Here is a 47,100-nt window from a genome sequence, read left to right as displayed (position 1 = left end):
TCTCTTCAAGGTGTTGCCGGAACTGTCCAACGCGCTGGGAGCCTGAGCTATGTCCACCTACATTCCACCGCTCCGCGACATCCGCTTCACCATGGAAGAGGTGGTGGGCCTGGACTCCATCACCGCCCTGCCCGGCTTCGAGGACGCCACCGCCGACACCGCCGATTCCATCCTGACCGAGGCCGGCCACATCGCCGAAGGCGTGCTGTCGCCCCTGAACCGGGTGGGCGACCAGGACGGCGCCCGGCAGGAGAACGACGTGGTGCGCACCGCGCCGGGTTGGAAGGAGGCCTGGGCCACCATCGTCGAGGGCGGCTGGAACGGCCTGCCCTTCCCGTCCGATTTCGGCGGCATGGGCCTGCCCAATCTGTTCAACACCGCCGTGCACGAGATGTGGCAGGCGGCCAACATGGCCTTCACCCTGAACCCCATGCTGACCCAGGGCGCCGTCAACGCCCTGTCGCTTTACGGCTCGGACGAGCAGAAGGCGTTCTATCTGCCCAGGATGGTGACCGGGGAATGGACCGGCACCATGAACCTGACCGAGCCCCAGGCCGGCTCTGACCTCGCCGCCATCCGCACCAGGGCGGTTCCCGACGGCGACCGATACCGCCTGTCCGGCCAGAAGATCTTCATCACTTACGGCGACCACGACCTCGCCGACAACATCGTCCATCTGGTCCTGGCCCGCCTGCCCGACGCGCCGGCCGGGGTCAAGGGCATCTCGCTGTTCGTGGTGCCCAAGATCCTGCCCGACGGCAAGCCCAACGACGTCAAGTGCGTGTCGCTGGAGCACAAGCTGGGCATCCACGGCAGCCCCACGGCGGTGATGAGCTTCGGCGACCACGAAGGCGCCCTGGGGGAACTGGTGGGCCAGCCCCATCGCGGCCTGGAATACATGTTCGTCATGATGAACCACGCCCGCCTGGCGGTCGGCCTGCAGGGCCTCGCCATCGCCGAGCGCGCCTACCAGCAGGCCCGCTCCTACGCCCGCGACCGCGTCCAGGGCAAGCCGGCCGGCTGGACCGGTTCCGGCCCGGCCGGCATCGTCCACCACCCGGACGTGCGCCGCCTGCTGATGACCATGAAGAGCGGCATCGAGGCCATGCGCGGCATCCACTACACCGCCGCCGCCGTCTCGGACATCGCCCATCGCCATCCCGATCCCAACGCCCGCTACGAGGCCAGCCAGCGGGTCGAATTCCTCACCCCCATCGCCAAGGGCTGGTGCACCGAGTTGGGCCAACACATCGCCTCGCTGGGCGTCCAGGTCCACGGCGGCATGGGCTATATCGAGGAAACCGGCGCCGCCCAGCATCTGCGCGACGCCCGCATCACCACCATCTACGAGGGCACCACCGCCATCCAGGCCAACGACCTGATCGGCCGCAAGATCCTGCGCGACAAGGGCGCCTTCGCCCATACCATGCTGGCCGAAATCGCCGGGCTGGCCGCCGAGCTGTCGGCCGGCGGGCTTGCCTCGCTCCAGGCTACGGGGCAGCGCCTCGCCGAAGGCGCCGCCGCCGCCGCCCGCGTGGTGGACTGGCTGGTCGGCGTGGCGGGCGAGAACCCTCGCCTGGCGGCGGCGGCGGCGGTTCCCACCCTGGACCTGATGGGCATCGTGGCCGGCGGCCATCAGGTGGCCCTGGCCGCCAGAATCGCCAAGATGGCCATGGATTCCGGCCGCGACCATGACGGCTTCTACGCCGCCAAGCTGGCCACCGCCCATTTCTACGCCGAGCATTTCCTGCCCCAGGCAAGCGCCCTGGAGCGGACGGTGATCAGCGGTTCCGCCACCGTCATGGCGGTGGACGAAGCCATTCTCTAACAGGCTCCGCCTTCACGAACCTGACTTCAAGGCCGGACGGCGACGTCCGGCCTCTCTTTTTGCCCAACCTATGGACCTTATTTCCGGTCACGATATCAATCTAAAATAAGCACAGGAAAAATACTGATAAATTCCGGTTGCGACCAGCACTATTGCCCGGCAATACTTCAAATCTCGACAAGGCACCGCCGCGCGCTACAAACAGCTTACAGAATTGCATATAATGCCACTAAAAGTTATTATAGCCGACGATTCGATCATTACGGTCAAGAAGCTGCTTGTCCTGATGGAGGGGCTGGGGCATCAGGTGATCGCCACCGCATCGACCGGCCGACAGGCCATCGAGGCCTATCGCCAGCATCGTCCCGACCTGATGACCATGGATATTTCCATGCCCGACATGGACGGCATGGAGGCCACCGCCGCCATCGTCGCCGAGTTCCCCGAAGCCCGCATCATGATGGTCACCTCCCACGGCCAGGAGCGGATGGTGATCGATTCCCTGGACGCCGGCGCCAAGGGCTATGTGCTAAAGCCAGTGCGCATCGAGAAACTCTCCGATATGATCGCCAAGGTAATGGAACGCGCCCTTTGAGGGCGCGAAGGCGAGAAGGCCGATGACGACAGCATTTCCCGGCGGCAATCCAAGCGACCCCGGCTATTGGGAAGTCATCTTCGACGTCATCCCCTTCCCGGTCTATGTGGCCGACAGCACGACCTTCGACATTATCTGCGCCAACCGCGCCATGCTGCAGCGGGTCAGCGTCAGGCCCGGCGACAAGTGCTACGCCGCCATCTACCAGCAGCCCGCTCCCTGCACCTTCTGCAAGATGCCGGAACTGGAGAGCGGCGCGGCATGCGGCGCCAATTACCTGGAATTCGAGCATTTCAACGACCTGGACGACCGCTGGTACCAGCTGCGCGAGACCATGGTGGCCTGGTTCGACGGCCGCCGCGCCAAATACTCCATCGCCGTGGACATCAGCGCCTTGAAAGAGGTGCAGAACGCCCTGGCCGAGGCCCATGCCGAACTGGCGCTGAAGAACCGCCGCCTCAACGGCGCCCTGGCCTCCGAGCAGGAAGTCACCCTCAACCAGCGTAACTTCCTGGCCATGGTGTCGCACGAATTCCGCATGCCGCTGTCCATCATCGGCGGTGCCGCCCAATTGCTGGAGATCTACACCAACGGCAAGCAGGAGGCGGGCGAGGAGGTGGCCAAGATCGACCGCGCCGTCCACCGCATGTCCGACCTGATCGATGTCTGCCTGGCCGACGACCGCCTGACCTCGGCGGTGGCGGCGCTGCAGGTGCGGCGGACGGAACTCGCCCCGCTGGTCGAGGATATCTGCCGCGAGAAGGCCGAACTGGGCGGAGCCGAGCGCCTGCGCCTGACCATCGGCGCCAGCGCCGCGGCCATGGCCGATCCGGCCATGCTGCGGGTCGCCATCTCCAACCTGCTCGACAACGCCCTGAAATACTCCCCCGCCGGCAGCGGCCCGGTGCTGGTCTCCCTCGACGGCGGCCCGGCCGAGGCCCGCATCGCCGTCGCCGATCATGGCCCGGGCATTCCCGCCGACGAGGTGGAGCGGGTGTTCGAGAAGTTCTACCGCTCGCCCTCGGCCACCGGCACCAAGGGGGCCGGCCTCGGCCTCTACATCGTCAAGCAGATCGTCGAGAGCCACGGCGGCCGCGTCCAGGTCCGCCCCGGCTCATCCATCGGATCGGAATTCATCATCACCCTGCCCGTCGATCCCGAACCGGCGGATTGATCCGGTCATGCGGAGAAGCGATCGCCCCGGTTGAAATTTCGTGGCATGATCGCCGCCGACGACACTGTCCGCTCTGGCCCCACTCAAGGATCGACAAGGAATGACCTTCAACAAAACCATCATTCCCCGCGTCATGGCCTCCATTCTGGGGCAGACCAGGGAAGTGCTGGCCGCCGAGGCGGTGATCGCCGTGGATGGCGCCGAGACCTTCGACTGCGACGTCACCAAGCTTCATCTTCACGACATGACGGTAATCGCCGGACTGGGCGGCCCCATCAGCCTGCTGATCGCCTTCAGCTTCGAGGCCTCGCTGGTCGAGGCCCTGTTCATCCGGGTCACCGCCGACATCGAGGTGCCGGACGGCGAGGAAGACCTGTACCGGCGGGAAACCGCAGGGGAAATCGTCAATACCATCCTGGGGCTCTGTACCTCCGACTTCCAGAACATCGAGGAGAGTATCGCCCTCTCGCCGCCGGTGATCATCGAGGATGCGCGTTGCATTCACCGGCCAAAGAACGCAGTATTCGCCAACATGCGGATACGTACCGAAAGAGGTATCGTCAGTGTAAGCTTCGTCGGTCCGCGCGAGCTGTTCGACGACCACCTGAACTACCAATCCTAGGGCAAACCTGATGTCAGCGCTTAAAGTCCTCATCGTCGATGATTCACTTATTGCGGTTAAGAAGCTGACCCTGATGCTGGAGGGAATGGGGCACCAGGTGGTGGGCACGGCGGGAACCGGCGCCAAGGCGGTGGACGCCTACCGCACCAGCAATCCCGACCTGGTCACCATGGACATCACCATGCCCGACATGAACGGCGTCGAGGCCACCGCCCGGATCATCGGCGAGTTCCCCGCCGCCCGCATCATCATGGTCACCTCGCACGGCCAGGAGCGGATGGTCATCGATTCGCTGGATGCCGGGGCCAAGGGCTACGTGCTGAAGCCGGTGCGCGTGGAAAAGCTGTCCGACATGATCGACAAGGTCATGGCCCGCACAACCTGAACCCGGGATACCCAACGGCATGACGTCCCCGTTTCCAGGCCTGAATCCCGGCGATCCCGGCTACTGGGAAGTGATCTTCGACGTCATTCCGTTTCCGGTCTACGTGGCCGATTCCGCCACCCACGACATCATCTGCACCAACCGCGCCATGCGCCAGAAGGTCGGCGTGGTGCAGGGGCGCAAGTGCTTCGAGGCCATCTACCAGCAGACCCAGCCCTGCCGCTTCTGCAAGATGCCGGAAATGATCGCCCAGGGGGTCGAGTCCTCGCTGGAATTCGAGCATTTCAACGACCGCGACGACCGCTGGTACCAACTGCGCGAGACCATGCTGACCTGGTTCGACGGGCGGCGCGCCAAGTATTCCATCGCGGTGGACATCAGCGCGCTGAAAGACTTCCAGAACGCCCTGGCCGAGGCCCATGCCGAACTGGCGCTCAAGCACCGCGACCTGGAGAAGGCGGTCACCCAGGCCCGCAACGCCGAGCGCGCCAAGTCGGAATTCCTGGCGGTGATGAGCCACGAGATCCGTACCCCCATGAACAGCATCCTCGGCATGGTCCACCTGCTGATGGACCGTCCCCTGGCCGCCGAGGACCGCGAGAAGCTGGCGGTGGTGCATGATTCCGGCGCCGCCCTGCTGGGCATCATCAACGATATCCTCGACTTCTCGCGCCTGGAAGCCGACGGGGTGCAGTTCGAGAACGCCCCCTTCCACCTGGGCAACACCGTCGAGGGCGTGGTGTCGCTGCTGCGCGGCCGGGCGGCGGAAAAGGGGCTGACCCTGGCGCTCGACGCCCCCGCCCCCCTGCCCGGCTGGGTCGGCGGCGACGGGGCCCGCCTGCGCCAGGTGCTGATCAACCTGATCGGCAACGCGGTGAAGTTCACCGCCCAGGGCGGCATCGTGCTCCGCCTGTCCCGCGCCGCCCTGGGCGATACCTACGAGTTCTCGGTGATCGATACCGGCATCGGCCTCGATTCCGCCCAGGCCGAAAGGCTGTTCCAGCCCTTCCATCAGGCCGACGCCTCCATCAGCCGGCGCTTCGGCGGCTCGGGCCTGGGACTCGCCATCTGCAAGAAGCTGGTGGCCGCCCAGGGCGGCCAGATCGGCGTGGACAGCACCAAGGGCCTGGGCAGCCGCTTCTGGTTCCGCCTGGACTATCCGCCGGCCGCCTCCCCCGCCGCCGAGGCACCGCGCGCCGATCTCCCCGCCATCCCCACCCTGTCGATCCTGCTGGCCGAGGACAACGTCTTCAACCAAAAGGTCGCCGCCGGCCTGCTCGACCGCGAGGGCCACCGGGTCAGCGTGGCCGGCAACGGCCTGGAAGCGCTGGACAGGCTGCGGCAGGAAAGCTTCGACCTGATCCTCATGGACATGCAGATGCCCGAGATGGATGGCCCCGAGACGGCCAGGCGCATCCGCGCCATGCCCGGCCCGGTGGCCCGCATCCCCATCATCGCGCTGACCGCCAACGCCATGGCCGACGACATCGCCCGCTGCCGGGCGGCGGGCATGGACGGGCACGTGGCCAAGCCCATCGATCCCCTGCTGCTGCGCTCGACCATCGCCGAGGTACTGATCCGCCAGGCCCCGCCGGCCGCCGGCGGCCAGGGCGGCGGCTACTCCCTGACCCGCATGGCCGAGCAACTGGGCGGCGACAACGCCGCCATCCTGGCCCGCACCTTCATCGACAGCGGCGAGGATATCTGCGTCCGCCTGGAGGCGGCCGGTGGCGACCTCAGGATCGTCGGGGCGGCCGTCCACGAATTGAAGGGACTGGCCGCCTATTCCGGCACGCCGTGGCTGGAGAACCTGGCAATCGCCATCGGCGAGGCCATGCAGGACGGCGACCCGGAGCGGGTGGAGCAGCTGATCCAGCGGCTGCGCCGCGACTGGGACGAGACCAAATCGGAGCTTGCCCGGCAATTCCGTCTGTAATCGTCACCGTCCGAGTCTTCGCGGGCCGACCGTCCGCCCGCTATACTGATCCCCCTTTCCAATGCCCGAGACGACCCCTGCCATGAGCCATTGCCTGGTGATCGACGATTCCAAGCTGATCCGCACCGTCCACAGCCGCATGCTGGCGCAGTTGGGCCTGCGGGTGAGCGAGGCGGAAAACGGCGAGGACGCCTTGGCCATCTGCGCCGCCGGGATGCCCGATCTGGTGCTGGTGGACTGGAACATGCCGGTGATGGACGGCTTCACCTTCCTCAAGGCGCTGCGCGCCATGCCGGGCGGCAGGTCGCCCAAGGTGGTGCTGTGCACCATCGAGAGCGACCTCGAGCACATCAACAACGCCCTGGCCGAAGGGGCCGACGAATACATCATGAAGCCCTTCGACGTGGAGATCCTGGCGGCCAAGCTGACGGCGGCCGGCATCGGAATCCTGCCCCGCCCGCACCGCGCCGATCCCCTGGCCGACGGGAGATGACGGAAAGCGTCCTGATCCTGGGCGGCACCGCCGAAGCGGCCGAACTGGCCCGCATCCTGGCCGGCGACCATGGCTTGCGGGTCATCTCCTCCCTGGCGGGGCGGACCGCCATGCCCCGCCGGCCCCCCGGCGAAAGCCGCGTCGGCGGATTCGGCGGCGAAGGCGGCCTGATGGATTATCTGCGCGCCGAGGCCATCCGCCTGGTGGTCGACGCCACCCATCCCTTCGCCAGCCGCATGGGCTGGAACGCGGCGCGGGCCTGCGCCGCCCTCGGCCTGCCGCTCCTGCGCCTCGACCGCCCCGCCTGGGTTGCCGGGCCGCAAGATCGCTGGACGGAGGTGGAGAACTGGGACGAGGCGGCGGCCCATCTGCGCCGCACATCGCGGCGGGCCTTCCTGGCGGCGGGACGCCAGGAGCTGGCCGCCTTCGTCGGGCTGGACGGCCTGTGGTTCCTGTTGCGCTTCGCCGAGGAAACGCCCCCGGTCCCCGCTCCCGCCCGCTTCATCCTGATCGCCGATCGCGGCCCCTTCGTCCTGGCCGGGGAGCGTGCTTTGCTGCAAGAGCACGCCATCGACACAATCGTCTGCCGCAACAGCGGCGGAACCGCCGCCCGCGCCAAGCTGGACGCGGCGGCGGAGTTGGGCCTGCCGGTCCTGATGCACTGCCGTCCGTCCCGCCCCGAGGGGCCGTGCGCTGGGTCGGCGCAAGAGGCCGCCGCCTGGGTCAGAGCGACACTCTCAGCCTGAACCGCCGCTGTCGCCGATCACCCTGCCCTGCCGGTCCACCACCAGCACGTCCAGGCTGACCGCGGCATTGTCGAGCACCGCCCGCGCCGCCGCCAGGGCCTGGCGGGCGACGGCCTCGCCCAGGGGCAGCGGACCGGCCATTTCCAGCACTTCCAGCGCGGTATTGGCCCCGGCGGCGGCGGCGACAAGCCCGGCATCGGCCCCCACTCGTCCCAGTTGGGCGGCCAGCCAGGCCATATCCACCTGCGAGCGGCTGGAGTGCAGGTCCATCTCGCCCGCCGCCAGCTTGCACATCTTGGCGAAGCCGCCGGCGATGGTGACGCGGGGTACCGGATGGCGGCGCAGGTATTTCAGCATGCCGCCGGCGAAATCGCCCATGTCGATGATCGCCTCCTCGCCCAGGCCACGGACCCGGCGCACCGCCTTTTCCGAGGTGGAGCCGACGCAACCGGCCACATGGGCCAGCCCGCAGGCCCGGGCCACGTCGATGCCGCGCTGGATGGAGTGTATCCAGGCCGAGCAGGAATAGGGCACCACCACCCCGGTGGTTCCCAGGATGGAAATGCCGCCCAGGATGCCGAGGCGGGGATTCCAGGTGCGGATGGCCAGATCCTCGCCGCCCGGCACCGAGATCTCCACCTCCAGGTCGCAAGGCGCGCCATGGCGGGCGGCGATGGCGGCCACCGCCTCGCCGATCAGCCGGCGGGGGACCGGATTGATGGCCGGCTCGCCGATGCCCAGGGGCAGGCCCGGCCTGGTGACGGTGCCCACTCCCGGTCCCGCCCGAAACACCAGCCCCGCCCCGGCGGCGGCATGGCGCAGGGTGGCGATGATGGTCGCCCCATGGGTGACGTCGGGATCATCGCCGGCATCCTTGACCACCCCGGCCCTGGCCCAGCCGGGGCCGCTCTCCCTCAAGGCGAGGGAAAAGACCGGCTGCCGGCCGCCGGGCAGGGTGATGGCGACCGCGTCGGGAAAGCCCTCGCCGAACAGGGCGGCGCAGGCGGCCTTGGCCGCCGCCGTGGCGCAGGCCCCGGTGGTCCAGCCCGACCGCAATGCTTGTCCCTTGTCGTCCTCGGCCATGACCGTCCGCCGCCAATCGTCCCTGGCACGTCTTATACCAGATTGCGCCGGTCGGAAGAGATCAGAGGTTGCCGTCCATGCCCGGCTTGCGCACCACGCCGAACCAGTAATCCTGAATGCCGTGGATGGCGGTGTACAGCTGTTCGATATCCACCGGCTTGGTCACGAAGCCCGAGGCCCCCAGGTCATAGGCCTGCAGCACGTCGCGCTCCACGTCCGAGGTAGTCAGCACCACCACCGGAATACGCGCCAGGTGACCGGTGGATTGCATGGCGGCCAGCACCTCGCGCCCGGTCATGCGCGGCATGTTGAGGTCGAGCAGCACCAGATCGGGGGTGGCGGCGGCGGCATAGGCCGGCCCCTCCTTGCGCATGAAGGCCATGGCCTCGACCCCGTCGCAGGCCACGTGGGTACGACAGGTGAACCGCCCCTCGACGATGGCCGAACGGATCAGCTCCACATCCCCCGGCTCGTCGTCGACGATCAGAACTTCGAAGGGTGCCACCTGACTTTGCTGCATCTGCCGGCCCCACACGTCGACGATACTCCCGCACAAATACCAAAAACGCCGCCCTCTCCCAATGCGACGCCAGGAAACCAGCCTAGCCCCGGCGCCGCCAAAACGCAACCATGCCTTGAACAGGCCCAGGACGGCACAAACATAATATGCGTGTGAAATGCAGGTTCGCGGCGGTGGGATCAGGCCGGCACGCCCGCCCCTTCCGAAAGGGGCAGGGCCACCCGGAAGACCGAGCCTTCGCCCGGCGTGGATTCCAGCCAGATCCGCCCGCCATGGTGTTCGGCGATCTTGCGGCACGACGCCAGTCCGATGCCGGTTCCCGGATACTCGTCCTGACCCACCAGCCGCTGGAAGATCTGGAACAGCCGGACCTGCCCCGACGTGTCGATACCGATGCCGTTATCGCGGACGGAGATGATCCATTCGTCCGGAGCGGCGCTCCACGTCACCTCCACGCGAGGCGGGCGGCCCGCCGCCTGGAACTTCACCGCGTTGGAAATCAGGTTCTGGAACAGCCGTTCCAGTTCGACCGCGTTGCCCATGACCGCCGGCAACCCCTCGGCCACACGGACGGTGGCACCGTGCTCCTGGAGCAGCGCCCCCAGATTGGCCAGGGACAGCCGCACCACCTCGTCCAGATCGACCGGCTCGGGGACGGCGCCGCTGCGCCCGATACGGGAATATTCCAGCAGATCGGTGATCATGTGGTCCATGCGTTTGGCGCCGTCCACCGCGAAGCCGATGAATTCCTGGCAATCGTCATCGAGGAGGTCGCCCAGGCGGCGCTGCAGCAGGGTGATGTAGGAGCTGACCATGCGCAGCGGCTGGCGCAGATCGTGGGAGGCCACATAGGCGAAGTGTTCCAACTCGGCGTTGGAGCGCTTCAGCTCCTTTTCCACCGACAGACGGGCGGCGATGTCCTGGGCGATGCCGAGAAAGCCGCTGAGTTCCCCGCCGTCGTCGTATAGCGCGGTGACGGTCAGCAACACGCGGAAACGCCCGCCGTCCTTCCTGACATAGGTCCATTCGCCGCTGTCGGGCTTGCCGGTGGCCAGGATCTTGGCGACGAAGCACTCGAACCCGGCCTCGACCGGACGGCCCAGTTCCTCGCTCAACTGGGTGGCGCGCCGGGCCACCTCGCCGGGATCGTGGAAGATCCCGGGCGATGACCGGCCGATCATCTCGTCGGCGCCATAGCCCAGCCAGCGCTCGGCGGTGGGGTTGAACAGCAAGATGGTGCCGTCGGTGGCGGTGGCGATGATGGACGAGCCCGCCCCGTCGAGCACCGCCCGGCGGAAGGCCAGCAACGAGCGAACCTCGTGCTCGGCCTGCCGCCGCGCCGTCACGTCATGGACGATGGAATAGAGCAACTGGCGCCCGGTGACCCGCACCGGCCCGGACCACACCTCCACGTCGCGGATTTCGCCCGAGGCGACACGGTGGCGGAAATCGAAATGGTCGCGCTCCTCGGCCTTGGCCTTGCGCATCTCCTCGGCGATGGCCGCCTTGTCCAGGATATTGATCTCCGAGATGCGCATGGAAACCAGCTGGTCATGGGACCATCCGTAATAAGTCTCGGCGGCATGATTGGCGTCGATGATCCGCCCGTCGGCGGGATCGATCAGCAGTTCCACCGCCTTGCAGCCGCGGAACAGCGCATGGTAGAGGGCCTCGCGCTCGCGCAGCGCCGCCTCGGCGGCGGCGACCTTGGCCTGCAGCGCGTTGAAGGCGCCGATCATCCGCCCCACCTCGTCGGCCCGCGAGACCTCCAGGGCCTCGAGCGGAGCGCTGCCGTCGACCATGGCCTGGATGCGGCCGGTGGCGCGGTGCAGCGGCGACAGGGCGGCGCGCAGCACCAGCCACAGCAGCCCCAGCGACACCAGTCCCAGCCCCGCCAAGGCGGCGATCAGGCGGCTGTTGATGCCGGTGATGGGCTCGAAGGCCTCGGCGGTGGGCAGCCGCGCCACCAGCACCCAGCCGGTGGAGGCGATGCGCCGGGCCGAGGTCAGTTCCTCGATCCCCAGCGAACTGACCGTCACCCCCGACCCCTCGTAGCCGTCCACATAGCGGTCGAGCATGGCGTTGACCCCGCGCCCGGGAAGGGATTTGAAGGTGCGTTCCTTGTTGGTGGAGACGACGATGAGGCCGGATTTCGGCGATACCATGTAAAGGCCGCCGGTCTCGCCCACCTTCTGCTCCACCAGACGGCCGAGAAAATTGCTTTGGGCCAGGGTGGCGGTTCCCACCAGGGCGCCAAGGATTTTCCCGCCGCGGCGGATGGGTACCGCCATGGCCACCGCCGGCTGGTCGAGAGCCGGGTCGAAATAGGGCTCGCTGACCAGCGAGCGGCCGGTGGCGACGACCGAGTCAACCCCCTTCAGCCGGGCCACATCCTTCCCCCGCCGCCCCAGGGCGGGCGCCTCGGCCCGCACCGTGCCGTCATGGCCGAGAATGAGCAGTCCCCCGGCGAAGAAGCCCTTGATGCCGGCACGGTTCTCCAGAAAGGCCGTCAGCGCCCCCTCGTCGTCCCAGCCGGAACCGGGAATCAGGACGGCCACCCGCTCCATGGCTTCGATCTGCAGCTTGATCTTCTGGTCCAGTTCATCGGCCAATCCGCTCACGAAGGCGAATTGCTGCCGGGCGAGCAGATTTTCCATGTCGCGCTGCAGCGAGCCGGCAAGCACCAGCGCCACCACCGCACCGACCCCGAGGAAGGACAGAAGGAAAAGGACGAGAATCCTTATCCGCAACGACCTGAAATCCACATTACCTCCCGCCCCCCAAGCCCCGGCTGCCAGGGTAAGGCCAATCCCCGATGGTTCTCAAGAACTGTTCCATCCTGGAATCGAGCATACAGGCCTGAGGCACATGAAAAATTCGTCATACGCCATCATCCTGTCATATCGCCAATGAGAAATAGTATGTGGCGCAATTCAACTGGAGAGATCGCCATCTCCTCCGGCGAATCCGCCCGGCCTTCCTGCCGGTGAGGCCTTGCCGGAGTATTTCTCCGTCCCTACCCCTGCAGCTTCCTCAGCGCCGCCACCAGGGTTTCCTTGGTGAAGGGCTTGCCCACATAGCCGTCCACCCCCTTGGCGCGGGCCAGACGGACGTCGTCCAGGTCGGTCCGGGCGGTCAGCATGATGAACTGGACCTGGGGATACCTGGCCTTGGCGGCCTCCAGCAGGGCCAGGCCGTCCACCTCGGGCATCGTCCAATCGCTGATGATGATGTCGGGCACATGGTCGGCGTGGTCCAGCTTGGCCAGGGCGTCGGCGCCGTCGGTGGCGGGAATCACCTTCCTGGCGCCCAGGCCGCGCAGCAGGCTGGCTTCCAGCATGCGGGCCGAGGTCATGTCCTCGACCACCATGAACACCTTGCCACCCATCCAGGCGGTGAAGCCGGTATCTTCGTGCGCGGTCATGCCCCATACCTCCCTACTGCCATATAATAACTTTAGTATGGCACCACGGCGGTTTCCAGCCCCCAGACGCAGAAAAGGGCCCCGGAGGGCCCTTTTCCTTTTCTTGCCCGTCAGGCCGTCCCCGAGGAGGACGAACCGCCCAGGGCCGCCTGGGCCGCCGCCAGCCGGGCGATGGGCACGCGATAGGGCGAGCAGGACACATAGTCCAGGCCGGCCCCCTGGCAGAAGTGGATGGAGGCCGGATCGCCGCCATGCTCGCCGCAGATGCCGAGCTTGAGACCGGCGCGGGTGGCGCGGCCGCGCTCGGCGGCGATCCTGATCAGTTCGCCGACGCCGGCCTGATCCAGGCTGGCGAAGGGGTCGTGCTCGTAGATGCCCTTGGCGCGGTAGACTTCCAGGAACGGGCCGGAATCGTCGCGGCTCATGCCGAAGGTGGTCTGGGTGAGGTCGTTGGTGCCGAACGAAAAGAATTCGCCGGTCTTGGCGATCTCGCCGGCCAGCAGGGCGGCGCGCGGCAGTTCGATCATGGTGCCGACCATGTACTTCACCGAGTATTTCTGCTCGGCGAACACCGCCTCGGCCTCCTTGTCGATGCAGGCCTTCATCAGGTCCAGCTCCTTCTTGGCGCCCACCAGGGGAATCATGATCTCGGGCACCACGGTACGCCCGGTCTCACGCGACACATGCACCGCCGCCTCGAAGATGGCGCGGGCCTGCATCTCGTAGATTTCCGGGTAGGTGATGCCCAGACGGCAGCCGCGATGGCCGAGCATGGGGTTGTTCTCGTGCAGGGCGGTGTTGCGGGCCTTGACCACGGCGGGCTCCACCCCGGCTTCCTTGGCCACCTCGGCGATCTCGGCCTCGGAATTGGGCAGGAACTCGTGCAGCGGCGGGTCGAGCAGGCGGATGGTCACCGGCAGGCCCTGCATGATCTCGAACAGCTCGATGAAGTCCTGGCGCTGGAAGGGCAGCAGCTTGGCCAGGGCGGCGCGGCGGCCCTTCTCGGTCTCGGCCAGGATCATCTCGCGCATGGCGATGATGCGCTTGGGATCGAAGAACATGTGCTCGGTGCGGCACAGGCCGATGCCCTCGGCCCCGAACTTGCGCGCCGTGGCGGCGTCCAGCGGCGTCTCGGCGTTGGCGCGGACCTTGAGGGTGCGGATGGTGTCCACCCACTCCATCAGGGTGCCGAAATCGCCGGTCAGTTCCGGCTGGATGGTGGCGACGGCGCCGATGAACACCTCGCCGGTGGAACCGTCCAGGGTGATGATGTCACCCTCCTTGACCACCTGCCCGGCCACCTTGATGGTCTTGGCGGCGTAATCGACCCTGATCTCGCCGGCCCCGGCGACGCAGGGCGTACCCATGCCGCGCGCCACCACGGCGGCGTGGCTGGTCATGCCGCCCCGCGTGGTCAGGATGCCTTCCGAGACATGCATGCCGCCGATGTCCTCAGGCGACGTCTCGATGCGGACCAGGATCACCTTTTCCTTGCGGTTGTTCACCCAATCCTCGGCCTCCTCGGCCGAGAACACCACCTTGCCCGAGGCGGCGCCGGGCGAGGCCGGCAGGCCGCGGCCCAGGATCTTGCGCGGCGCCTTGGGGTCCAGCGTCGGGTGCAGCAATTGGTCCAGCGAGGCGGGATCGATGCGCTTGATGGCGTCCTTGCGGGTGATCAGGCCTTCGCGCGCCATGTCCACGGCGATCTTCAGCGCCGCCTTGGTGGTGCGCTTGCCGGTGCGGGTCTGGAGCATCCACAGGCGGTTCTGCTGAACCGTGAACTCCATGTCCTGCATGTCCTTGTAGTGCGCCTCCAGCTTGTGGCGGATGGCGTTCAGCTCCTTGAACACCTCGGGCATGCACTCTTCCATGGCCGGCAGGTCGGACGACTGGGCGTTCTTGCCGGCCAGGGTCAGCTGCTGCGGGGTGCGGATGCCGGCCACCACGTCCTCGCCCTGGGCGTTGACCAGGAACTCGCCGTAGAACTCGTTCTCGCCGGTGGAGGGATTGCGGGTGAAGCACACGCCGGTGGAGCAGTCGCTGCCCATGTTGCCGAACACCATGGACTGCACGTTGACGGCGGTGCCCCACTCGGCGGGGATATCGTGCAGGCGGCGATAGGTGATGGCGCGCTGGTTCATCCACGAGCCGAACACGGCGCCGACGGCGCCCCACAGCTGCTCGTGCACGTCCTGGGGAAAGGGCTTGCCCAGCTGTTCGGCGACCTTGTCCTTGTACTTGGCGACCACCTTCTTCAGGTCGGCGGCGTCCAGGTCGGTATCCAGGCTGACGCCCTTGTCCTCCTTCACCTCATCGAGGATCTCCTCGAAATTGTGATGGTCGACGCCCAGCACCACGTTGGAATACATCTGGATGAAGCGGCGGTAGCTGTCATAGGCGAAGCGGGCGTCGTTCGACCGCTTGGCCAGGCCCTCCACCGACTTGTCGTTGAGGCCGAGGTTGAGGATGGTGTCCATCATGCCCGGCATGGAGGCCCGCGCCCCCGAGCGCACCGAGACTAGCAGCGGATCGGCGGTGGAGCCGAACTTCAGCCCGATGTCCTCCTCCACCTGGGAAAGGGCGGCCATCACCTCGTCCTTCAGGGTCTGGGGATAGGTCTCGCCGTTGGCGTAGTAATAGGTACAGACCTCGGTGCTGATGGTGAAGCCGGGAGGAACCGGGATGCCCAGGTTGCTCATCTCCGCCAGGTTGGCGCCCTTGCCGCCCAGCAGGTTCTTCATGTCGGCCCGACCTTCCGCCTTGCCGCCACCGAAGCTGTAGACCCATTTCGTCATGGCCGTTCTCGTCCCCGATCCGTAAAAAGGAAAACCCGCGCCACCGAGTGCGGCGCGGGCTTCATCATGCAACGTCCCAGAGGGATTGAAAATAGGCAGTCGCCCTATCTACCCCTCGACCTTGGAGAAGTCGACCACCCGGCCCATGGCCGCGCCGATCAGGGCCAGCAGTTTCAGGCGGTTGGCGCGCAAGCCCGCCTCGTCGGCGTTGACCGTCACCTTGTCGAAGAAGGAATCCACCGGCCGGCGCAGGCGGGCCAGCGCGGCCATGGCGGCGGCGAAGTCCTCGGCGACCAGGGCCTTCTCCACCGCCGGCCCCACATCGGCCAGGGCGGCGGCCAGGGCCTTCTCCTCGTCCTGGCGCAGCAGGGCCTCGTCGGCGGAACCGGCGAACACGGTGCCGTCCTTCTTCTCCTCGATGCGCACGATGTTGGCGGCACGGCGATGGGCGATCAGCAGGTTGGCGCCGTCGTCGGATTCCAGGAAGGCGCCCAGGGCCTCCACCCTCTTCAGCAGACGGACCAGATCGTCCTCGCCGCCCAGCGAGAAGATGGCGGTGATCAGATCGTGGCGCACCCCCTTCTCCTTCAGCGCCACCGCCAGACGGTCGGCGAAGAAGTTGAGCAGGTCGCTGGCCACCTCGCCCGGCGAATTGACCAGATTGGCCTTGTAATGGCCCGAGGCCAGGAAGATGGCCTGGGACAGGGGCAAGCGCAGGCCGTTCTCCACCACCAGGCGGATGATGCCGAGCGCGGCGCGGCGAAGCGCGAAGGGGTCCTTCGAGCCGGTCGGCTTCTCGTTGATGGCGAAGAAGCCTACCAGGGAATCGATCTTGTCGGCCAGGGCGACGGCCACCGAGACCGGGGCGGTGGGGCAGGTATCGCCCGGCCCCTGCGGCGCGTAATGGGCGGCGACGGCGTCGGCCACCTCCGGCGTCTCGCCGTCGTTCAGGGCATAGTAGCGGCCCATCAGGCCCTGCAGTTCGGGGAACTCGCCCACCAGTTCGGTGGAGAGATCGGCCTTGGCCAGACGCGCCGCCCGCACGGCCGCCGCAATGTCGGCGCCGATCATCCCGGCGATGTTGCCGGCCAGGGCGGCGATGCGGTCCACCTTGTCGGCGACGGTGCCGAGGCTGGCGTAGAAGGTGCGCTCCGCCAGCTTGGGCAGGCGCGAATCCAGCCGCTGCCTGCGGTCGGTGTCCCAGAAGAACTTGGCGTCGGACAGGCGGGCGCGCAGCACGCGCTGATTGCCGGCCACCACCGCCTTGCCGCCATCATTCGTCTCCATGTTGGAGATGACGATGAAGCGCGGCGCCAGCGAACCGTCGGCCTTCAACAGCGAGAAGTACTTCTGGTGCGAGCGCATGGAGGTGATCAGCACCTCGGCCGGCACGTCCATGAAGGTGTCGTCGATGGAGCCCACCAGCGGCACCGGCCATTCCACCAGCCCGGTGACTTCGGCCAGCAGACCGTCGTCGGCCTTCAGCGTCAGCCCCTCGGAAGCCGCCAGGGCCTCGGCGCCGGACAGGATGGCGTGGCGGCGCTCGACCGGGTCGAGCATCACCTTGGCATGACGCAGTTTGGCAAGATAGTCGGCGAAGTCCTTGACACGGAACGTTTCAGGCGCCAGGAACCGATGACCGGAGGTCAGGTCGCCGGCCGTGGCGGGGCCGAATTCCACCGGCACCACCACGCCGCCGAACAGGGCCAGGATCGACTGGATGGGGCGCACCCAGCGGATGGAATTGGCGCCCCAGCGCTGGCTCTTGGGCCAGGGGAAGGCGGCCATGGCGCCCTCCACCACGTCCTTGAGGACCTGGGGCGTCGGACGGCCCTTGCGGTTGATCACCGCGAAATAGAACACGCCCTTGCCGGTGTCGCGCTGCTCAAGCTGCTCGACGCTCATGCCGGAGGACTTGAGGAAGCCGTCCATGGCCTGGGCGGGCGAGCCGACGCGCGGGCCGCGCTTCTCTTCCGACACGTCGGGACCGGCCTGGGGCAGGCCCTCGATCACCAGCACCAGGCGGCGCGGCGTGACGTAGGAGCGTATCGCGTCGAAGGCGATGCCGTTCTTGCCCAGGCCGTCGGCGACCATGTTCCGCAGGTCGTCGGCGGCGCGGGCCTGCATGCGGGCGGGGATTTCCTCGGAGAAGATCTCAAGCAGGAACTCGGCCATGGATCAGGCCTCCTTGGGGGCGCGGGACGCCAGCCAGCCTTCGCAGCAGGCCTTGGCCAGGGCGCGGACGCGGCCGATATAGGCCTGGCGCTCGGTGACCGAGATCACGCCGCGCGCATCCAGCAGGTTGAAACGGTGGCTGGCCTTGATGCACTGGTCATAGGCGGGCAGCGCCAGATTGGCGGCCAGCAGGTTCTGGCATTCCTTTTCCGCGTCGAGGAAATGCTGGAGCAGCATATCGGTATTGGCATGCTCGAAATTGTGGGCGGAGTATTCCTTCTCCGCCTGCAGGAAGACGTCGCCATAGGTGACGCCGTCGCCGTTGAAGTCCAGGTCATAGACGTTCTCGACGCCCTGGATGTACATGGCGAGGCGCTCGAGCCCGTAGGTCAGCTCCACCGCCACCGGATCGCACTCGATGCCGCCCACCTGCTGGAAATAGGTGAACTGGGTCACCTCCATGCCGTCGCACCACACCTCCCAGCCCAGGCCCCAGGCGCCGAGCGTCGGGCTCTCCCAATCGTCCTCGACGAAGCGGATGTCGTGGGCCAGGGGATCGACCCCCAAGCGCCGCAGGCTTTCCAGGTACAGTTCCTGGGAATTGGGCGGCGAGGGCTTTAGCAGCACCTGATACTGGTAGTAATGCTGCAGGCGGTTGGGATTTTCGCCGTAGCGGCCGTCCTTGGGCCGGCGCGACGGCTGGACATAGGCGCACTTCCAGTGGTCGGGACCCAGCGCGCGCAGCGTGGTGGCCGGATGGAAGGTCCCGGCGCCCACCTCCATGTCGTAGGGCTGGAGGATGACGCAGCCCTGCTCGGCCCAGAAGGCCTGCAGGGTGAGGATCAGGCTTTGGAAGCTCGGCTTCTTGGTCCCGATAATGCCCATGGAAAACCGCCGTTCAATCAGGTTGCCGCGAAATTGCCGCAACCCTAGCCATGCCGCCTGACTCGGTCAAGACCGAGGGCGGCGTTTCCCGTGAGCGGAAGGCAATCGGCGGTGAAAACCCTGCGTTTGCGCCGGGGCCGCCCGGTGGTCGACCATGGCCGCGTTCAACGACGGAGGACCCCGCCATGTCCAACTGCATCCTGTGCGAGGTGAAAGGCAACATCGCCACCATCACCCTCAACCGCCCGGAAAAGCTCAATGCCATCAGCTACGAACTGGTCGACACCCTGATGGCGGTCCTCGACACGCTGGAAGCCGACGAGATGGTCGCCGCCGTGATCCTGACCGGGGCGGGCGAGCGCGCCTTCTCGGCCGGAGCCGACATCCACGAGTTCGCGCGCGGGGTGGCGGCGGGCGGCGACAGGGCCATGCGCGATTTCGTGCGGCGCGGCCAGGCCATGACCGCCCGGCTGGAGGCCTTCGGCAAGCCGGTCATCGCGGCGGTCAACGGCATCGCCTATGGCGGCGGCTGCGAGATCACCGAGGCGGTGCATCTGGCCGTGGCCAGCGAGCGGGCGGTGTTCGCCAAGCCGGAGATCAACCTGGGCATGCCGCCCACCTTCGGCGGCACCCAGCGCCTGCCCCGGCTGGCTGGGCGCAAGCGCGCCCTGGAACTGCTGCTGACCGGCGATGCGTTCAAGCCGCAGCGGGCGCTGGAGATGGGGCTGGTCAACGCCGTGGTGCCTCACCACACCCTCATGGAGGCGGCGCGCCACATGGCCGGACGCATCATCCGCCACTCGCCCCTGGCGGCCCGCGCGGTGATCAACGCGGTGACGCGCGGCATCAACCTGTCCATCGCCGAGGGGTTGGCCGTGGAAGGCGAGCAATTCGCCCGCATGGCCCATACCCACGATCTGCGCGAAGGTCTCGACGCCTGGATCGGCCACCGGGCGCCGGTCTACAGGGGGGCGTGAACCGCCAGTTCCTCGCGCAGCCAGTTGCGGAAAGCGACCACCTCGGGCCGCGCCAGGGAATCGCGGCCCGCCACCAGCCAATAGCCGGTGCGGCAGCGGCGCGGCGGTCCCAGCACGGGGACCAGCCGCCCGCTGTCCAGGTCCGGGGCGGCCAGGGGCAGGCGGCCCAGGGCGATGCCCACCCCCTGGGCCGCCGCTTCCCAGGCCATGTGCAGGGTGTCGAGCTTAAGGCCGCGCTCCAAATCCAGCCCCTCCACCCCAGCCAGATCGGCCCAGGCGGCCCAGTCCTCGGAGATGTTGGTCACCTGCAACAGCGTCCGGCCCTTGAGATCGGCGGGCGTGCGGATCTCGGCGGCCAAGGCGGGGGCGCAGACCGGCACCAGATCTTCCATGGTCAGGCACAGGCTGTAGAGGTCCTGCCAGCCCCCCTGCCCCATGCGGATGGCCACGTCGATACCGTCGCGGGGGAACTCCACCTGACGCCGCGCCGTGTCCAGGGTCACCTCGATATCGGGGTGTCTCTGGTTGAAGCGGGGCAGGCCCGGAATCAGCCAGCGCAGCCCGAAACTGGGGGCGACGCTGACCGACAGCCTTCCGCTGGGCCGCCGCCCGGGCACCGCCTCGGTGGCGCCGGCCAGTTGCTGCAACACGTCGCGGATACGCGGCAGATAGGCCCGCCCGGCGGCGGTCAGGCTGAGCGAGCGGTGGCCGCGGGCAAACAGCGACACCCCCAGCCAATCCTCCAGCGAGGCGATGCCGTGGCTGACGGCGCTGGGGGTGAGATTTAATTCCTCGGCAGCCAGCTTGAAACTGAGATGGCGGCCCGCCGCCTCGAACAGGCGCAGCGCGTTGAGCGGAGGAAGTCGGTAGGCCATGGCATTCAACCCGGACGGTGGCTTGTTCCCCAGTGTCCGGAGCCCGGGACCACTTTGCAAACGATTTGCCGCCACTTTCGGGTGATCGCAATTCATCCGTTGCCGTTCACTCCCCCGGTTCCGCCGTTGAGCCCGGCCGCCGGACACGTTACCCTAAGGACGTAGCCAAAGGGGGAAACAACCATGGCCATCGCCTGGGACGAAACGCTGAAGGTCGGCGACATCGAGATCGACGCCGACCACAAGGAACTTATCGGACTGATCAATGAATTCGAGGCCAAGGCCAAGGCGCCCGACGGCATCGACAAGCACGCCATTCAGGTTACCCTGGAACGGCTGCAGCTTTACGCCTACGACCATTTCGCCCGCGAGGAATACATCCAGGCGGTGGCCAAGTACGAGGGCCTGGAGGAGAACAAGCGCCAGCACGCCGCCCTCCGGAAGACGCTGGGCGACTACATCGCCAAGTTCAACGCCGGCCAGTACGCCGATCTGGCCGTGGCCGCCGGCGAGATGTCGGCCTTCCTGAACCACTGGCTGATGAACCATATTCTGGAAACCGACCTCAAGATGAAGGGCAAGATGAAGGTCGAGCAGTGGCGCTGATCCGGCCTCATACCATCGGCAGGGCTTCCGCCCTGCCGGCGGCGGCCTACCTGTCAGAGGCATCGAACAGGAGCGCCTGAATGATCGACCTTTACTACTGGACCACGCCCAACGGGCATAAGATCACCATCTTCCTGGAAGAGGCTGGCCTGCCCTACCGCATCAGGCCGGTCAACATCTCCACCGGCGAGCAGTTCCAGCCCGACTTCCTGCGCATTTCTCCCAACAACCGCATGCCGGCCATCGTCGATGACCAGCCCGCCGACGGCGGGGCGCCGCTCAGCGTGTTCGAATCCGGGGCCATCCTGGTCTATCTGGCGGAGAAATGCGGCCGTTTCCTGCCCGCCGATGCGCGCGGGCGGGCCGGGACGCTGCAATGGCTGTTCTGGCAGATGGGCGGTCTCGGCCCCATGCTCGGCCAGAACCATCACTTCGTCCAGTACGCCCCGGAGAAGATCCCCTACGCCATCGAGCGCTACGTCAAGGAGACCAACCGGCTGTACGGCGTGCTCGACCGCCGCCTGGCCGAAAGCGAGTTCATGGCGGGCGCGTATTCCATCGCCGACATGGCCTCCTATCCCTGGATCGTGCCGTGGGAACGCCAGGGCCAGAACCTGGACGACTTCCCCCACCTCAAGCGCTGGTTCCAGGCCATCGCCGCCCGCCCGGCGGTCCAGAAGGCCTATGCCCGCGCCGACGAGGTCAATACCCAGCGGGTGGTTACCGAAGAGGCCAAGAAAATACTGTTCGGACAGACGGCTAACACCCAGGGCAAATGATGCATATCAGCAACACCTTATGACCGGACAAACGGCAGTTACTAATATAACAAAAGTTATTTAAACAAGAAAATCTATACAAGTATAAAATATGCATCTTTATCGTCGTGATTTCATTGCCGAATATCTGGTGATATCCCCTGGTTCTTTTCAAACCACTCACCCTCCGATGTTTGACATCTGCCGCGCATTGCGATCTAGTTGCAGTGCAGCATAGGCGGTTTTACAACGCGAGGGCGGTGATGACGTGGCTTGACGACAGGCGGATCGGAACAAAAATCGGGTTGATCGTGGCGGCGGCCTTCGTGGGCATGTGCCTGATCTTCCTCGGCGCTCTCGACCTTCTGAACGGCGAGGTGCTGGCCGGACGCAAGGCCAAGGTCAAGGATCTGGTGGACAGCGCCGCCGGCATCGTCGGCGCCTACGAGGCCGAGGCCAAGGCCGGGCGGCTGTCCGAGGCCGACGCCCAGGCGGCGGCGCGGCGCGACATCGCCGCCCTGCGCTACGGCGACAACGACTATTTCTGGATTCACGATCTGGCGGGGCGGATGGTCATGCACCCCGTCCGGCCGGAACTGAACGGCAAGGACGTCAGCGACCTCAAGGATGCCGCCGGTGAGCCGCTGTTCGTGCGCATGAACGAACGGGTCAAGGCCAAGGGCGCCGACTTCCACACCTACGACTGGCCGAAGCCGGGCAGCCCCAGGCCGGTGCGCAAGCTGTCCTACGTCAAGCTGAACTCCGGCTGGGGCTGGGTGGTCGGCACCGGCATCTACCTGGACGACGTGGATGCCGCCTTCTGGTCCAGCGCCCTTTATTTCGGCGGCGGCGTCCTGGTGCTGACCGCCCTGGTCCTCGCCCTGTCCGTACTGGTGGCGCGACGCATCACCCGGCCGCTGGTCAACCTCGCCACGATCATGGACAGCCTGTCCAAGAAGGAGTTCCACCTGGAGGTCCCTGCCCTCGTCCGCCAGGACGAGGTGGGCGACATGGCCCGCGCCGTGGAGATCTTCAAGGAAGGGCTGATCCGCGCCGAGCAGCTGGCCGCCGAACAGCGCGAGGCGGAGTGGACCAAGGACAAGCGGGCCCGCGTCGTCGACAACCTGCTCAAGGAGTTCAACGAGGAGGTCACCGAGGCGCTGCAGGGCATGGCTGCCACCGCCGAGCAGTTGGAATCCACCTCGCGCGCGCTGTCGGAAACCGCCCAGGGCGCCTCGGCCCAGGCCACGGCGGTAGCCTCGGCCATCGAGGAAACCGCCGTCAACATGCGGACGGCGGCCAGTTCGGCGGAACAGCTGGCCCTGTCCGGCGAGGATATCAGCCAGCGGGTCGGCATCTCGGTGCGTGTCGCCGGCGACGCCTCGGCCGAGGCCGGCCGCACCACCGCCCTGATCAACAGCCTGGCCGAGGCGGTGGGCAAGATCGGTGCGGTGGTCGCCCTGATCAACGACATCGCGGCGCAGACCAACCTGCTGGCCTTGAACGCCACCATCGAGGCGGCACGGGCCGGCGACGCCGGAAAAGGGTTCGCCGTGGTGGCCAACGAGGTCAAGACCCTGGCCAACCAGACGGCGCGGGCCACCGACGAGATCGCCACCCAGATCGCCACCGTCCAGAAGGTCACCGGCGACGCGGTGGCGGCCATCGCCTCGATCTCGGACGTGATCGAACGCATCCGGGAAGCGTCGTCGGGAATCGCCGGGGCAGTCAACCAGCAGGACGAGGCCACCGGCGAGATCGCCGAGAACGTCCAGCAGGTTGCCCAGGCGACAACGGAGGTAAGTTCGAATATCGTATCTGTCAATCAGGCCGCCGAGCGGACCGAGCGGGTCGCCGACGAGGTGTTCGGAACGGCCAAGGACGTGGCGGAGCGGGCCAATACTCTTCGTAATCGGGTGGACACCTTCCTGACCAGCATCCGGGCATCCTAGAAATCGAGAGAAGCCGACATGAAATACGCGCTCAAGACCAACGGAAATACGGCCCAGTTGAACATCAGCGGGACTCTGACCTTCGCCGAGGCTCCCCTTTTCCCGAAGATCCTGTCCGAACTGGAAGCCGCCGGCAGCCTGAACAGCCTGGACATCCGCCTGGGAGACCTCAGTTTCATCGATTCCACCGGCATGAGCCTGTTCGTGCACATCTACGACGTATCGCAGAACCGCAACCTCAAGGTTTCCGTCCAGGGAGCCAGCGGGCCGGTGGCGGCGGCCCTGGAACGCGCCGCCTTCAAGACGCTGTTCGAGTTCAAGTGAGCCGGATCACGCCACCTCCCGCCATCGTCAGCCAGGCCCGGGGCAAGCGCGGCCTCGGGCGGTTCGGACGGCTGGCCGCCGCCGGATTGCTGCCGCTGCGCACCGACGAGCACGGCCACGCCCTGGTGCTGTTCGAGGGGGCCGGCGCGACCGGTATCGAGAATATCCTCTGTCCGCCGGCCGCCTGGGCCATCGACCTGGACTGCGCCTCGCCCGAGGATGGGCTGGAGCGGCTGCCGGCCCGCCTCCTGGTCCGGGCTTCCACCGCCGCCGCCGTCCACAACGATCTGGTCGGCATGATGGTCGAGGCCCTCGGCCAGCGCCTGCCGCACATGGATTCCATCGGAATCGACGTCCGGCTGGCCCTGCAGGAAGCGGTGAGCAATGCCGTCATGCACGGCAATCTCTGCCTGGACGGCCGCCTGCGCGGCAGCCGCGACGGGCTGGCCGCCTTCACCCAGGCCATGCAGCGCCGCCTTGCCGACCCCCGCTTCGGACGCCGGCCGGTGACCATCGCCGCCGACTGGAACCGGACCCATCTGGTGATCCGGGTCGAGGATCGCGGCCGGGGCTTCAGGCCGCCCGCCGTTTCCCTGCCGGTAGCGCCCGGCGCCTGCTGCGGCCGCGGCATCGGCCAGATACGGGATTTGTGCCAGCGGGTGTCGTTCACCAACCGGGGACGGCGCATCACCATGCGCTTCCGCCTTCCCGCCGGGGAACAGGCCTAACTAACTCAGCCGACCACCTGAACCCAGGTCACGTCGTCGGCGAACTCGCCCGGCGAGCGGGCGGCGAAGCCGGCCATCACCCGGACCACCGTTTCCGCCGGATCGTCGGCCAGAACCTCGCGGACCAGCTCCACCACCCATTCCTCGCCCAAGGGCGCGCCCGACGAATCGGCCGCGTCGATCAGGGCATCGCTGTAGAGCGACAGCTGGCTTCCCGGCGGAAACGGCATCACCGTGGTCTCGTAGCGGGCCGTCAGGCTGATTCCCAGCGGCAACCCGACACCGCCCACCAGATGCGGCGCGCCGCCCGGTTCCACCAGGATGGGGGCGGGACCGCCGGCATTGACCAGGGACAGGGTCCGCGCCCGGCAATCGATCACCGCCATGGTCATGGTGGCGAACTGGCCGCGCGGCAACAGCTGCTTCAGCGTGACGTTGACCTTTTCCAGCACGGCGCCGGGATCGCCCATCTGGGCCTCCAGGTCCTGGAGCAGCAGATGCAGGCGGAAGGTGTTGATGGAGGCCGCCACGCCATGGCCGGAAAAATCCACGGCGAACAGGGCGAGCCGGTGATCGTCCACCGGCACCAGACCCCACAGATCTCCCCCCAGTTCGGTGGAGGGGTTGAACACCGCATTGATGGCCAGGCCGTAGCGCTCCCGCGCCTCGCGCATGCGGTCTGTGCCGGGCAGCAGGGCGTTCTGCATGCCGCGGGCCATGCGCAAATCCACCGCCAGCCGGTCGCGGTAGCGGCGCAGGTCGGCCAGGGCCAGATGGCTGCGCAGATGGACCTCGACGCGGGCCACCAGTTCCAGGCGGTCGATGGGCTTGCCGATGTAGTCGTTGGCGCCGGCGGCGAACAGGGCGTTGCGGGTGGACTGGTCGACCACCGCCGACAGCACCAGGACCGGCAGGGTGCGGTGGCGCGGGTCGGCCCGCAATTCCTTGAGGAATTCCTCGCCGTTCATCACCGGCATCATCAGGTCGAGCAGCACGATGTCGGGGGTGAAGGATTCGACCTTGTCCAGCCCCTCGCGGCCGTTGCGGGCGCACTCCACCCGCTTGAGGCCCATGCTCTCCAGTACGGCGCAGGCGAAGACCCGGTTCATCTCGTTGTCCTCGACAACCAGAACCCGCGCCTCGGCCAGATTGACGGTCTGCTCCTCCAACGTATCCACTTGATCCTCCCTGACGCCAGGATAGCCATGCCCGGGAAAATCACCAGCGGAGATGACGCGTCCCGGCCGGCTTTTTCCCGCCGGGCGTCAACAAGGCCTTGACCTTGTCCCCGCCGTATTGGCAATCTTGTTGCGCCAGGACGCGGCTAAACAAAATAATTATGCGTTCGTATAGGAAGGCGAGCAGTAATCGGTAGGGCCGGAACCATTCTGGAACCGGTAATCGCCATTACTTGTCTGGGAGATTCCCGTGCTCGCCCGTATCGCCGACGCCCGTATCACCGTAAAATTCTTCATCGCCCCACTCCTTTTGGTTGCCTGCATCGTTGTGCTGGGCGCCGTCTTCCATGTGGCCATGGACAGGCAGGAACGGTCCATGGAGGGCATGGTCACCGTGTCCTTCGCCAACAGCCGCACCGCCGCCGAACTGGACGGCATGGCCGCCACCACCGAATCCAACATCTACCGCCTGCTGGGCTGGCAGGCGGCCAAGGAGGACAAGGAGCGGATCAAGGGCCTCGACACCCAGGTGCGCGCCGACCTCAAGACGCTGGGCGAGAAATCCAAGGCGCTGCTGGAATCCCTCAAGGCCGATCCGGCGGTGGCCAAGCAGGTCAAGGACTATGTCCTGGCGGCCGGCGACGTGCTCGACATGTACCAGAGCGACCACATGACGGCGCTATCCATGATGGGCGCCACCGAGCTGGAATATGACGGCCTGCGCACCAAGCTGCGGGATCTGGCGGAAAAGGCCGCCGCCAAGGCCGCCGACGATTACCGCGAGACCGCCGCCGCCGGGCAGAGCACCAAGATGCAGTACTTCCTGGTGCTGGCGGTGTTCCTGGGCGTGGGCATCGTGGTGACGCTGGTCATGGCGCGGCTGACCGCCAGGCCGGTGACCCAGCTGACCGGGGTGATGGGCCGTCTGGCCGACGGCAGCACCGACGTGGAGATTCCCTCCCAGGACGGACAGGACGAGGTGGGCGAGATGGCCCGCGCCGTGGCGGTGTTCCGCGACGGCATGAAGCGGGCGGCGGAACTGGAGGCCCAGCAGCGCCGCCAGCGCGAGCAGCAGACCGAATTGCTGGCCCGGCGCGACCGCATGATCTCGGAATTCAACGAAGCCATGGAAAAGATCATGGCGACGGTGAGCACCTCCATCGACCGGGTGCACAACCTGTCCAATTCCCTGCAGGCCAATGCCGAGCAGACCAGCTCGCAAGGCGCCGCCGTGGCCAGCGCCGCCGAGCATTCGGCCGCCAACGTCGCCACCGTGGCCAGCGCCGCCGAGCAGTTGGGCTCCTCGGTGCAGGAGATCAGCCGCCAGGTCACCGAGACCGCCAGCATCACCACCGAGGCGGTCAGCGGCATCCACGCCGCCAACGGCACCATGGACGGGCTGGCCGAGGCGGCGCGGCGCATTGGCGAGGTGGTGCAGCTGATCAACGACATCGCCGGGCAGACCAACCTGCTGGCCTTGAACGCCACCATCGAGGCGGCGCGGGCGGGCGAGGCCGGAAAAGGCTTCGCCGTGGTGGCCAGCGAGGTCAAGACCCTGGCCAACCAGACGGCGCGGGCCACCGACGAGATCGCCCAGCAGATCGCCGGCATCCAGTCCATCTCGGCCGAGGCGGTCAGCACCATCCGCAGCGTCGGCCAGACCATCGACCGGGTCAATCAGGTGGTGTCGTCCATCGCCGCGGCGGTGGAGGAGCAAAGCGCCGCCACCGACGAGATCGTCCGCTCGGTGCAGGAAGCGGCGTCGGGCAATGCCGAGATCACCCGCAACATCGCCGACGTGTCCAAGGCCGCCACCGCCACCGGCGAAATGGCGTCGGGCATGTTCAAGGCCGCCGACGAACTGGTGGAGGAGGCCGGCCATCTGCGCTCGGAGGTCGGCGGCTTCCTCGGCAACATGCGCCAGGGATAGCGAGCCCCATCATCCTGAGGCCGCCGTGGCGGCCTCAGGATGACAAGCCTGTCAGATCACTTGGCGTCGTATTCGGCGTGATAGGCGCCGAGACGCTCGACCTCGTTCTTCGAGCCCAGGATCACCGGCACCCGCTGGTGCAGGCCGGTGGGCTGGACCTCCATCATCCGGCCGCGGCCGGTGGTGGCGGCACCGCCCGCCTGCTCGATGATGAAGGCCATGGGATTGGCCTCGTACATCAGGCGCAGCTTGCCGCCCTTCTTGATGTTCTCGGAATCGGCGGGATAGAGGAACACGCCGCCCCGGCAGAGGATACGGTGCACCTCGGCCACCATGGAGGCCACCCAGCGCATGTTGAAATCCTTGGCCCTGGGGCCTTCCTTACCCTGGCGGCACTCGTCGATATAGCGCTTCACCGGCGGCTCCCAGAACCGCTCGCGCGAGGCGTTGATGGCGAATTCCTTGGTATCGGCCGAAATAGTCATGTCGGGATGGGTCAGCAGGAACATGCCGACATTGTTGTCGAGCGTGAAGCCGTTGACTCCGTTGCCGGTGGTCAGCACCAGCATGGTGGACGAGCCGTAGAGGGCGTAGCCGGCGGCAACCTGCTTGACGCCGGGCTGCAGGAAGGCGTCCTTGGACCCGGCGTCGGCGCCTTCGGGCAGCTTCAGGATGGAGAAGATGGAGCCCACCGAGATGTTGACGTCGATGTTGCTGGACCCGTCCAGGGGATCGAACAGCAGCAGGTACTTGCCGTCGGCGGCGCCGTGCACGGCGTGTACGTCCTCCATCTCTTCCGACGCCATGCCGGCATAGGACCCGCCCAGCGCGTTCATGTGCAGGAAGATGTCGTTGGCCAGCACGTCGAGCTTTTTCTGCTCCTCGCCCTGGACGTTCTCGGACCCGGCCACGCCCAGATTGCCGGCCAGCGCGCCGCGGTTGACCTCGTGCGAGATCATCTTGCAGGCGAAGACGATGTCGGTCATCAGCGCGGTGAACGAACCCGACCCGCCCAGGCGGCGCTGTTCCTGCAACAGGAAGTGGGTCAGCGTGATCCTCTTGTACGGCATGTCTTCCCTCTCTGGCTGGGCGGGGTTTCCCCGTCGTTGGGTGGCGCAAAGACTTAGCCGATACCGCCACGAAAATGCAATGCGAAGGTGGGGGCTTCTCCCCTTCCACCGGGTAGGATACGATCCCTTCCCCGCCGCCGAAGGAGCAAACGATGGCCGATCCCCTGTCCCCCGCCGACCAGACCCGCATCCGCGAGCTGGTGAGCGTTTTTGCCCGCATCGGCGAGGAGCGCATGAAGGATCTCGGCCTCTACAATCCCGCGCTTCAGGTGGAGGCGGTGGGCTTCCGCCAGTGGCAGGGCTGGCTGGCCGGCATCCTGGTGACCCCGTGGTTCATGAACTTCATGCTGCTGCCCGGCCCGGACACCGAGAATCTGGCCGGCGTCGAGCCGGGCTCGCGGCGGCGCATCGACCTGCCCAAGGGCCAGGTGGTGTTCGTGGTCGGCGAGGTCGAGGAGGTGGGCCCCTATCTCTCCCACTCCATCCACTCGCCCATGGGCCAGTTCTCCGACCATGCCGGCGCCTCGACCACCGCCTGGGCCGCCGTCGGCCCCTATTTCCAGGAGCCGGGCGAGGAGCCGCAGAGCGGCTGCGGCTTCGGCTGGGGCGTCAACAAGGGGCCATGAGGCTCGCCGCCGCCATCGTGCTCTTTTGCGCCCTCCCCGCCATCGCCGGGGAGTGGCGGCCCTGTCCCCAATGCCCCCCCATGGTGACCGTTCCGGCGGGCACGGCGATGATGGGCGACGACAAGGCCAGGTTCGCCAACGAGAAACCGGCGGTGCCGGTGACCATCCCCCGCCCCTTCGCCCTGTCGGCCACCGAGACCACCTTCGACGAGTGGCAGGCCTGCGTCGCCGCCAAGGCCTGCAAGGGCGGCCAGGACGATCATCAATGGGGCAAGGGCAAGCGGCCGGTGATCAACGTCACCTGGGACGACGCCCGGGCCTTCGCCGCCTGGGTGGGGGCCGGCAGCGGGCTGACCTGCCGGTTGCCCGGCGAGGCGGAATGGGAATATGCCGCCCGGGCCGGAACCCCCACCGGCTATTGGTGGGGCGAGGAGGCGGGCGACGGGCGGCTCAACTGCCGCGACTGCCTGGGCGCGGAGCCGCCCTACGGCTCCCGCCCGGCCCGAAGCTTTCCGCCCAACCCCTGGGGCCTTCACGAGATGAACGGCAACGTCTGGGAATGGACCGGCGACTGCTGGACCCCCGACCATGCCAAACCCGCCGCCGCCACCGGCTCCGCCTGCCGCGACAAGGTGATCAAGGGCGGCTCGTGGTACTATTTCTCCGCCATGTCGCGCGCCTCGGCACGGGCCAAGAACGACGCCACGGTATGGAGCTACAATATCGGCATCCGGGTGTTGTGCGAGTTGCCGGACGGCTTCACCCCTCCCCGTCCCGCTCCCTGAGATAGTCCTCGGTGGTCCGCGTGACGGGCGGCGCGGCGCCGGCCATGGGACGGCTGCCCTCCTCCAGCTGATACTGGGCGACCACGCGGCAATCCTCGCACATCTTGATGAGGTCCAGCTTGCCGGCGCCCTTGAACATGGCGTGGCCGCTCATGCGCTCGGTCATGCGCTCGATCACCGATTTCGAGGCGAAGGGCTTGCCGCAGCGGATGCACTCGTAGGGCTCCTCCTCCTTCAGCACCCGGCGCACCCGCGTGTCGGGGCCGAAGGCCAGCCGCGGCATCAGACTTACCGCCTTTTCCGGGCAGGTGACGCGGCACAGGCCGCACTGGACGCAATTGATCTCCAGGATGCCCAGCGACGGCTTGTCCGGGTGCCCCGACAGCGCCTTGGCCGGGCAGGCCGAGACGCAGGCCATGCACAGGGTGCACTTGGCCTCGTCCACGGCGATGGTGCCGAAGGGATCGCCGGGCTCCAGGGCCAGCACCTCCACCGGAGCGGGAGCATGGCGGTGCAGGTGGGCCAGGGCCAGGCCCAGGGTCTGCCGCTTGCCGCCCAGCACCAGGAATTCGGCGGCCGGCTCCACCGCCTTGGGCGCCCTGGCGGCGACCAGCGGCGCGATGGCAGCCGGATCGGCCTCCACCTCCAGCCGGACGCGGGCCGCCCAGCCCAGCCCCTCGGCCACCCGGTTGGCCAGCCTCGCCGCCGCGCGGACGCCGTCGAGATCGGCGCGCCGGGCCGGATCGGCCAGCAGCAGCACCGCGCCCGCCCCCTTGGCCAGGGCGGTCAGCAGGACGTCCGGCCCCAGCGCCGCGATGGCCGCCACCTGCATCGGGATCGCGTCGGCGGGCAGGCCGTCGCCGAAGCGGGCCAGCGCCGACAGAGCCTCGCCCCCCGCCTCCTCGTGAACCAGCAGCACGGGCGAGCCGCCGCCCGCCGCCCGATGGGTTTCCAGCAGCGCGCCGAGACGGGTGAAGAGGCCGTTGCCGGCGGGAACGTCGAAGCGGATGGCTCCGGTGGGGCAGACCGAGGCGCAGGAGCCGTGCCCGCCGCACACATGGGCGTCCACCGACGCGGCGTCGCCCAGGGGGCTGAGTGCCCCCGACGGGCAGGAATCGAGACAGCGGGTGCAGGCCACCTGCCCGTTGCGCGAATGGGCGCACAGCGCCGCATCCACCTTGATCCAGCGCGGCTTCTCGAACTCGCCCACCAGCGAGCATATCTCGGCCAGGGCGTGCTCCAGCGCCACCCGGTCGCGGGGATCGACCACGAACCAGCCGTCGCGCGGCGCCAGCAAGGCGGGCTGGCCGCTGAGGTCCAGCACCATGTCGGCGGCAAGCTCGCGGCTGCCCACATTCCCCTCGAAGGACAGCGCGCCGCGCGCCGATGGCGAGGCCCCGGCCAGATCGGCGACGTTCACCTTGAAGGCGCCGAGATGGCCCGCGGCGCGCAGCGGCTTGCCCCGGAACAGGCCCAGCGCCCGCACGGCGGGCGGCAGCAGGTCGGAATCGTGGCCGGGCAGCAGCAGGCAGGTGACGGCGCGTTCGGCCCCCAGGCGCCGGGCGGCGTCCAGCACCTCCTGCCCCCGCCCGAGGATCAGGACGGAACCCTCGCTGGTCAACGTCACGCTGGGCGTCGGCTCGGGCTCCAGCGCCGCCTCATTGATCAGGGCGGCGGTCTTCGGCGTGGCGCGGGCGGCCTCGTCCGACCAGCCGGCGCGGTCGCGGATATCGACGCATATGGGCTCCGGCGCCCCGGCGAGGCGGGCCAGTTCGGCGAACAGCGGCGCTTCCTGGCCGCAGGCCACCAGCAATTCCCCGCCCGATGCCACCGCCTGGCGGAAGGCATCGGCCTGGGAGCGGCAGAGTTGGAAGTACACCTGCTCCGGCGGCTCGGTCCCCAGGGCCTTGGCCAGGGCCTTGACGTCGAGGGGCATGGAGCCCTCGCACGAACACACCATCACCCGCTTGCCGCCGACCTTCATGTCCCTGCCTTCCTTTCTTGCCGCCGCCCATTGTAGGTCGGGCCGGGGCCGCATACTGTAAAGGCCAGGAGAACGATAATGAACGACAAAGACATGCTGGTGCGTCCCGACCCCGACGACAGGCGGCTCTACCAGACCGTTTCGGGCATCGACCACACCGGGGCGGAAATCCCCGCCGACATCATCAACGAGCGGCCGCTGACCATCTTCCTCAACGGCCGCGAGATCGTCACCGCCATGACCATCGGGGACTACCCGGACTATCTGGCGCTGGGCTATCTGCTGAACCAGAACATGCTGCGCGCCGACGACGAGGTGAAGGCCGTCGACTACGATGCCGAGATCGAGACGGTGGTGGTGCGCACCACCCGCCAGACCGATTACGAGGAGAAGCTGAAGAAGAAGATCCAGACTTCGGGCTGCGCCATGGGCACGGTGTTCGGCGACGTCATGGAGAAGTTCGAGACGGTCAGCCTGCCCGCCGACGAGCGTTTTCGCACCTCGTGGCTCTACGGCCTCGCCAAGGCCATCAACACCATGCCCAGCCTCTACCTCAAGACCGGGGCCATCCACGGCTGCGTGCTGTGCGAGGAGGACCGGCCGCTGATCTATATGGAGGACGTCGGCCGCCACAACGCCATGGACAAGATCGCCGGCTACATGTTCTGCCACGGCCTGTCCGCCCGGGGCAAGAGCCTCTATACCACCGGACGGCTGACCAGCGAGATGGTGATCAAGACGGTGCAGATGGGCATTCCGGTGCTGCTGTCGCGCTCGGGCTTCACCGCCTGGGGGGTGGAACTGGCGCGCAAGGCCGGCCTGACCCTGATCGGCCGCGCCAAGGGCAAGCGCTTCATCGCCCTGGCCGGTACCGAACGCATCGTCTTCGACGCCGACCCGTCCCAGGCCGCCGAGGAACCGGGGCACCTGTCGCGCAAGGGAAGCCGCGACGATGACTGACATGGTCCCGCCCCCCTCCAATGCCATCGCCGGGCTGATCCTGGCCGGCGGGCTGTCGCGGCGCATGGGCGGCGGCGACAAACCGCTGATCAGCGTCGGCGGCCAGAGCCTGCTCGACCGGGTGATCGAGCGCCTGGCGCCCCAGGTGGGCGCCATGGTCTTGAACGCCAACGGCGACCCCGCCCGCTTCGCCGACACCACGCTGCCGGTGGTGCCCGACGTCATCGACGGCTATGGCGGGCCGCTGGTCGGCGTGCTGACCGGCCTGGAATGGCTGAAGGACCACACCGTCGGCGTCGAGTGGATGGTCAGCGTCGCCGCCGACACGCCGCTGTTCCCCGCCGATCTGGTGGAGCGCCTGCACCGCGCCGTCACCGAGGGCGGGGCGGATATCGCCGTGGCCAGGACCGGCGACCAGGCCCACCCGGTCTTCGCCCTGTGGCCGCTGCGTCTGGCCGCCGACCTGCGCCGCGCCGTGGTCGAGGAGGACATGCGCAAGATCGACGCCTGGACCGAGCGCTATCGCGTCGCCCATGTGGAATGGCCGCTCAAGCCCCACGACCCCTTCTTCAACGTCAACACCCCCGAGGACGTGGCGCGGCTGTCCATGATCCTCGACGGCAGCCTGCCCGCCGAGCCGCCGCTGCTGGCCGAGACGGGAATCGCCGTTCTGGTGGAGCGCCGCGACGGCGCCACCCAGTGGATCACCGATTCCTGGCGTCCGCTGGAGGCCCTGGCCGACGTGCCGGGCGGCGCCCCCTGGACCATGCTGCGCCGGGGAGAAGGCTTCGAGCATTATCTGGCCACCGGGGTGAAGGTGGCGCTGCACCGCTCGGACCTCACCTCCTACCGCTACAATCTCGGCGGACTGGAGCCCCGGCTCTACGTGGTGCTGCGCCTGACCGGCGATTCCGACCGGCCGGTCAAGGTGGTGATGGCCACCATCGCCCCCGACGAGGCCCAGGCCATGAGCGAAAGCGGCGAGGACATGGTGGACGGCATCCCCCTGCCGCCGGAGCTGTTCCACTGGGCCATGGCGTTTTGCGCCTGCCATCCGCCGGACGAGCCCATGCGCAAGAGGAAGCGCGACAAGCTGGATTCCGACAAGGTGTTCGGCGCCAAGGGACGGTCATGAGCGACGAGCCCTTCCTGGCGCGCTGGTCGCGGCGCAAGCTGGACGCCAAGAGCGAACAGCCCCCGCCCGAGCCCGCGGCGGTCCAGGCGCCGGAACCGGTCCCGGAACCGCCTCCGCCCCCCGAATTGCCGCCGGTGGAATCCCTGGGCAAGGATTCCGACTATTCCGCCTTCCTCAAGGCCGGGGTGCCGCAGGAGTTGAAGCAGGCGGCGCTGCAAAAACTGTGGGAAAGCGATCCCGCCCTGATGGCGCCGGAAGTCATGGACCTGCACATGGGCGACTACGCCACGCCGGTCGCCGAGGTGGTCAAGACCGCCTGGCGTCTCGGCAAGGGCGTGCTGGACGCCGCAGAACTGGCCGCCGAGGAAGAGGAAAAGGCCAAGGCGGAAACCCCGCCCGCCCCACCTGAAAGTGATTCTTGATCGCTCTGCGTTTTTTACCGCAATCAAGTAATTTTCATACAATATAATACAGCATGAAAATACCTAAATAAGCATTGCCGTTAATTGCTGTGATGCAGCAATGAAAATCTCCCCTATACCCATGGAATTACAGCCTTCTACTCCCGATCTCCTTGACTGGTCCCACCACTTTACGGATGATCAACTGATTGCCATGGGAGATGGCCAAGGTTTCGGCACCATATCGAAACCATGGGAGGAGAGATGAAGGCGGTGACGGCACTCCAAGGTGTAGCCGAGGACGACTTCCTTCGCGCGCGATTTTACGGTTTGCTGGCAACCCTGCTGGTCGCCCCGCCGCCGGAGGAGTTGCTGCGCCGGCTGGCCGCCATGGGCGCCGATTCCACGCCGCTCGGCACCGCGCTCGGCCAACTGGCCGAGGCCGCCGCCACCGCCGATGCCGACAGCGTCGCCGACGAATTCGCCGCCCTGTTCGTGGGGGTGACCGGCGGCGAGATCATGCCCTACGCCTCGTGGTACCTGACCGGCTTCCTGCACGAGAAACCGCTGGCCGAACTGCGCCAGGACATGATCCGCCTGGGCATCGAGCCCTCGCCCGGCGTGGCCGAGCCCGAGGACCATGCCGCCTCCCTCCTCGAGATGATGCAGGGCCTGATCACCGGCCTGTTCGGCGCGCCGCTGGCCCTGCCGGAACAGAAGATTTTCTTCCAGGCCCATCTGGGCAACTGGATGCCCCGTTTCCTGGGCGATCTCGACAAGGCCCCCTCCGCCCGCTTCTACCGCGCGGTGGCCGGGATCGGCCGCGTGTTCCTGGAGATCGAAGCCCAGGCCTTCGCCATGGTGGATTGATGGAGAGCGAGATGACGACCGAGAGCCCCGAATCCCAAAGCTCCGAAAGCAAGACCATCCTCAGCCGCCGCTTCCTGCTGAAGGGCGCCGTGCTGTCCGCCGGAGCGGCGGGCGCCGCCGCCGCCGGGGTGATCGGGACCGGCCAGGACGCCCAGGCGGCGGCCGAGACCCGCAACGGGGCCGGCTACCGGGAAACCGAACACGTGCGGCGCGCCTACGAAGCGGCCGGCTTCTAAGTCCAAGGGAGGCAAGCATGCTGATCAAGAAGCGCGATGGCGAAGCCCGCAAATCCGCCCTGTCGGAAACCCTGGCCTCGGTGGCCGGCGGCGCCATGGACCGCCGCGCCTTCCTGCGCCGCTCCGGCCTGACCGCCGGCGGGGCCGCCCTGGCGGGCGGCATCGGCGCCGGGACGGTGCGCAAGGCCGACGCCGCGCCCTCCGCCCCCGATCCCAAGGCGGAAATCAAGAAGTCCATCTGCACCCACTGTTCGGTGGGCTGCACCGTCAACGCCGAGGTGGTCAACGGCGTGTGGGTGGGCCAGGAACCGGCCTTCGACAGCCCGCTCAACCTGGGCAGCCACTGCGCCAAGGGCGCGGCGGTGCGCGAACACGCCCACGGCGACCACCGCCTCAAATATCCCATGAAGCTGGAGGGCGGAAAGTACAAGCGCATCTCCTGGGAGCAGGCCATCACCGAGGTCGGCGACCGCCTGCTGAAGATCCGCGAGACCGCCGGCCCGGATTCCGTCTACTGGCTGGGCTCGGCCAAGTTCTCCAACGAGCAGGCCTATTTCATGCGCAAGTTCGCGGCGCTGTGGGGCACCAACAACGTCGACCACCAGGCCCGCATCTGCCACTCCACCACCGTCGCCGGCGTCGCCCAGACCTGGGGCTACGGCGCCATGACCAATTCCTACAACGACATCCATAACTCCAAGGCGATGTTCTTCATCGGCTCCAACGCCGCCGAGGCCCATCCCGTCGCCATGCTCCACATCCTCAAGGCCAAGGAGCAGAACAAGGCGCCGCTGATCGTCTGCGACCCCCGCTTCACCCGCACCGCCGCCCATGCCGACGAGTTCGTGCGCATGCGCCCCGGCACCGACGTGCCGCTGATCTGGGGCATCATGTGGCACATCTTCGAGAACGGCTGGGAAGACAAGGAGTTCATCAGGAAGCGCGTCTGGGGCATGGACCAGGTCAAGGCCGAGGTCGCCAAGTGGAACCCGGAGGAGACCGAGCGGGTCACCGGCGTGCCCGGCGCCCAGCTGAAGCGGGTCGCCCAGATCCTCGCCACCCACAAGCCCGGCACGGTGGTGTGGTGCATGGGCGGCACCCAGCACACCGTGGGCAACGCCAACGTCCGCGCCTATTGCAACCTGCAGCTGGCGCTGGGCAACGTGGGCGTGGCGGGCGGCGGCACCAACATCTTCCGCGGCCACGACAACGTCCAGGGCGCCACCGACATGGGTCTGGACGTCACCACCCTGCCGGCCTATTACGGCCTGGCCGCCCCGGCCTGGAAGCACTGGGCGCGGGTGTGGGGGCTGGACTACGACTACATCAAGGGCCGCTTCAAGACGCCCGAACTGATGGAGGCTCCCGGCATCCCGGTGTCGCGCTGGTATGACGGCGTCAACGAGGCCAAGGAGAACATCGCCCAGCCCGAGCCCATCAAGGCCATGATCTATTGGGGCCACGCCCCCAATTCCCAGGTGCGCCAGCCCGAGCTGAAGAAGGCCATGGAGAAGCTGGACACCCTGGTGATCATCGATCCCTATCCCACGGTGTCGGCGGTGCTGCACGACCGCACCGACGGGGTCTACCTGCTGCCCGCCGCCACCCAGTTCGAGGTGGACGGCTCGCGCACCGCGTCGAACCGCTCGATCCAGTGGAGCGAGCGGGTGATCAAGCCCATGTTCGAGTGCAAGGGCGATCACGAGATCATGTATCTGTTCGCCAGAAAGTTCGGCTTCGCCGCCGAATTCACCAAGAACATCAAGGTCGAGGGCGACGTCCCGCTGATCGAGGACATCCTGCGCGAGATCAACCGGGGCGCCTGGACCATCGCCTATACCGGCCAGTCGCCCGAGCGGCTCAAGGCCCACATGGCCAACCAGCAAACCTTCGACAAGACCACCTTGCGCGCCGTGGGCGGCCCCTGCGACGGCGATTATTACGGCCTGCCCTGGCCGTGCTGGGGCAACGCCGCCATGAAGCATCCCGGCACGCCCAACCTCTACGATTCCTCCAAGCCGGTGAAGGACGGCGGGCTGAACTTCCGCGCCCTGTTCCCGGAATACAAGGGCGAGAGCCTGCTGGCGGTGGATTCCTGGCCCGAGGGCTCGGAACTGCCGGCCGGCCATCCCGGCTTCACCTACGGCATGCTGAAGAAGCTGGGCTGGGACGTGGACCTGACGCCCGACGAACTGGCGGTGATCCAGAAGATCGGCGGCGAGAAGGCCGACGACGTGGCCTGGACCATCGATCTGTCGGGCGGCATCCAGCGCGTGGCGGTCAAGCACGGCGCCGCGCCGTTCGGCAACGGCAAGGCCCGCGCCGTGGTGTGGAACTTCCCCGATCCGGTGCCGCTGCACCGCGAGCCGCTGTACACGCCGCGCCGCGATCTGGTGGAGAAGTACCCCACCCATGCCGACAAGAAGATGATGCGCCTGCCCTTCCTCTATAAGTCCATCCAGGACAAGGACGTGTCCAAGGAATTCCCCATCATCCTCACCTCGGGGCGTCTGGTGGAGTACGAGGGCGGCGGCGACGAGACCCGCTCGAACCCCTGGCTGGCCGAACTGCAGCCCGACATGTTCGTCGAGGTCAATCCCTTCGACGCCAACAACGCCGGATTGCGCGCCGGCGACTATGTCTGGGTGCATGGCCCCGAGGGCGGCAAGGTCAAGGTCAAGGCCCGCATCACCGAACGGGTGGGACGCGGCGTGGCCTTCATGCCCTTCCACTTCGGCGGCTGGTTCCAGGGCAAGGACCTGCGAAGCAAATACCCGGAGGGAGCGGCGCCCATCGTGCTGGGCGAAAGCACCAACACCGCCCAGACCTATGGCTACGACTCGGTGACGGCCATGCAGGAGACGAAAGTCACCCTGTGCCGCATCGAGAAGTTCCAGGCGTAAGGAGGAACCACCATGGCCCGCATGAAATTCCTCTGCGACGGCGAACGCTGCATCCACTGCAGCGGCTGCGTCACCGCCTGCAAGAACGAGCACGAGGTGCCCTGGGGCATCAACCGCCGCCGCGTCGTCACCTTGAACGACGGCAAGCCGGGGCAGAAGTCGCTGTCGGTGGCCTGCATGCACTGCTCGGACGCGCCGTGCATGGCGGTCTGCCCGGTGGATTGCTTCTACCAGACCGGCGACGGCATCGTGCTGCACAACAAGGATCTGTGCATCGGCTGCGGCTATTGCTTCTACGCCTGTCCGTTCGGGGCGCCGCAATACCCCTCCACCGGCAATTTCGGCGGACGCGGCAAGATGGACAAGTGCACCTTCTGCGCCGGCGGCCCCGAGGCCGACCATTCCAAGGCGGAGCTGGAAAAGTACGGCCGCAACCGCATCGCCGAGGGCAAGCTGCCGCTGTGCGCCGAGATGTGCGCCACCAAGGCCCTGCTGGCCGGCGACGGCGACATGGTCTCGACCATCTATCGCGAGCGTGTGCTGGCCCGCGGCTTCGGCTCGGGGGCGTCGGGCTGGAGCCAGGCCTATGGCGAGCAGAAGCGCGAACGGGCCCGCGAGGGCGCCGGCGCGCCCAAGGACAAATAGCCATGCGCCCGCGCGCCCTGGCCACCGTGCTGCTCTGCCTCGTCGCCCTTGCCGGCTGCAAGGGTGACGAGACCGGGCGGCAGATCAAGCTGGACAAGGGGACCTATCTGGGCCTCCGCGACGGCGAGATCGCCCCCGCCACGAGGGCGGCCCTGCAGCAACGGATCGCCGGCCAGTCGGACGGCATCGCGCGGCTGACGGCCAACGGCGTCATTCCCACCGGCGAGGCGGCCCCGTCGGGCCGCATCACCGGGCAAAAATTCTAAAGGGGAGGCCTCGCATGAGCCGAACCATCCTCGCCATCCTGCTGCTGGTTCTCGGCCTCGGCCTGGCCGGTCCCGGAAAAATTGGCCCCGCCCTGGCCGCCGGCAGCGACGGCGACGTCACCAGCGCCGCCCAGTCCGACCGCATCACCGAGCCGGATTCCTGGCGGGCCATCCGCCAGGGCGAGGCCGGCTATATCGGCGGCCAGCCGGCGGCGCGCGGCGTGCTGATCCAGTCCGAGGGCGAAATCTGGCGCAATGTCCGCAACGGCAAGCTGGCGGTCTGGGCCGGCTGGCTGCTGGCCGGCGTCACCCTGGCCATCGCCGCCTTCTACGTCATCCGCGGCAAGATCATGATGGAGGGCGGCCCCTCGGGGCAGACCATCCTGCGCTTCAACAAGATGGAGCGCGTCGGCCACTGGCTGACCGCCGGCTCGTTCCTGGTGCTGGCGCTCACCGGCCTGAACCTGCTGTTCGGCCGCTGGATCATCGAGCCCTGGCTGGGCAAGAGCCTGTTCTCCTGGATAAGCTGGGCCGGCAAGTGGCTGCATAACATCGCCGGCTTCGTCTTCATCGCCGGGCTGGTGATGATCTTCTTCCTGTGGGCCCGGGACAATCTGTGGGACCGCTACGACTGGGGCTGGATCAAGGGCGGCGGCGGCCTGTTGAAGAAAGGTGTCCATCCCCCCGCCGCCAAGTTCAATTTCGGCCAGAAGACCCAATTCTGGATGGTCATCCTGGTCGGCGCCCTGGTGTCGTCCACCGGCCTCAACCTGCTGTTCCCCTTCACCATGGGCGATATCCACGCCATGCAGGTGATGCATCTGATCCACACCGCCCTGGCGGTGGTGATGGTGCTGTTCATCCTGGGCCACATCTATATCGGCACAATCGGCATGGAAGGCGCCAGCACCGCCGTCACCACCGGCTATGTGGACCGCGAATGGGCGCGCGAGCACCATGCCGCCTGGGTCGAGGACGTGGAAAAGCGCGAGCCGAAGGCGGCGGAGTAGACTGCGGGCGGGACGCCCGCGCTCGGAAAATCCGTGTCTCGTTGGAGCGCGGGTGTCCCGCTCGCCCTCTTCTACTCCTTGGGCTTATGCCGGGTCAGGTCGTCGGGCCACAGCGCGCTGGGATTGAGTTCGGCCCGGCCCGGTTCCGGGGCGGAGAGCGGCTGGCACGGCACCATGGATTTCAGCGCGCGGGCCGCCAGCTGCTGGTAGGCCTCGGTGCCGCGGGTCTTGCGCGCCACCTCTTCCGCCGACAATTCGCGCAGTACCTTGGCCGGCAGCCCGGCCACCAGGGTGCGGGGCGGAATCTTGAAACCGGCGGGGACGAAGGCCATGGCGGCGATGATCGCCTCCTCGCCCACCTCGGCGCCGTCATAGATGGACGACGCCATGCCCACCAGGGCGTTGCGGCGGATGCGGCAGCCGTGCACCACGGCGGCATGGCCGATATGGCCGTAATCCTCGACCACCGTATGGAAGCCCGGCGTTCCGTGCAGGATGCAGTTATCCTGGATGTTGACGCCGGCCCCGATGATCACGCTGGAGAAATCGGCGCGCAAGCTCGCCCCCGGCCCGATGAAGCAGCCGGGGCCGATGCGCACGTCACCGATCAGCACGGCGGTGGGATGGACGTAGGAGGTGGGATCGACCACCGGCACCATCCCCTCGAACGAATAGCAAAGGCCGGTCATGGCATCCTCCGATGGGCTTCGAACACGGCGCGCACCGTGTCGGGAATGGGAACCGGGCGCCCCGAGGCCCGGTCGACGAAGACGTGAATCCAGTGGCCCTCGGCGGCGGCCTCGTCGCATCCCTCCTCGAACAGGGCCAGACCGTAGCGGGCGCTGGTGCGGCCCATATGGTCGATGCGGATGCCCGCCACGACGGCCGAGGGATAGGACAGGGGCTTCAGGAAGCGGCAGGACGATTCGGCGGCGAAGGTGATCACCGGCGTGCTCATCAGGTCCAGCCCGCAAGGGCCGGTAAGGAACTTGACCACGATGTGTTCGAAGAAGCGCTGGTAGACCACGTTGTTGAGATGGCCGAACATGTCGTTGTCCGACCAGCGGGTCTGAATCTCGACGCGAAAGGGATAATCGGCCTGCCGCGACGGTTCCTTCTTGTGGCTCATTGCGCCGCCCAGCCCCCGTCCATGGTCAGGGCCGAGCCGGTCATGTTGGCGGCGGCGGACGAACACAGGAACACCGCCAGATCGCCGATCTGCTCCGGGGTGGTGAATTTCTTCGACGGCTGCTTTTCGGAGAGCAGGTCGCGGCCCGCCTCCTCCACCGCCACGCCTTGCGCCTCGGCGCGGGTGTCGATCTGCTTTTGCACCAGCGGCGTCAGCACCCAGCCGGGGCAGATGGCGTTGCAGGTGATGTCGATTTCGGCGGTTTCCAGCCCGACCACCTTGGTCAGGCCGACCACGCCGTGCTTGGCGGCGATATAGGCCGCCTTGTTGACCGAAGCCACCAATCCGTGCACCGAGGCGACGTTGACGATGCGGCCCCAGCCCTGCGCCTTCATGCCCGGCAGGGCGGCGCGGATGGCCTGGAACACGGCGGTGAGATTGATGGCGATCACCGAATCCCAGCGCTCCAGCGGAAACTCCTCCACCGGCGCCACATGCTGGATGCCGGCGTTGTTGACCAGGATGTCGAGGCCGCCCAGGCGGGCTTGCGTGTCGCGCACCAGATCGCCGGCACCGTCCGGTCTGGACAGATCGGCGCCGTTATAGAGCACGGTGACGCCGAATTCCCGGGCGAGGCCGGCGCGCAGCGCCTCGATCTCGGCTCCATCGCCGAAACCGTTGAGCATCACCGATGCTCCCTTGGCCGCCAGGGCGCGGGCGATACCGAGGCCGATGCCGCTGGTGGACCCGGTGACCAGAGCCCGCTTGCCGTTCAACATGCCGTTTCCTCCATACCCTTTGGTCTTACCAAGCCACAAAGCGGTAAACAAGTACCGATTTACCGCTTGAAAAACGCCTCGGCCCCCATTTTCACCGCCTGCTTGGTGGAAATGGCCTGCTCGGTGCGGGCGATCTCGGCCCGCAGATCGGCGATGTAGTCCCTCAGCTCCTCGATGGACATGGGATCGAGGTTCCTTAAGGCTTGGGGCTTGTTGCGCGGTTCCAGATCGTCGGTATCCATGGGGCGATCCTCTCTTGCCACATCTGATGGAACGTACCAGATTGGGCGCCTCACCGACACAAGAGAGGCCCGCCGGATGCTGCCCGCGACCATGACCTGCATCGAGATTTCCACCCCCGGCGCGCCCGAGGTGCTGGTCCCCGTCACCCGGAAGCTGCCGCTGCCGAAGCCGGGTGAGGTGCTGATCAAGGTGGCGGCGGCGGGCATCAACCGTCCCGACGTGCTGCAGCGGGCCGGCGCCTATCCCGCCCCGCCCGGCGCCTCGGACCTGCCCGGCCTGGAGGTGGCGGGCATCGTCGCCGCCCTGGGCGAGGGCGTCGCCTCCCCCGCCCTCGGCACCCAAGTATGCGCCCTGGCCCCCGGCGGCGGCTATGCCGAATATTGCACGGTGGACGCCCGCCATTGCCTGCCCATTCCTGCGGGCTACGACATGATCCGCGCCGCCGCCTTGCCCGAGACGTTCTTCACCGTCTGGCACAACGTGGTGGAACGCGGCGCCCTGAAGGCCGGCGAGCGCTTCCTGGTCCATGGCGGCGCCGGCGGCATCGGCACCACCGCCATCCAGTTGGCCAAGGCGCTGGGCGCCCAGGTCTTCGCCACCGCCAACGGCGAGGCCAAGTGCAAGGCCTGCCGCGAGCTGGGGGCCGATTTCGCCATCGACTATTCGACGGCCGATTTCGTCGAGGTGATCAAGGAGCAGACCAAGGGCAAGGGGATCGACGTGATTCTCGACATGGTGGGCGGCGACTACATCGCGCGCAACATCAAGAGCCTGGCCGCCGACGGCCGCCTGGTCTCCATCGCCTTCCTGCGCGGCAGCAGCGCCGAGATCAACCTGATGCCGGTGATGCTGAAGCGCCTGACGCTCACCGGCTCGACGCTGCGGCCGCAATCGGGCGATGCCAAGGCGCGCATGGCCCGGGGGCTCGCCGAAACCGTGTGGCCACTGCTCGACAGGGGAGCCATCGCGCCGCTGATCCACGCGGTGTTCCCCCTGGCCGAGGCCGCCAAGGCCCACGCCCTGATGGAAAGCAACGCCCATGTGGGGAAGATCGTGCTGCAGGTTTGACCAAAGGCACGTTCGCTCCTATAACTAGCGGGCGCTCCATCGGGCGACACCGCCCCCGGCGGGATCCATGGGTCCCCGGGGCATTTCGGAATAGTTTCGCGGGGGATCGTTCCCGCCCCGTCCAGGGCGGACGGAGGGGAACAACACCGCGTCAGGAGGTTTCATGGCTCTGCCGCTCATGCCCAAGGCGACCGCCGTCTGGCTGGTCGAGAACACCGCTCTCTCCTTCGAGCAGATCGCCGATTTCTGCGGCCTGCATCCGCTCGAAGTCCAGGCCATCGCCGATGGCGAAGTGGCCGCCGGCATCGTCGGTCTCGACCCCGTGGCCAACGGCCAGGTGACCCGCGCCGAGCTCGAGCGCTGCGAGGCCAATCCCGACGGCCGCCTGAAGCTGACCATCACCGACATTCCCCAGCCGCGCGCCAAGCCCAAGGGCGCCCGCTATACCCCGGTGTCCAAGCGCCAGGACCGTCCCGACGCCATCGCCTGGATCATCAAGCACCATCCCGAGCTGTCGGACGCCGCCATCTCCAAGCTGGTCGGCACCACCAAGCCGACCATCCAGTCGGTGCGCGACAAGAGCCATTGGAACGCCGCCAACATCAAGCCGCGCAATCCGGTGACGCTCGGCATGTGCACCGAGGCGGAACTGGAGAAGGTGGTGGCGCTGTCGGGCCGCTCGCGCTCCGTCGTCCACAACGAGGCCGAGCCGGTCCACCAGGACAACGGCCCCGCCGAGGACTGACCGCCTCCCGCGTCGAACGTGATGAAACGCCCGCCCCACCGGTGGGCGTTTTGTTATTTGGAATCCTTGGCGGGCGGCGCCGGCTTCCGGGCGTTGGTCTCGCTGCCGTCGTCGAAGATGTTGAACAGGTTGCGCAGGAACCCGGGGGTCAGCGCCGACAGGGGGTTGACCACCACCGACGGGTCTTCGGTCGGCCCCTTCATGGAGTAGTTGAAGGCCACGAGGCCGCCACCCTTCTCGCCGCCGGTCACCAGCCAGCCCAGCACCGGAATCTTACCCAGCACCGAATTGATGGCATAGGCCGGCACCACCGTGCCCTCCAGGGCCATGCGGGAATTGTCGAGATCGATCTGGCCCTTGGCGGTGATGCCCAGCGCCGTGCCCCAGGCCCGCACGTCGCGCACTTCCACCAGCCCGTCGGTCATGGTGAAGGGGGCTTCGAGGGACGAGAAGCTGACCCCTTCACCCTGCAGCACGTCGAGAATGCCGGTCAGCGCCGCCACGGTCAGCAGGCGGGCGAGGACCGGCGCGTTGCGGACATGATAATCCGAGACCTTGATAACGCCGCCATAGGGCTGTTCCTTGCGGGAATCGTCGATATGGCCGTCCACCGACAATTGGCCGCCCATCAGGTCGCCATAGATGTCGAACGTCCGCATCACCGCCCCGGCATCGTCCGAGACGATGCTGAAATCGCGCCGCTTGGGGCCGCCGGGCTGGACGGTGGCGGTAAAGCTCTTGCCGCCGGGCAGCCCCCCCTTGACCTGGACCTGCTGCCAGTCATGGGCGTCGCGGGTCAGGCTGGCGGTGGCGTTGGTCAGCGCCCCCGTCTCCGACACCCACATGGAGCGGGCCGAGGCCGACACCGTCATGGGCGGCGGCTTGTCGGCGTCGTCCGGCGTCTTGCCGGCCTTGGCGTCCTCGTCGCGGGCCAACACCGGCTCGGCGTCGAAGCTGGCCCCCCGGAAGACGACATCGAGGCCCGCCTTGTCCGGCCGGATGCCGATGGAGCCCTCGCCATCGGTGCGCAGGTATTTGAGGCGGGAGAAGTCCACCTTGCGCGCCTCCCCCTCGGCGAAGGCCACCGAGCCGGCCACCTCGAGGTCGCCGGCCTTGACCGCGAAGCGCGGCACCGCCGCCACCTGCTTGTGATCGAGCCGGACCAGGACCTCGGCGCCGCCGGGCTTGTCGGCGGCCTTGCTCCAGCCCAGGCCGGGCAGCGCCATGCGGGCCGCGGCAAGGTCCACCTTGGCGTCGATCTCGCCCTTGCCGCCGTCGGAGAAGGTGGCGGTGACCTCGCCCCCCATCGGGCCAATGGTGAAGGGCGCCACGAAGGGCACCCCGTCGAGACCCAGCAGCTTGCGCTGATCCTCGGTGATTTCGGGCGCCCTGAGGTGATAGCGCGAACGGAAGGGCTGGCCCTTGGAGAAGTTCTCCCGCCAGGCCAGATGACCGGGAATGCCGGCCAGCACCACCGGCCCGGTGGCGTTCAGGCCCTTGGCGTCCACATCCAGTTCCAGCGTGCCGTCCGACAGGTCGAGCCCCATCATCACCTTGGGGATCACCACGCCCTTGACCGTGGCGTTGGCCTTGATGCCCACGTCGTCGAGGCGCAGCGTCTTGAGCAGCGGGAAGGTGAGGCGCACCTTGGCGACCGCGTCGCCGCCCACCTTGGCGGGCTCGATCCCTAAGGCCTGGGCATAGCGCAGCGGCGGGTTGTCGATCAGCTTCAGGGCATCGGTGGCGGGGCCGGCGATCACCAGTTCGATGTCGGCGAACTGGTCCTCCTTGTCCAGCCCGGTGAAGACGATGGTGCCTTCCTTCAGCCGCAGGCCGTAGACCTCGCCCGCATTCAGCGCGATGCGGAACGACGAGGCGTCGAAGGTGCACACCGCCGCCGTGTTGCGCGCCATCGGCATGGGATGGAGATAGTCCACGGTGACGCCGTCGGGACGGACCTCGCCGCCCAGGTGGTCGATCACCAGATCGTCGAAGCGGCCCGAGGGCGAGCGGGCCGAAAGCTGGATGGTCGCCTCGCGCACCATGCCCTTGGACAGGTTGGGAATCACCCAGTCCCGGGCGTTCTGGGCCAGACCGTTGGGCCACAGGTCGCGCACCTGATCCACCGGCACGTCGCGCAAGGCTCCCTCGGCCTTGATGGAGGTCTCGCCGCCCAGCCCGTCGACCACCGCCGCCAGCGCGAAGGTGGGGCCGTTCAGGTCGAGCCGGGCCTCGGCCAGGTCCAGGCGGGTCATG

44 protein-coding genes (1 of these 44 cut by a window edge) are annotated in these 47,100 nt (G+C 67.4%); 28 read left to right on the top strand and 16 right to left on the bottom strand.

All coding sequences use genetic code 11. The annotated features are described in order from the left end of the window. The first annotated feature begins 49 nt into the window (after positions 1-49). From H261_RS04055 to H261_RS04020, 8 genes are all read left to right on the top strand, one after another. Positions 50-1,828: an acyl-CoA dehydrogenase gene (locus H261_RS04055; RefSeq protein WP_008614603.1), complete on the top strand. Its 1,779-nt coding sequence runs from the start codon at positions 50-52 to the stop codon at positions 1,826-1,828. A 223-nt stretch (positions 1,829-2,051) separates the two neighbouring features. Next, complete coding sequence (locus tag H261_RS04050; RefSeq protein ID WP_040475677.1) at positions 2,052-2,423, top strand: response regulator; 372 nt, start codon at positions 2,052-2,054, stop codon at positions 2,421-2,423. A 22-nt stretch (positions 2,424-2,445) separates the two neighbouring features. Then, on the top strand, positions 2,446-3,597 hold the full coding sequence (locus H261_RS04045) for a sensor histidine kinase (RefSeq protein WP_008614579.1): 1,152 nt from the start codon (positions 2,446-2,448) through the stop codon (positions 3,595-3,597). A gap of 100 nt (positions 3,598-3,697) precedes the next feature. Then, entirely contained in the window at positions 3,698-4,219 is a 522-nt protein-coding gene (locus tag H261_RS04040; RefSeq protein ID WP_008614578.1) for a chemotaxis protein CheX, read from the top strand. Positions 4,220-4,229: 10 nt separating this feature from the next. Further along, the gene (locus H261_RS04035; RefSeq protein WP_040475676.1) at positions 4,230-4,604 is read left to right on the top strand and encodes a response regulator; all 375 of its coding nucleotides are present in this window, start codon (positions 4,230-4,232) and stop codon (positions 4,602-4,604) included. Positions 4,605-4,623: 19 nt separating this feature from the next. Next, positions 4,624-6,540: an ATP-binding protein gene (locus H261_RS04030; RefSeq protein ID WP_008614576.1), complete on the top strand. Its 1,917-nt coding sequence runs from the start codon at positions 4,624-4,626 to the stop codon at positions 6,538-6,540. An 82-nt stretch (positions 6,541-6,622) separates the two neighbouring features. Then, positions 6,623-7,033 (top strand): response regulator, encoded by a 411-nt coding sequence (locus H261_RS04025; protein ID WP_008614575.1) that lies wholly within the window; start codon positions 6,623-6,625, stop codon positions 7,031-7,033. Continuing rightward, positions 7,030-7,779, top strand: a complete 750-nt coding sequence (locus tag H261_RS04020) for a cobalt-precorrin-6A reductase (protein ID WP_008614574.1) — start codon at positions 7,030-7,032, stop codon at positions 7,777-7,779. Before H261_RS04025 ends, H261_RS04020 begins: the two co-directional genes overlap by 4 nt. Here H261_RS04020 and H261_RS04015 read toward each other — a convergent pair. The 7 genes from H261_RS04015 to H261_RS03985 all read right to left on the bottom strand — a co-directional run bounded on the left by H261_RS04015 (position 7,771) and on the right by H261_RS03985 (position 18,661). Beyond that, positions 7,771-8,862 carry a cobalt-precorrin-5B (C(1))-methyltransferase gene (locus H261_RS04015; protein ID WP_008614573.1) on the bottom strand — a complete coding sequence of 364 codons (1,092 nt, stop codon included), beginning with the start codon at positions 8,860-8,862 and terminating at the stop codon, positions 7,771-7,773. The two genes, H261_RS04020 and H261_RS04015, sit on opposite strands and share 9 nt — an antisense overlap. 61 nt (positions 8,863-8,923) lie before the next feature. Continuing rightward, entirely contained in the window at positions 8,924-9,382 is a 459-nt protein-coding gene (locus tag H261_RS04010) for a response regulator (protein WP_008614572.1), read from the bottom strand. Between the two features lie 179 nt (positions 9,383-9,561). Next, on the bottom strand, positions 9,562-12,147 hold the full coding sequence (locus tag H261_RS04005; protein ID WP_152426692.1) for a sensor histidine kinase: 2,586 nt from the start codon (positions 12,145-12,147) through the stop codon (positions 9,562-9,564). A gap of 251 nt (positions 12,148-12,398) precedes the next feature. Beyond that, entirely contained in the window at positions 12,399-12,806 is a 408-nt protein-coding gene (locus tag H261_RS04000) for a response regulator (RefSeq protein WP_008614570.1), read from the bottom strand. Positions 12,807-12,916: 110 nt separating this feature from the next. After that, positions 12,917-15,601 (bottom strand): pyruvate, phosphate dikinase, encoded by a 2,685-nt coding sequence (gene ppdK, locus H261_RS03995; protein WP_008614569.1) that lies wholly within the window; start codon positions 15,599-15,601, stop codon positions 12,917-12,919. A gap of 108 nt (positions 15,602-15,709) precedes the next feature. Further along, positions 15,710-17,776 (bottom strand): glycine--tRNA ligase subunit beta, encoded by a 2,067-nt coding sequence (glyS, locus tag H261_RS03990; protein WP_008614568.1) that lies wholly within the window; start codon positions 17,774-17,776, stop codon positions 15,710-15,712. Positions 17,777-17,779: 3 nt separating this feature from the next. Beyond that, entirely contained in the window at positions 17,780-18,661 is an 882-nt protein-coding gene (locus H261_RS03985) for a glycine--tRNA ligase subunit alpha (protein ID WP_008614567.1), read from the bottom strand. 185 nt (positions 18,662-18,846) lie between these two features. Here H261_RS03985 and H261_RS03980 point away from each other — a divergent pair, with 185 nt between their 5' ends. Then, entirely contained in the window at positions 18,847-19,638 is a 792-nt protein-coding gene (locus H261_RS03980) for a crotonase/enoyl-CoA hydratase family protein (RefSeq protein WP_008614565.1), read from the top strand. On the opposite strand, the gene gcvA is transcribed toward H261_RS03980, so the two are convergent. After that, the gene (gene gcvA / locus H261_RS03975; RefSeq protein WP_040475675.1) at positions 19,623-20,513 is read right to left on the bottom strand and encodes a transcriptional regulator GcvA; all 891 of its coding nucleotides are present in this window, start codon (positions 20,511-20,513) and stop codon (positions 19,623-19,625) included. The genes H261_RS03980 and gcvA overlap by 16 nt on opposite strands. Positions 20,514-20,696: 183 nt before the next feature. Between gcvA and H261_RS03970 the strand changes: the two genes are divergently transcribed. The 5 genes from H261_RS03970 (at position 20,697) to H261_RS03950 (ending at position 24,881) form a co-directional block, all read left to right on the top strand. Continuing rightward, positions 20,697-21,119 (top strand): bacteriohemerythrin, encoded by a 423-nt coding sequence (locus tag H261_RS03970; protein WP_008614555.1) that lies wholly within the window; start codon positions 20,697-20,699, stop codon positions 21,117-21,119. Between the two features lie 80 nt (positions 21,120-21,199). Next, positions 21,200-21,898: a glutathione S-transferase N-terminal domain-containing protein gene (locus tag H261_RS03965; protein WP_008614553.1), complete on the top strand. Its 699-nt coding sequence runs from the start codon at positions 21,200-21,202 to the stop codon at positions 21,896-21,898. Positions 21,899-22,140: 242 nt separating this feature from the next. Further along, positions 22,141-23,829 (top strand): methyl-accepting chemotaxis protein, encoded by a 1,689-nt coding sequence (locus H261_RS03960; RefSeq protein WP_040475674.1) that lies wholly within the window; start codon positions 22,141-22,143, stop codon positions 23,827-23,829. Between the two features lie 18 nt (positions 23,830-23,847). Further along, positions 23,848-24,153 (top strand): STAS domain-containing protein, encoded by a 306-nt coding sequence (locus H261_RS03955; RefSeq protein WP_008614550.1) that lies wholly within the window; start codon positions 23,848-23,850, stop codon positions 24,151-24,153. Continuing rightward, positions 24,150-24,881 carry an ATP-binding protein gene (locus H261_RS03950; RefSeq protein WP_008614549.1) on the top strand — a complete coding sequence of 244 codons (732 nt, stop codon included), beginning with the start codon at positions 24,150-24,152 and terminating at the stop codon, positions 24,879-24,881. The genes H261_RS03955 and H261_RS03950 overlap by 4 nt, the downstream gene beginning before the upstream one ends. Before the next feature lie 5 nt (positions 24,882-24,886). Here the strand turns inward: H261_RS03950 and H261_RS03945 are convergent, their stop codons facing one another. Next, positions 24,887-26,059 (bottom strand): PP2C family protein-serine/threonine phosphatase, encoded by a 1,173-nt coding sequence (locus H261_RS03945; protein ID WP_040475673.1) that lies wholly within the window; start codon positions 26,057-26,059, stop codon positions 24,887-24,889. 250 nt (positions 26,060-26,309) lie between these two features. Here H261_RS03945 and H261_RS26475 point away from each other — a divergent pair, with 250 nt between their 5' ends. Beyond that, positions 26,310-27,989, top strand: coding sequence for a methyl-accepting chemotaxis protein (locus tag H261_RS26475; protein WP_008614547.1), 1,680 nt, complete (start codon positions 26,310-26,312; stop codon positions 27,987-27,989). Between the two features lie 56 nt (positions 27,990-28,045). On the opposite strand, the gene H261_RS03935 is transcribed toward H261_RS26475, so the two are convergent. Beyond that, the gene (locus H261_RS03935) at positions 28,046-29,059 is read right to left on the bottom strand and encodes a class 1 fructose-bisphosphatase (protein ID WP_008614546.1); all 1,014 of its coding nucleotides are present in this window, start codon (positions 29,057-29,059) and stop codon (positions 28,046-28,048) included. 152 nt (positions 29,060-29,211) lie between these two features. On the opposite strand from H261_RS03935, the gene hybE reads away from it, so the two are divergent. Both hybE and H261_RS03925 read left to right on the top strand, forming a co-directional pair. Then, positions 29,212-29,685, top strand: a complete 474-nt coding sequence (hybE, locus tag H261_RS03930) for a [NiFe]-hydrogenase assembly chaperone HybE (RefSeq protein WP_008614545.1) — start codon at positions 29,212-29,214, stop codon at positions 29,683-29,685. After that, a complete protein-coding gene (locus H261_RS03925) occupies positions 29,682-30,470 on the top strand; it encodes a formylglycine-generating enzyme family protein (protein ID WP_008614544.1) in 789 nt (262 codons plus the stop codon). Before hybE ends, H261_RS03925 begins: the two co-directional genes overlap by 4 nt. On the opposite strand, the gene H261_RS03920 is transcribed toward H261_RS03925, so the two are convergent. After that, a complete protein-coding gene (locus H261_RS03920; RefSeq protein WP_008614541.1) occupies positions 30,445-32,454 on the bottom strand; it encodes a 4Fe-4S binding protein in 2,010 nt (669 codons plus the stop codon). The genes H261_RS03925 and H261_RS03920 overlap by 26 nt on opposite strands. A 78-nt stretch (positions 32,455-32,532) precedes the next feature. On the opposite strand from H261_RS03920, the gene fdhD reads away from it, so the two are divergent. The 9 genes from fdhD to H261_RS03875 all read left to right on the top strand — a co-directional run bounded on the left by fdhD (position 32,533) and on the right by H261_RS03875 (position 40,880). Then, on the top strand, positions 32,533-33,414 hold the full coding sequence (gene fdhD / locus H261_RS03915; RefSeq protein ID WP_008614537.1) for a formate dehydrogenase accessory sulfurtransferase FdhD: 882 nt from the start codon (positions 32,533-32,535) through the stop codon (positions 33,412-33,414). Continuing rightward, entirely contained in the window at positions 33,407-34,549 is a 1,143-nt protein-coding gene (mobA, locus tag H261_RS03910) for a molybdenum cofactor guanylyltransferase MobA (protein WP_008614536.1), read from the top strand. The genes fdhD and mobA overlap by 8 nt, the downstream gene beginning before the upstream one ends. Beyond that, the gene (locus H261_RS03905) at positions 34,546-34,971 is read left to right on the top strand and encodes a DUF3306 domain-containing protein (RefSeq protein WP_008614535.1); all 426 of its coding nucleotides are present in this window, start codon (positions 34,546-34,548) and stop codon (positions 34,969-34,971) included. The genes mobA and H261_RS03905 overlap by 4 nt, the downstream gene beginning before the upstream one ends. A gap of 309 nt (positions 34,972-35,280) precedes the next feature. After that, positions 35,281-35,820, top strand: a complete 540-nt coding sequence (locus H261_RS03900; RefSeq protein WP_008614534.1) for a TorD/DmsD family molecular chaperone — start codon at positions 35,281-35,283, stop codon at positions 35,818-35,820. 11 nt (positions 35,821-35,831) lie between these two features. Continuing rightward, the gene (locus H261_RS03895) at positions 35,832-36,056 is read left to right on the top strand and encodes a hypothetical protein (protein WP_040475684.1); all 225 of its coding nucleotides are present in this window, start codon (positions 35,832-35,834) and stop codon (positions 36,054-36,056) included. A 17-nt stretch (positions 36,057-36,073) separates the two neighbouring features. Further along, positions 36,074-38,959 carry a formate dehydrogenase subunit alpha gene (locus H261_RS03890; protein WP_008614528.1) on the top strand — a complete coding sequence of 962 codons (2,886 nt, stop codon included), beginning with the start codon at positions 36,074-36,076 and terminating at the stop codon, positions 38,957-38,959. 12 nt (positions 38,960-38,971) lie between these two features. Then, complete coding sequence (fdh3B, locus tag H261_RS03885; protein ID WP_008614526.1) at positions 38,972-39,604, top strand: formate dehydrogenase FDH3 subunit beta; 633 nt, start codon at positions 38,972-38,974, stop codon at positions 39,602-39,604. A 2-nt stretch (positions 39,605-39,606) separates the two neighbouring features. Continuing rightward, on the top strand, positions 39,607-39,870 hold the full coding sequence (locus tag H261_RS03880; RefSeq protein WP_008614518.1) for a hypothetical protein: 264 nt from the start codon (positions 39,607-39,609) through the stop codon (positions 39,868-39,870). A gap of 14 nt (positions 39,871-39,884) precedes the next feature. Beyond that, complete coding sequence (locus H261_RS03875; RefSeq protein WP_008614517.1) at positions 39,885-40,880, top strand: formate dehydrogenase subunit gamma; 996 nt, start codon at positions 39,885-39,887, stop codon at positions 40,878-40,880. Positions 40,881-40,951: 71 nt separating this feature from the next. On the opposite strand, the gene H261_RS03870 is transcribed toward H261_RS03875, so the two are convergent. From H261_RS03870 to H261_RS03855, 4 genes are read right to left on the bottom strand one after another with little or no spacing between them, the layout of a single operon-like run. Next, positions 40,952-41,569 carry an acyltransferase gene (locus H261_RS03870; RefSeq protein WP_008614516.1) on the bottom strand — a complete coding sequence of 206 codons (618 nt, stop codon included), beginning with the start codon at positions 41,567-41,569 and terminating at the stop codon, positions 40,952-40,954. Beyond that, a complete protein-coding gene (locus tag H261_RS03865) occupies positions 41,566-42,009 on the bottom strand; it encodes an acyl-CoA thioesterase (protein ID WP_008614515.1) in 444 nt (147 codons plus the stop codon). The genes H261_RS03870 and H261_RS03865 overlap by 4 nt, the downstream gene beginning before the upstream one ends. After that, positions 42,006-42,788, bottom strand: coding sequence for a 3-hydroxybutyrate dehydrogenase (locus H261_RS03860; protein ID WP_008614514.1), 783 nt, complete (start codon positions 42,786-42,788; stop codon positions 42,006-42,008). Before H261_RS03860 ends, H261_RS03865 begins: the two co-directional genes overlap by 4 nt. 59 nt (positions 42,789-42,847) lie before the next feature. Next, a complete protein-coding gene (locus H261_RS03855; protein ID WP_008614505.1) occupies positions 42,848-43,030 on the bottom strand; it encodes a DUF1192 domain-containing protein in 183 nt (60 codons plus the stop codon). Between the two features lie 76 nt (positions 43,031-43,106). Here H261_RS03855 and H261_RS03850 point away from each other — a divergent pair, with 76 nt between their 5' ends. Continuing rightward, positions 43,107-44,099 carry an NAD(P)H-quinone oxidoreductase gene (locus H261_RS03850; protein WP_008614503.1) on the top strand — a complete coding sequence of 331 codons (993 nt, stop codon included), beginning with the start codon at positions 43,107-43,109 and terminating at the stop codon, positions 44,097-44,099. Between the two features lie 163 nt (positions 44,100-44,262). Beyond that, positions 44,263-44,844, top strand: a complete 582-nt coding sequence (locus tag H261_RS03845) for a DUF1013 domain-containing protein (protein ID WP_008614501.1) — start codon at positions 44,263-44,265, stop codon at positions 44,842-44,844. Positions 44,845-44,897: 53 nt separating this feature from the next. On the opposite strand, the gene H261_RS03840 is transcribed toward H261_RS03845, so the two are convergent. Then, positions 44,898-47,100: the 3' portion of a DUF3971 domain-containing protein gene (locus H261_RS03840; protein ID WP_040475670.1), read on the bottom strand. It continues 959 nt past the right edge of the window; only the last 2,203 of its 3,162 coding nucleotides appear in the window; its start codon lies beyond the right edge, outside the window; it ends in the stop codon at positions 44,898-44,900.

The organism is Paramagnetospirillum caucaseum, from assembly GCF_000342045.1.
Lineage (GTDB): Bacteria > Pseudomonadota > Alphaproteobacteria > Rhodospirillales > Magnetospirillaceae > Phaeospirillum > Phaeospirillum caucaseum.
This window is presented reverse-complemented; position numbering and strand designations above follow the sequence as displayed.

What these genes read in the sequence shown, in the direction of transcription:
- glyS (WP_008614568.1), bottom strand. Translation starts at nt 17,776, where the DNA reads ATGGCCGAGTTCCTGCTTGAGATCTTCTCCGAGGAAATCCCCGCCCGC.
- H261_RS04045 (WP_008614579.1), top strand. Translation starts at nt 2,446, where the DNA reads ATGACGACAGCATTTCCCGGCGGCAATCCAAGCGACCCCGGCTATTGG.
- H261_RS03970 (WP_008614555.1), top strand. Translation starts at nt 20,697, where the DNA reads ATGGCCATCGCCTGGGACGAAACGCTGAAGGTCGGCGACATCGAGATC.
- H261_RS04025 (WP_008614575.1), top strand. Translation starts at nt 6,623, where the DNA reads ATGAGCCATTGCCTGGTGATCGACGATTCCAAGCTGATCCGCACCGTC.
- H261_RS03860 (WP_008614514.1), bottom strand. Translation starts at nt 42,788, where the DNA reads ATGTTGAACGGCAAGCGGGCTCTGGTCACCGGGTCCACCAGCGGCATC.
- H261_RS03935 (WP_008614546.1), bottom strand. Translation starts at nt 29,059, where the DNA reads ATGCCGTACAAGAGGATCACGCTGACCCACTTCCTGTTGCAGGAACAG.
- fdh3B (WP_008614526.1), top strand. Translation starts at nt 38,972, where the DNA reads ATGGCCCGCATGAAATTCCTCTGCGACGGCGAACGCTGCATCCACTGC.
- H261_RS04050 (WP_040475677.1), top strand. Translation starts at nt 2,052, where the DNA reads ATGCCACTAAAAGTTATTATAGCCGACGATTCGATCATTACGGTCAAG.
- H261_RS03890 (WP_008614528.1), top strand. Translation starts at nt 36,074, where the DNA reads ATGCTGATCAAGAAGCGCGATGGCGAAGCCCGCAAATCCGCCCTGTCG.
- gcvA (WP_040475675.1), bottom strand. Translation starts at nt 20,513, where the DNA reads ATGGCCTACCGACTTCCTCCGCTCAACGCGCTGCGCCTGTTCGAGGCG.
- H261_RS03845 (WP_008614501.1), top strand. Translation starts at nt 44,263, where the DNA reads ATGGCTCTGCCGCTCATGCCCAAGGCGACCGCCGTCTGGCTGGTCGAG.
- H261_RS03905 (WP_008614535.1), top strand. Translation starts at nt 34,546, where the DNA reads ATGAGCGACGAGCCCTTCCTGGCGCGCTGGTCGCGGCGCAAGCTGGAC.
- H261_RS03925 (WP_008614544.1), top strand. Translation starts at nt 29,682, where the DNA reads ATGAGGCTCGCCGCCGCCATCGTGCTCTTTTGCGCCCTCCCCGCCATC.
- H261_RS04055 (WP_008614603.1), top strand. Translation starts at nt 50, where the DNA reads ATGTCCACCTACATTCCACCGCTCCGCGACATCCGCTTCACCATGGAA.
- H261_RS03855 (WP_008614505.1), bottom strand. Translation starts at nt 43,030, where the DNA reads ATGGATACCGACGATCTGGAACCGCGCAACAAGCCCCAAGCCTTAAGG.
- H261_RS04035 (WP_040475676.1), top strand. Translation starts at nt 4,230, where the DNA reads ATGTCAGCGCTTAAAGTCCTCATCGTCGATGATTCACTTATTGCGGTT.
- H261_RS03980 (WP_008614565.1), top strand. Translation starts at nt 18,847, where the DNA reads ATGTCCAACTGCATCCTGTGCGAGGTGAAAGGCAACATCGCCACCATC.
- H261_RS04020 (WP_008614574.1), top strand. Translation starts at nt 7,030, where the DNA reads ATGACGGAAAGCGTCCTGATCCTGGGCGGCACCGCCGAAGCGGCCGAA.
- H261_RS04010 (WP_008614572.1), bottom strand. Translation starts at nt 9,382, where the DNA reads ATGCAGCAAAGTCAGGTGGCACCCTTCGAAGTTCTGATCGTCGACGAC.
- H261_RS03965 (WP_008614553.1), top strand. Translation starts at nt 21,200, where the DNA reads ATGATCGACCTTTACTACTGGACCACGCCCAACGGGCATAAGATCACC.
- H261_RS04015 (WP_008614573.1), bottom strand. Translation starts at nt 8,862, where the DNA reads ATGGCCGAGGACGACAAGGGACAAGCATTGCGGTCGGGCTGGACCACC.
- H261_RS03955 (WP_008614550.1), top strand. Translation starts at nt 23,848, where the DNA reads ATGAAATACGCGCTCAAGACCAACGGAAATACGGCCCAGTTGAACATC.
- H261_RS04000 (WP_008614570.1), bottom strand. Translation starts at nt 12,806, where the DNA reads ATGACCGCGCACGAAGATACCGGCTTCACCGCCTGGATGGGTGGCAAG.
- H261_RS03880 (WP_008614518.1), top strand. Translation starts at nt 39,607, where the DNA reads ATGCGCCCGCGCGCCCTGGCCACCGTGCTGCTCTGCCTCGTCGCCCTT.
- H261_RS03960 (WP_040475674.1), top strand. Translation starts at nt 22,141, where the DNA reads ATGACGTGGCTTGACGACAGGCGGATCGGAACAAAAATCGGGTTGATC.
- H261_RS03850 (WP_008614503.1), top strand. Translation starts at nt 43,107, where the DNA reads ATGCTGCCCGCGACCATGACCTGCATCGAGATTTCCACCCCCGGCGCG.
- hybE (WP_008614545.1), top strand. Translation starts at nt 29,212, where the DNA reads ATGGCCGATCCCCTGTCCCCCGCCGACCAGACCCGCATCCGCGAGCTG.
- H261_RS03920 (WP_008614541.1), bottom strand. Translation starts at nt 32,454, where the DNA reads ATGAAGGTCGGCGGCAAGCGGGTGATGGTGTGTTCGTGCGAGGGCTCC.
- H261_RS04040 (WP_008614578.1), top strand. Translation starts at nt 3,698, where the DNA reads ATGACCTTCAACAAAACCATCATTCCCCGCGTCATGGCCTCCATTCTG.
- fdhD (WP_008614537.1), top strand. Translation starts at nt 32,533, where the DNA reads ATGAACGACAAAGACATGCTGGTGCGTCCCGACCCCGACGACAGGCGG.
- ppdK (WP_008614569.1), bottom strand. Translation starts at nt 15,601, where the DNA reads ATGACGAAATGGGTCTACAGCTTCGGTGGCGGCAAGGCGGAAGGTCGG.
- H261_RS03895 (WP_040475684.1), top strand. Translation starts at nt 35,832, where the DNA reads ATGACGACCGAGAGCCCCGAATCCCAAAGCTCCGAAAGCAAGACCATC.
- H261_RS04030 (WP_008614576.1), top strand. Translation starts at nt 4,624, where the DNA reads ATGACGTCCCCGTTTCCAGGCCTGAATCCCGGCGATCCCGGCTACTGG.
- H261_RS03875 (WP_008614517.1), top strand. Translation starts at nt 39,885, where the DNA reads ATGAGCCGAACCATCCTCGCCATCCTGCTGCTGGTTCTCGGCCTCGGC.
- H261_RS03985 (WP_008614567.1), bottom strand. Translation starts at nt 18,661, where the DNA reads ATGGGCATTATCGGGACCAAGAAGCCGAGCTTCCAAAGCCTGATCCTC.
- H261_RS03865 (WP_008614515.1), bottom strand. Translation starts at nt 42,009, where the DNA reads ATGAGCCACAAGAAGGAACCGTCGCGGCAGGCCGATTATCCCTTTCGC.
- mobA (WP_008614536.1), top strand. Translation starts at nt 33,407, where the DNA reads ATGACTGACATGGTCCCGCCCCCCTCCAATGCCATCGCCGGGCTGATC.
- H261_RS03870 (WP_008614516.1), bottom strand. Translation starts at nt 41,569, where the DNA reads ATGACCGGCCTTTGCTATTCGTTCGAGGGGATGGTGCCGGTGGTCGAT.